The organism is Methyloversatilis discipulorum, from assembly GCF_018780585.1.
In the GTDB taxonomy this organism is placed as follows: domain Bacteria; phylum Pseudomonadota; class Gammaproteobacteria; order Burkholderiales; family Rhodocyclaceae; genus Methyloversatilis; species Methyloversatilis discipulorum_B.
The window spans coordinates 1-53,561 of record NZ_JADMJL010000007.1; the positions used below are offsets into that span (position 1 = coordinate 1).

The window sequence follows — 53,561 nt, forward strand, 5'->3', positions numbered from 1 at the left end:
TCGAACCAGGGACCTACGGATTAACAGTCCGGCGCTCTACCGACTGAGCTATCGGGGAAGAAAGAGGCCGCAACTATAGACAGCCTTCCGATAATCGTCAAGCGATTGATGGGATATTTTCTTCGGGCTGAATGTGCGGTCACTCGGCACCCGAGTCGATTTATGATCGCGTCACCGCTGCCTGCAAGACTGTCTGGCAGCCACAACCGCATGACTTCATCTCTTCAGCGCCGGTGATCGAGCCGGCGCGGCAAGGCGGCCAGCGCGCATCCATGAACGAAAATGCTGTTTACGTAAAGACCGAGGCCGGCGAAGAGGCGGTGAGCAAGCGCACCATCGTCCAGCGCAACCTGCGCTCCATCCTGATCATGATCGATGGGCGCACGCCTGTCGGCAATCTGGCGCAGCAGTTTGGCGATCCGCTCATCGTCGAGGGCCTGGTCGGCGAACTGGAGCACCGCGGACTGGTGCGCCGGATCGACGCGCCCGCGCAGGGCGAGGACGCGGACCGCGCAGAGCTGTCGTCCATGCTGGTTGATATCGAGGATCTGGTCAGCCAGCCGATCACGCCGGTGTCGGACGACATCCGGCGGGCGCATGAAAAGGCGTCCGCGAAGGAATCACCGGTGCTCGACGAGTTCGCGATGGCCTTGCCCGAACTGGCGGCGCCGGCCCCGGCGAATGCCCCGGCCCCGGCTGCAGCGTTGTCTGCGGCCGACGATGTACGGGGTGCCATTCGTCGCGCGATGATGTCCGCCTCGCCGGATGCCGCTGCCGCGGAGCGGAGCGGCGCTGGCCTGCAACGAGTGTTCGACCTGTTCGCCGGACGCGTCGGGGACCGCAAGGGCCCCCCGGGTTCGCTTGGCAAGAAAATCGTCCTTTCCGCGTCGGTGCTGCTGGTGCTGCTGGTCGGTCTTTTCTTCCTTTATCCCTATCAGCGCCATCTGCCGCACTTCGAGTCTCTGGCGACCGAATTGCTGGGGCAGCCGGTGCGCATCGCTTCGGTTGCGCCCAGTCTGTTCCCCGAGCCGTCCATCGCGCTTGAAGGGGTGACGGTGGGTGGGCCGGGGCAACTCGAAATCGGCGCGGTGAAGTTGCTGCCGCGGGTGTCCACGCTGCTGTCGGAACGCACGGTTCTGCGCGACGTGCGCATTGAGCGTGCGGCACTGAATCTGTCTTTCCTGCCCGCGCTGTCGCGCCGCCAGGACATCAACTGGGCTTCGCGCTGGGTCACGGTCGAGCACGTCAGCATGGTCGACGCCAGCATCGTGCTGCTCGACGGTTCGATCGGCGCCCTCGGCGGCGATCTGGCGCTGGACGAGAACGGCGTGCTGACGCGCCTGTCGCTCGCCTCTGCCGACGGCGGGCTCAAGCTTCAGGGCAACAACGCCGGCGGCGTCTGGAGCGTGTCGATGACGGCGCTGGGGTGGCAGACCCCGGGCAAGCCTTCGCTGCTGTTCGACGTGCTGGAGGCGCAGGGCACGCTGAACAGTCGTCGTCTGCAGTTCGACAAGCTGGATGTGAAACTCTACGACGGTTATGCGACCGGCAGCGTCGCGCTGGACTTTGCGGATGTCGCAAGGTTCGAAGGGCAGTTGCAGACCTCCCGTCTCAGCCTTGGCGGCCTGCTGAAGGTGTTTGCACCGACGCTGTTGCTGACCGGCGATCTGTCCTTGTCCCTGTCGCTGACCGGCGAGGGCAGGAACTACGAGGAACTGCAGAAGAACCTCCGGGGCACCGGCACGATGGGCGTGCAGCGCGGGCAGATCGAGCGCGTCGATCTTGTGCAGGCGGTGCGCATTCCCCGACCGGGTGGTGTGCGCGGCGGCAGCACGCGCTTCGATCGGCTGGAGGCCAATGCGGTGGTCGACGCCAGCGGCGTGAGCCTGAGCCAGGTGGTGATGGAATCGGGCCTGGTCGGCGCCAACGGCACGCTGCGTCTGGCTGACGACACCTTGCGCGGGCGTCTCGACGTGACGCTGCAGGGCTCGGCAACGACGGTGCGCGCGCCGGTGAGCATCGAGGGGCCGTACGCGGATCCGGTGGTGAAGCTGCTGCGCTGAGCAGGTCGAGGCATCGCGCAGCTTTCACCGCGTGCTGTCATGCCAGGCGGTAAAGTGATGGCTCTAACAATCGCACAGGCGTTTGCATCATGACCATCCTGGTAACCGGCGGTGCCGGCTTCATCGGCAGCAACTTCGTTCTCGACTGGCTGGCCGGCAGCGATGAGCCGGTCGTCAATCTCGATGCGCTGACCTACGCGGGCAACCGCGCCAATCTGACGTCGCTCGATGGCGATGCACGTCACGTCTTCGTGCACGGCGACATCTGCGACCGCGAACTGATCGACCGGCTGCTCGCGCAGCATCATCCGCGCGCCATCGTGCATTTCGCCGCCGAATCGCATGTCGATCGCTCGATCCACGGCCCGGGCGAATTCATGCGCACCAACGTCACCGGCACCTTCACGCTGCTGGAAGCCGCCCGTGGCTACTGGGGTGCACTCGAAGGCGACGACAAGGCCGCCTTCCGCTTCCACCACGTGAGCACCGACGAGGTCTATGGTTCGCTCAAGCCCACCGACCCGCCTTTCGCCGAAACCAATGCCTACGAACCGAACAGCCCGTATTCGGCGAGCAAGGCGGCGAGCGACCATCTGGTGCGCGCCTGGCACCACACCTATGGCTTGCCGGTGGTGACCACCAACTGCTCGAACAATTACGGCCCCTATCATTTTCCCGAGAAGCTGATCCCGCTCATCATCGTCAATGCGCTGGCCGGCAAGCCGCTGCCTGTTTATGGCGACGGGCAGCAGGTGCGCGACTGGCTGTACGTAAAGGACCACTGCGCGGCCATCCGCGAAGTGCTGGCGCGCGGCCGTCTGGGCGAGACCTACAACATCGGTGGCTGGAACGAGAAGCCGAACATCGACATCGTGCGCACGGTGTGCGCGCTGCTCGACGAAATGAGGCCGGACGCTTCCGGCCCCTACGAACGGCTGATCACCTATGTGAAGGACCGCCCCGGCCACGACCGGCGCTACGCGATCGACGCCCGCAAGATCGAGCGTGAACTGGGGTGGCGGCCGGCGGAAACCTTCGACACCGGCATCCGCAAGACGGTGCGCTGGTATCTGGACAACCAGACCTGGGTGCAGGACGTGCTCAGCGGCGGTTATCGCGACTGGGTGAGCAAGCAATACGGCGGAGCGTCGGCATGAAAGTCCTGCTGTTCGGCAAGGGTGGACAGGTTGGCTGGGAACTGCAGCGCGCGCTTGCTCCACTGGGTGAGCTGATTGCGCTGGACTTCGACAGCACCGGACAACTGTCCGGCGACTTCAGTCAGCCCGAGGCCGTGGCCGCGACCGTCCGCGTTGTGGCGCCGGACTTGATCGTCAATGCCGCAGCGCACACGGCGGTCGACAAGGCCGAGAGCGAGGCCGATCTGGCGCGCCTGATCAACGCGACCACGCCCGGGCGTATCGCACAGGAAGCGAAGGCACTCGGCGCCCACCTTGTTCACTATTCGACGGATTACGTGTTCGACGGCAGCGGTGACGCCCTGCGCGACGAGACGGCGGCGACCGGGCCGCTCAGCGTCTACGGCCGCACCAAGCTGGAGGGCGAGCAGCTGATCGCCGCGTCCGGCGCCACTCACCTCATCCTCCGCACCAGCTGGGTCTATGCTGCACGCGGCGGCAACTTCGCGAAGACCATGCTGAAACTGGCGAAGGAGCGCGAACGGCTCACCGTCATCGCCGACCAGATCGGCGCGCCGACCGGCGCCGAACTGCTGGCCGACGTCAGCGCACACGCTGCGCGCATGCTGCGCGCCCGGCCCGAACTGAGCGGGCTCTACAACTGCGTGGCCGCTGGCGAAACGTCCTGGCATGGTTACGCCACCCATGTGATCGAACGCGCGCGCGCGGCCGGTCACGCGATCAAGGTTGCACCGGACGCCATCCTGCCCATCCCGACCACCGATTACCCCACACCGGCCACGCGTCCGCTCAATTCGCGGCTCGATACCCGCCGGCTGCGTGACACCTTCGACCTCGTGCTGCCGCCCTGGCAGCAGGGCGTGGACCGCATGCTGGCCGAAATCCTCTGAACAGAATCAGGAGCACCCTCATGACACGCAAAGGCATCGTACTGGCCGGTGGATCCGGCACGCGCCTGCACCCGGTGACGATCGCGGTATCGAAGCAGCTGATGCCGGTCTACGACAAGCCGATGATCTACTACCCGCTGTCGACGCTGATGCTGGCGGGCATACGCGACGTACTGGTGATTTCGACGCCGCAGGACACGCCGCGCTTCCAGTCCTTGCTCGGCGACGGTTCGGCCTGGGGCATGCGGATCGAGTACGCGGTGCAGCCCAGCCCGGACGGCCTGGCGCAGGCCTTCATCATCGGCGAGGACTTCATCGGCGGCGGTCCCTCGGCGCTGGTGCTCGGCGACAACCTTTTCTACGGCCACGAATTCGCGCATGACCTGAAGTCGGCCAGCGCACGCGAGGCAGGGGCTACGGTGTTCGCCTACGGCGTGACCGACCCGGAGCGCTATGGCGTGGTCGAGTTCGACGCCAACGGACGCGCGATCAGTCTGGAAGAGAAGCCGGCCAAGCCGCGCAGCCGCTACGCGGTGACCGGGCTTTATTTCTACGACGGGCAGGCGAGCACGATCGCCAAGGCACTGAAGCCGTCTCCGCGCGGTGAACTCGAGATCACCGACCTGAACCGCGTGTATCTGGAACGCGGCGCGCTGGAAGTGCAGGTGATGGGCCGCGGTCACGCCTGGCTGGACACCGGCACGCACGACTCGCTGATCGAGGCGGCGCAGTTCATCCAGACACTGGAGAAGCGCCAGGGTCTGAAGATTTCCTGCCCGGAAGAAATCGCCTGGCGGCAGGGCTGGATCGATTCCGACCAACTGAAGAAGATCGCCTCCCCGCTGGCCAAGAGCGGTTACGGCCAGTATCTGCTGCGCATCATCGACGAACAGGTGTTCTGATGAAGGTGATCGAAACAGGTATCCCCGGGCTGCTCGTGCTTGAACCGAAGGTGTTCGGTGACGCCCGTGGCTTCTTCATGGAAAGCTTCAACGCGCGCACCTTTGCCGAGGTGACCGGGCTGAAGCTGGACTTCGTGCAGGACAACCACTCGCGCAGCGGACGCGGCGTGCTGCGCGGACTGCACTACCAGGTGCAGCGGCCGCAGGGCAAGCTGGTGCGCGTGTCGCAGGGGCGGGTGTTCGACGTCGCGGTCGACCTGCGCCGGTCGTCGCCCACCTTCGGCCGCTGGCACGGCGTTGAACTGAGCGGCGAGAACCACCGCCAGTTCTGGGTGCCGGCCGGCTTCGCGCACGGCTTCTACGTGCTGAGCGAGTCAGCGGACTTCCTGTACAAGACGACCGACTACTACGCGCCGGAGCACGAGCGCAGCCTCGCCTGGAACGACCCGACGGTGGGTGTCCAGTGGCCGCTGGACGGCGAGCCGCTGCTGTCGGCCAAGGATCTGGCGGGCAAGCCGCTGGGTGAGTGCGAAGTGTTCGAGGGGCTTTGAGGCGGAAGCGCCTTTCCTGCGGGAGCTGCCTTGGCTGTGAGCGAGTCGGCCTCTGAAATCCTCAGGCTTCGATCAAGGCTGCTGTCGGGGTCAGAAGGTCCCCCACAGAAACCTGGCCCAGGCTCGGATCGCGGGTCGGGCGCAACCCCTGTGGGAGCGGCCTTGGCCGCGACAGGGCTGCGGCATTCCGCAGGCTTCGATCCAGGCTGCTGTCGGGGTCGGAAGACCTCTCCCACAAAAGTCCGCTCGTCCGCCGTCGCACGCACCTCCGAGTGTCAGGATGCGCCGCTGTCCTCAGCCGCCGCAGCCGCCCTCGCCGCTTTCTCCTCGGCCAGCATCTGCGCGCGGGTTTCCGGCGTTTCAAGGCTGACACGGCCGATCAGACCGTCGCGGTAATCCTGCAGCAGCGTGAACGCGGCTTTTTCCAGATCGGGTGCGCCGCCCTTGATACGGTAGCCGCGTCGCGCGGCGATGTGTTCGATCACCGCAACGCCGTCCATATCCGGCGTGCAGCCGTAACGGGCGGTGAGCATCTGCGGGTAACGCGCCTGCAGCAGATTGCCGAGAAAGGTGGCGACCTCTTCGTCGATGATGGCGTTGCGGCCGATGGCATGGCTGGCGGCCAGCATCAGACCATCGCTCTCGTGCTCGATCTTCGGCCACATCAGGCCCGGCGTGTCGTACAGCGTGAGCCGCGGGTTCAGATGGATGCGCTGGATGCTCTTGGTGATCGCCGGCTCGTCACCGGTAGCGGCCACCTTCTTCTTCACCAGCGCATTCATCAGCGTCGATTTGCCGACGTTCGGTATGCCCATGATGATGACGCGCAGCGGCTTCAGATTGTCGTCGCGGTGTGGCGCGAGCGATTGCGCCAGCGACTGGATGCGTCCGGCGTCGCCCGGCTTGCGCGCCGACATGGCGACCGCCTTGGTGTTCGGCTGGCTGTTGAAGAACTTGAGCCAGGCCGCGGTCACGTCGGGATCGGCCAGATCCGCCTTGTTCAGCAGCTTCAGGCAGGGTCGGTTCCGGTGCGTGCGGATGGCGTGGATCAGCGGATTGCTGCTCGCCTCCGGCAGGCGCGCGTCGAGCACCTCGACCACGACGTCGATCGATTTCATCGCGTCGGTCGCGTGCTTGCGCGCGGCGGTCATGTGACCGGGGAACCACTGGATGGACATGTGAGGCGGGCGGGGCGGCGGGAAAGGTCGCCATTCTACCGGTCGACGCGTTGCCTCGCCCTGAAACACCGGAACGCCTGATGTGGTCGAAGCGGACACTTCACAGGAGACCGCCATGCTCGTCCGCCTCATCTACGCCAGCAAGGTCCGCGACGGCCTCGCACCTGGCGACATCGACCACATCCTCGCCCGCTCGCAGGCGAACAACGCGCGCGTCGGCGTCACCGGGGCGCTGTGCTACACCGGCGGCGTGTTCCTGCAGTGTCTGGAAGGCGGGCGGCGGGAGGTGAACGAGGTCTACCACCGCATCGTCGGCGACCCGCGTCATCGCGATCCGGCCATTCTCGGCTTCACCGAGGTCACGGCGCGCGACTTCGCCGACTGGGCCATGGGATATGTCGGCTACACGGCCGATAACCGCGCGCTGTTCCTGAAGTACTGCCCGCGCCCCGAATTCGACCCGTACGCGATGAGTACGGCCTCGGTCGAGGCGCTGCTGCACGAACTGCTCGGCGTGGCGCGCTGGAAGACGGCGCGCGCAGAACGCCCGAGTGCGTGAGGCCCACCCCCTGCCGACGGAAGCGCTACAACGCCTGCGGCGACCGATCCCGTCCGGCGTTGGCCCGTCAGCGGATCCGGCGGCGACACATCCGCCCGACCACCGCAAGGCCGGCCATCATCGACAGCCAGGTCGACGGTTCGGGCACAGGTGCCGCCATCAGGTTGGCGGCGGCCATCTGCGCGCCGATGTAGCGGCCGACTTCGCCGGCACCTACCGGGTCCTCTTCGTCGAAGGGCTGAGCCTCATGGTCCTCCGGATTGTAGGCACCCAGATACTCGTAGAACTCGTAGCGCCGGATGACCGACTTCCGGTTGTCGACATCGGCGGCCAGGGGTTTTTCGAGCAGCAGTTCGTCACCCTCGCCGTTGTCCTTGTCTGCCGGCTTGGCCTGGAACAGCACCCACTCGATTTCGGTTTCCGACTGTTCGCGCGGCACGACCGCGTTCTCGCTCAGCAGTTCTTCAAGTTCGACCTCGCGCTCGATCTCGGTCGTGTAGACCTTGACCCACTGCGCCACCCCGTATTGCTCGCGGTCTTCCGCAGGTTCCGGGGCAATCACCGCCTGGACGATCGGCGGAGCTGGCGGCAGGCCGGGGTCGGCGGGTGCGGGATCGACGACCTGCCACGCCGGCGCGGCGATCAGGACGTTGCTGCCGACCGCGCTGATCTGACCGGTGGCCGCGTCGCCCTTGAGCCAGCGGTACTGGGTACTGGTCGCATTCTTGTTCAGACCGAGACCGAAGTGTTCGCAGCCGCTCCCCGCATAGCCGGCACCGCCACCGGACCAGCAACTGTGACCGTCGGTCGGCGAGAAACTGCCCGGCACCGGCGTTGCGGCCAGGAACACGCCGCGGGCACTGTCATAGGCGCTGAGGTAGCGAACGAAGATGCCATCGGCGAAGCTGTCGATGCGCGGACTACCGTAGCGGTTGTAATCGCCGCCGAAGGTGTAGCTGACGTCTGCCGCCGACACGCCATGCAACTCGATCTCGAAGCCGTGCGTTTCAGAACCGGTGTCGTTATAGACGTCGAAATTGCTCAGGCTGCCATACAAGGTCGGGCTGGCCAGTGTGGCGCTGGTGCCTCCGGCCAGCAGCGCGGCGACGATCCAGCGCGCGGTGTTCGATGATTTTCTGTGCATGGCGCTCTCCTCGTGCCGAAGTGTGGGGGCAGCGCTTTCCGCGGATGGCTCCTCTCCCGGGAATACGCTGCGCCTGCCGCGGAACGAGTCAGCAACGAGCGACGCGCACTGTCCGACCGAACAATGCGTGTCGTCGTCCCGTGACGCGACCACGATCTGCCGCCATCGTCCTGCACGGACAATAACCATGCATTAAGTAGGGGTTAACGCTCGGCCGGACCCCATTCGGCCGGCCGAGGCCGGGGCTCGCCGGATCGTCAGGCCTTCGGGTCGGCAGCCGGCGCCGTGCGCCCGGACGCTCAGGCGTACTCGACTGAACCATCCGATCGCGGGTCGGATGCGCCTTCCACGCGACCATCCGGGTGTCGCACGATCAGCCCGGCGTGTCCGGCGCTGTCGTCGAAATCGCTGAGCGATTCGATCGCGTGGCCGCGCGCGGCCAACTGCTCGAACACCTCGGGGGCGAAGCGCGACTCGAGCTTCAGCGTTTCGCTGGCCGAACCCCAGGTGCGGCCGAGCAGCCAGCGCGGAGCCGACACAGCGTCCTGCACGCTGTCGCCGAACACGAGATGGCGGGTGAACACGGTGGCCTGGAACTGCGGCTGACCGTCGCCACCCATGCTGCCGTACACCACGGTGCGTCCGTCCTTCAGTTGCGCCATCGGTGGGTTCAGCGTGTGGAAGGGCTTGCGGCAGGGGTCGAGCGCATTCAGCGCGCCCGCCTGCAGCGAAAAGCTGACGCCGCGGTTCTGCCACAACACGCCGGTGTCACCGGCCACCAGGCCGCTGCCGAACTCGTGATAGATGCTCTGGATGAAGCTCACCGCGCGGCCTTCGCCATCGACCACGCCGAGCCAGACGGTGTCGCCGGGCGCCGTGTTGACGCGGCCGCCGGCGCGTTCGGGGTCGATGCCGTCGGCCAGGGTGTCGAGGCATTCCGGCGACAGCAGCGATTGCGCGTCGACGCGCATGCGCGCCGGATCGGTCAGATAGCGGTCGCGGATGCGGAAGGCCTGCCGGGTCGCTTCGACCACGCGGTGGATGTAGTCCACCGACTGCCCGTGCAGCCCCTTCAGGCCGAGTCGGTCGAGTTGCCCCAGTATCAGCAGCGACAGCAGGCCCTGGGTCGGCGGCGGCATGTTGTAGATGCGGCCCAGGCTGTGCTCGAGCTCCAGCGGTGTGCGCCATTGCGCGCGGTGGGCGGCGAAGTCGGACAGGCGCAGCGGGCTGCCGGCACGCTCCAGCGCCGACGCCATGCGCCGGGCCAGTTCGCCGGTATAGAAATCGGACAGACCTTCGCGCGCGAGCTGCGACAGCGTGTCGGCCAGCCGCAGCTGGTAGAGCGTGCTGCCGGCCGCAGGCAACTCGCCGTCCGGCATGAAGTTCAGCGCGAAACCGGGCTGCTGGCCGACCTCGGGTTCTTTCACGCGCAGACTGCGTGCCAGGTTCTCGGTCACCGTGACGCCGTTGCGCGCGTGATGTTCGGCGTCGCGCAACAGGCGCGACAGCGGCAGTCGACCACCGGCTTCGGCCGCTGCCTGCAGCGCAAGCTGCCAGCCGGACACGGTGCCGGCCACGGTCAGCGCGGCCAGCGGACCGCGGTTCGGGATGCGATCGCGCACGTCCTGGTCGGCGTACCACGCACGGCTCGCCAGTGCGGCAGAGGCGCCGCAGGCGTCGATCGCGCGCGGTGCCTCGCCCGGTTCGGCGATCAGCCAGAAGCCGTCGCCGCCGAGCGCGTTCATATGCGGGTAGACGACGGCGATGGTGGCAGCAGCGGCGATCATTGCCTCGATCGCGTTGCCACCTTCGCGCATGATGTCGCGCGCAGATTCTGCGGCGAGGTGGTGGGGGGCGACGGCGATGCCGCCCGTGCTTGAAGTCATGTGTGGCTCCTGATTCGGGTGGGCGCCGGTTAACGCCGTGCGCCGCTATGGTGCATCAGTCGCGTCCGCCGTGCATCTGCCGCGCGGCAAAAGGGCATAACACCCGGAACCGAGCGCAAAATGTCGCGGCACGCATCTTGCAACGATTGGCCAAACTTGCTGCCCACCTCCGACAACGACGTCCGACATGGCCGACCAGAAATCCTTGCGCGCCCGGCTCATCGCCGCTTGGCTGCGCCTGAAGAATCCCATCCTGCGCCGGCGTCATTACGCCTATCTGAAGGTTTGGCTCGGGCGTCTCGTGCTGTGGGGCGGCGCGGTTGGCGTCGGACTGCTGGCGGTCGGCTTTGCGCAGCTTTCGGACCACGCGGTGCATCTTTTCCGTGACACCGCGGCGAGCCACCCGTGGTGGCCCTTTCTGCTGACGCCGCTGGGCGGCGCGCTGTGCGTATGGATCACGCGCCGCTGGTTCGCCGGTGCAGAAGGCAGCGGCATTCCGCAGACCATCGCGGAAATGTCGCGACCCGAAACGGCTGGCTGGCGCCCGCTGCTGACACTGCGCATCATCGTCGGCAAGGTGTTTATCGGCGTTGCCGCCGTCGGCAGCGGCTTCTCGCTCGGCCGCGAAGGCCCGACGGTGCAGGTCGGTGCCTCGCTGATGAATGTGCTGCATCGCTGGCTGCCCGGCGCGCTGCATATTCCGCGCACCCACATGCTGGTGGCCGGCGGCGCGGCCGGCATTGCCGCCGCCTTCAACACGCCGCTGGCCGGCATCGCTTTCGCCATCGAGGAACTGACGCGCAGCGTCGAAGCACGCATGAGCGGTCTCATCATCACCGCCATCGTGCTCGCCGGTATCGTGTCGCAGACCTTCCTCGGCAAGTCCAGCTATTTCGGGCAGATCGTCATCGCCGGCAGTGACCGCGACATGGCGCTGGCCGTTGCGGTGACCGCGCTGGTGTGTGGCGTGGCTGGCGGACTGTTCTCGCGCATGCTCATCATCGGTTCGACCTCGTGGTGCGGGCCGCTGGCCGACCTGCGCGCCCGCCGCCCGGTGCTGTTCGCAGCGGGGTGCGGCCTGCTGGTGGCGGCACTCGGTTTCGTCAGTGGCGGCCTCAGCTTCGGCAGTGGCTACGCCGAAACGCGCGCACTGCTCGAAGGCAATACCGAGCTTGCCTGGTACTACGGGCCGGTCAAGTTCATCGCCACGCTGATCGCCTATCTGAGCGGCCTGCCGGGCGGCATCTTCGCGCCCAGTCTGGCCATAGGCGCCGGCATCGGCCACGACCTGGCACCGCTGCTCGGCCAGCAGGACGCGCAGGGCCTGCTGCTGGTGCTGTGCATGGCCGGCTTTCTCGCCGCGGTGACGCAGGCGCCGATCACCTCCTTCATCATCGTGATGGAAATGGTCGACGGCTATTCGGTCATCATCGGCCTGATGGCGGTGTCGCTGCTGTCCGCCGGTGTGTCGCGCTTCTTCAGCCAGCCGCTCTATCACACGGTGGCGCGGCACATGATTGCCCGCAATGCCGCGCCGCCCGGGTGATCAGCCGCGCGGGAAGGACATCCAGACGTGGCGGCGGTAGTCGTACATCTGGCAGTCATTCAGCACGGTCAGGAATTCCTTCAGCGTCAGCTTCACCTTCTTCACATTGCCGCTGAAGGTCTGTTCCAGTGAAGCCTGGGTCTTGACCAGCCGGTAGAGCGGAATTTTCTTGTCGACGTGGTGGGCGGTGTGCTGGAACACGCGGGCGAAGGAGAAATCCAGCCAGGCTGGCACTTCGGTGTGGATGGAGCCTTCGACCTGGGCGCGGAAGTAGTTCCACTCGTCGCGGTTGTCGTACCAGCGGATGGTCGGGTAGGTGTGGTTCTGGATGGTCACGAAGGTCATCACGTAGTTCCACACCAGGAAGGGCAGCCCGACGCACAGCACGAGGTTCCACGCGAACCCGGCCGCATCGGCGGCGAAGAGGTAGGCCATGAACACCTCGAAGGCGAGGAATCCGAACACCGCGACGAAGTCGGCCAGCGCGACGGCCGGCGGAATCTCCTTGCCGTTCTCCGAGCGGCGCAGGATGAGCACCTTCCACCAGATGTCGAACAGGTAGTAGCAGCCGAAGCCCCAGATGCTGCGGTAGAAGCGATGCACGCGCTTCTGCCACGGCGACAGCGCGGCGAACTCGTCCGGCGACATCGGCGGATACACCGGATCCATGCCCTTCAGATTGGTCCAGCCGTGGTGCATCTTGTTGTGCTCGATCTTCCAGGTGCACACCGGATGCAGAGAAGGCATGAAAGCCAGCGTGGCGAACAGACGGTCGAAGAAGGGGCGGTTGGTCAGCGAGCCGTGCGCGGCGTCGTGGCCGATCACGAACATGATGCCGATGGCCTGGCCGCTCATGACGCCGAACAGCGCCTTGAGCAGCAGGTTGTCCATCGACAGCGACAGCGTCCACAGACCGGCGAACAGGCTCGCCACTGTCAGGAAGAGCAGGCTGCCGAGCGGCAGGCTGTAGGCGTAGGCGATGTCGGGCAGCGTGGAACGGACATCGAGCGGGGTCGGATAACGTTCGGTCACGGGAGTGCTCCTGCAATGAGTGGAAGGCATCAGACGGCGACCGCGCGGGCGTCGGCCGGTTGGGTCTGCATGTCGAGGCGCAGTGTGCTCAGGCCGCGGAAGCCGAAGTTCGCCAGCCACTCGGGCTGCGCGTCGACGGCGGCGATGTGCGGACAGCGCGCCAGCAGCGCGTCGAAGGCGATCTCCGCTTCCAGCAGCGCGAGGCGCGTGCCGATGCACACGTGCGGGCCGTGGCCGAAAGCGAAGTGCGCGGTGTCGGCGCGGCCGATGTCGAAGCGGTCGGCGTCGGCGTGGCGTGTGTCGTCGCGGTTGCCCGACGCGATCAGCGGCACCACCATCTGCCCGCGCCGGATCTGCGCACCGGCGTACTCGAAATCCTCGGCGGCAATCCGGGTGAGGTACTGCACCGGGCTGTCGTAGCGCAGCATTTCGCGCACCGCGTTCGGAATGCGCGAGCGGTCCTCGCGCAGCGCCTGCATCTGGTCGGGGTGGCGCAGCAGCGCGAGCATGCCGTTGCCGAGCAGGTTGCGCGTAGTTTCGTGGCCGCCGAACATGAGCATCGAGCACTGCGAAGCCACCTGTTCGCCGTTCAGCGCCTCCTCGTCCTCCTCGATGCGGATGAGCAGGCTGATCAGGTCCTCGCCCGGCGCGTGCCGCCGCTGCTCGACCACCGCCTCGAAATAGCGCGTCATCGCCAGGAGGCTGTCACGCCCGCGGTAAGCCACCTCCAGCGAACTGGCGGGGTTGCCGAAGAAGCGGGCGATGTCGTCCGACCACTCGATGAACTCCGCCTGATCGCGCGCATCGACGCCCATCAGTTCGCAGATGACCAGCGCCGGGAAGGGGTGGGCGAAGCTGCCCATGTAGTCGACGGTGCCGCCAGTGGGCAGGCGGTCTATCAGTGCGTGGGCAGTGCGGGTGATCGCATCGCGCCACAGGTCCATCACCTGCGGTGCGAAGCCCTTGTTCATCAGCTTGCGCAGCAGCGTGTGTTCCGGTGCGTCCTGGAACAGCAGCCACATGCCGAAGACGCGATTGAATTCGGCGAAGGCCGGCCGGACCGGCTCCGGCAGCAGCAGACTGTAGCAATGGCTGCGCTGCGCGCTCAGGCGGCTGTCGCGCAGTGCGGGCGCGATGTCGGCGTGCCGCGGCAGCAGCCACGCACCGCCGAGGAAGTCGCCATTCCAGTGCGCGGAGCCGGCTTCGCGCAACGCACGGTAGGTCGGGTAAGGGTTCTCGATGAAGTTCTGGTCGAACATGGTCGGCGTCTCCGGCTGGACGATCGCGTTCCGCGGATGCGGAGCCGTATCGGATGTGAGAGGGCGGCAAAGTGAGGGGGCGCATCGCCGGCAGCGAGGCCGGGATGCGGGTGATTGCGCGGTACTGCGGCGTCAGGCCGCCTTTGCTGTCGCGACGCGTCGGCGGCGAAGCAGGAGCAGCAGGCCGCCCGCGGCCATCATTGCGGCGGCCGAGGGCTCCGGCACCGGCGCGGCAGCGACGCCGGCGAGTTCGCCCGCGAGCATCGAGTAGGCGGCGGTGGTGAGGTGGATCGAGTCCCAGAAGAAGTACTCGTCCGGCGCACCGCAGGCGGCGAAGGCGCTGCCGTTGAAGTCGAAACAGGCGGACGCGGCGTTGGTCAGCCCGCCCGGTGCATTGCCGGCAAGCACGGCGGCGATCGTGTCCTCGTACCAGTCCTGCGCGTCGAAGCGCATCAGGTTTACGGCCGGCTGCGTGCCCTCCAGCGTGTCGAGCAGTGCGTCGAGCCGGGTGTTCATCGTGTCGACGCCTTCGTGCAGCAGCGCGCGCAACTGCGGATCGCCGGCGAAGGTCGCTGCCCAGAACGGCTCGTACTCGAGCGCGATGCTATTGAGCACCAGGATGTTGCGGGCGCCTGCATCGATCAGCGCGTCCACGTTGCCGGCGATGTCCTGGGCGGCCAGCGTGCCTGCCTGCTGCAGCGCCGCGCGACGGGCGTCGTCACCGAGCGAGGCGGGCAGCGCCTGACCCAGGCCCCAGAAGTCGTTGTGGCCGCCCCATACGAAGTACAGCGCGTCCGGATCGGCGCTGCCGGTGGCCGACAGATGGGCGTCGACCTGATCGCGCAGACCGGTCGCGCCGAAGGCGGTGTTCACGAAGGGGAGCACGTTGCCATGGCCGCTCAGTGCGCCTGTCCAGGCGTAGTTGGTCAGACCGATGCCGAGCGTGCCGGCGAGGTGTTCCACAGCCGACGGTCCGTTGGTGGGGCGTCCCTGGAAGAAGCCATCCGCGTAGCCGTGGATCGCGAACGGCGGCCACCAGGCGAGCACGTCCTCGATCGGCCGTGTGGCCAGCGCGCCGACCAGGTTGCCGGTGTCAGAGAAGCTGTCGCCGAACGAGTACATCGTCGAATAGGGGGCCGCCCAGGCGGATGCCGCGCCGCCAGCGATGGCCGCGACCGCGGCCAGTCTGCACATGAACCTTCTCATCAGTGTTTCCTTCCAGAGCCAGGGATCGATCGTCCGCCGACAGCGCGCACGGCTGAATTTCTGTGTGCGCCGCACAAAAAAGATGTCTGTCCGGTCGCGGCTGCAGCGTCAGCAATAGACATGCCAGGGACATTGGATGCGGTGCGGGGGATCGGCTCCGGCCAGGGCGCGGGTACCCATGCCTGCCGGGTCCGGACCGCGTCGTTCAGCGCCTCGTCATGGCAGATCGGAGCTGGATGGGGCTGTCCGTGGGGATCGAACGGGTGTCTTCATGCCCGATGATTCGTGACCGCGCTCGCGTGAATCATTGGTGGTCGAATGTCAATACGATATTAATTCGACATCTAAGAAACGATGGTCATAGGCTAGAAGTAGTACAGGTGTCGCAATGCTGGACAGATTGTGTCCAACTGCAAACTTTGATGCGGAGGTCATTCTTGACCGCATCCCGATCGAACCCAATGGCATGGAGGGTCGCGTCGGTCCGGTCATGCCCAGGGTCTTATCGTTGCTGCATCGACGTTTGATGCCGGTGCACAGGGAGGCTGGGGGCGCTGCCCACGCGGCACTTTCGTGCGTCATTTCACATGTTGCAGTGAAGCAGAAATGCCCCTGGCACGGTAATGGCTATTGAGCGCTCCGGCGCCGTGCGTTCTGCACGGATGGATGTCATGAACCGGGGCGGTGATCGGCGTGGAACTGCAGAACGACAACTTGCTGGCGTGGCTCATCGATCGACTTGCCGATGTACTGGGGCATGACGCATCGCGCATTCATCCGCACGGCACGCTGGAGGAACTCGGACTCGAATCGATGTCCGTCGTGGCCATGGGGCGCGTGCTCGAAGCGCACTTTCCGATGCTGCCGAGGACCTTCCTGTACGACTGCAGGACGGTGGCCGATGTCCATGACTATCTGCGCACGCACTTTCCCGGCGAGGCCGCGCGGCTGTCGGCGTCGCTGACGCCGGTTGCCACACACGTCGCCCCGGCGCCGCGCTTCAGCGACCAGTGGGAAACGCTGGACGAAGTACCGGCCGATGCCGGCGTCGCGGCGATGGATCAGGCGATCGCGATCGTTGGCGTGGCCGGGCGCTACCCCGGGGCCGCCGACCTGGAGTCGTTCGCCGCCGCACTGGCGGCCGGTACCGACGCAGTGGGCGAGGTGCCGTCCGAACGCTGGTCGGCCGACGGTCTGTTCAGCCGCGATCCGGTGGCCCGCACGCAGTGGGCCAGCATGTCGAAATGGGGCGGCTTCCTGCGCGACGTCGATGCCTTTGATTCGGCCTTCTTCGGGGTGTCGGCGGTCGATGCCGATGTGATGGACCCACAGGAGCGTCTGTTCATCGAGTGCGCGTGGCACGCGCTGGAACACGCCGGCCTCGGGCCGGAGCGCCTGCCGCGTTCGCAGCCCGGCGCGGCCGCACGCGTCGGCGTGTTCGCCGGTATCACCACACTGTCCTATCCCTTGCTCGGCGAGGCGCACTGGCGCAGCGGCGGCGGTCAGGTGCCGACGGCGATGCCGTGGTCGGTCGCCAACCGCCTGTCCTGGCTGCTCGATTTCGACGGCCCGAGCATTGCGCTCGATACCGCCTGCTCGTCGTCGCTGACCGCGCTCCACCTCGCCTGCGAAAGCCTGCGCCGCGACGAGTGTGCGGTGGCGCTGGCCGGCGGCGTCAATCTTTACCTGCATCCGTCCAAGTATGTGCAGCTGAGCCAGCAGCGCATGCTGTCGCCGACCGGTCGCTGCCATGCCTTTGGTGATGCCGCGGACGGCTTCGTGCCGGGTGAGGGCGTGGGTGTCGTCGTGCTGCGAAGGCTGGCCGATGCACGCGCGGCCGGTGATCGCATCCTGGGCGTGATCCGCGCCACCGGCATCGCGCACGGCGGCCGCACGACCGGCTACACGGTGCCCAGTTCGCGCAGCCAGGGCGTGCTGATCCGTGACACGCTGGTGCGCGCCGGCATGAGCGCGTCGCGCATCGGCTATGTCGAGGCGCACGGCACCGGCACCGGGCTGGGTGATCCGGTCGAGGTCGAGGGCCTGCTTGCCGGTTGGGCGGGCGAGCGGCCGCAGCGCTGCGCGCTCGGTTCGGTCAAGGCGAACATCGGCCATCTCGAATCGGCCGCAGGCGTTGCCGGACTGACCAAGCTGCTGCTGCAGTTCCGCGCGCGCACGCTGTTCGCGTCGCTGCATTCGATGCGGATCAATCCGGCCATCGATCTGGCACGCACGCCGTTCCGCATTCCGCAGCGCACGGAGCCCTGGCCCGACGAGACGCAGCCGCGCTGTGCCGCACTCAGCTCCTTCGGTGCCGGCGGCGCCAACGCGCACGTGATCGTCGAGGAGTGGGTCGATGCGCCGTCGGACATCGCTGCCGGCGCGATGGCCACGGTGTTTCCGTTCTCGGCCAGCGACGACGAGCAGCTCGATGTGGTGCTGGCGCGTTTCCGTGACTGGCTGGCGCCGCGTCTGGCAGAACTCGATACCCCGACCGGACGCGCCCGCGTCGCGGTGACGCTGCAGCTCGGACGCACGCCGCTGCGCGCCCGGGCACTGGCCGTCGCCGCCTCGCTGGCCGAACTGTTGCAGTCGCTGTCGACCGGTGACCTGCAGCGCGGCGGTGTCGGGGACGCTCCCGTGACAGCGGATGCAGGCACCGGCGACCCGCTCGCGCTGGCCGCGCGCTGGCTGTCCGGTGCGCCGGTGCAGTGGTCGGCGCTGTGGCTGACGGCGGGCCGGGTCATGCCGCAGCCGCTGGATCTGCCCGGCTATCCGTTCCGCCGCACCCGCCACTGGATCGGTGGCGCGCAGACACCGTCCGCAGTGCGTTTCGACGCCGCGCCGGCCAGCGCAGCGCCCGCGGGTGCGCTGCACATTGCGCCGGACGACTGGCGCGCGCGCAATCACGTGGTCGATGGACACGCTGTCTTTCCTGCGGCCGGCTTCCTGCAGTTGCTGGCGGCGCGCCTGCCCGGCAGCGACGCGATCGAGTTCCGCGACCTGATGTGGGGACGCCCGCTGGTGCTCGATGCGCCGGCTGACGTGACGGTGGAGCTGGAAGCCGATGGGCGCTGCGCCGTGCGCAGCGGCGGCAGGGACAGCGGCGCGGCTCACCTGCGCGGATCGCTGCGTTCGGCTATGACCGAGGCGTCACCGGTCATCATCGGCCGCCCGCCCGGACCGTTCGACCGCGACGCCTTCTACGCGCGCTTCGAACGGATGGGGCTGCGCTACGGGCCGGACTTCCAGCCGGTACGGGCGCTGATGCGCGAGGCGTCACACGCCGTCGCCGAACTGTTGGTCACTCCGCGCGACGACGTCGGCCGCATCGATCCGGCCCTGCTCGACGGCGTATTCCAGTGCGCCGTGGCGCTGGCGCCGGACGCCGTGCTGGCGGCCGGGCGCGCCTTCGTGCCGTTCTCGATGCGCCGCTTCGCACTGCATGCGCCGCTGCAGGGACGCGCGCGCGTGCGTATCGAGTATCGGGGCAGCCCGGCACCCGGACTGCACGCCTTTGATTTCCGCGTATGCGCTGACGACGGCGCGCCGCTCGCGGATATCGAGGGCTTCTGCTTCCGCGCCTGGGAGGGTGCCCGCAGCGCACCGCTGCATCTGCTGCAGCGCCGCTGGTCCGTTGCCGACAGCCGCCCGCATGCGGCCGCGCCGGTGTCGCCGATGCTGCTTGCGGGGGCGGCGGGCGTCAGTCTCGACGGGCTTGCCGCCAGGCTGCGCCGCCTGCATCCGGCGCAGCCGCTGTGGCGCATCGAGACTTCGCAGCGCTTCCGCTTCCATGAAGGCCATTGCATCGACATGGATGCGGCCGAACTCGCGCACCGGCGCACCTTGCTCGAACTGCTGCAGCACGGCGACGCCTTCCCGGCGACCGTCGTGTGGGTGGCCGGGAATTCGCATGACGCGGTCGAGGCCGACGTGCGGCGATTCGTCACGCTGGCGCAACTGCTGGTGGGCGCGCTGGGCGCACGTGCGCTGCGCCTGGTCTATGTCGGCACGCCGTCCGCCGACGACGGGCGCTGCTTCCACGGCGCCATGGGCGGACTGCTGAAGAGCCTGCACCTCGAAGCGCCCCGCGTGTTGGCCGCCGTGCTGGAGCTGGATGCAGCGACGCGCGACGACCCGGTCCGTCGCGCCGATGCGATTGCCGCCGCGCTGGCACGCCCGCTGTCGCCCGGTCAGGTGCCGCGTCTGCGCGTACGCGACGGGCGCATCGAGGAGGAACGCTTTGCCTGGCTGGACGCGCCGACGGCCGACTGGTTGCCGACGCGCGGTGCGACCTATCTGATCACCGGTGGCATGGGTGCGCTCGGACGCATCTTCGCGCGCTGGCTGGCCCGCTGCGGCGTGCATGTTGCGCTGGTGGGCCGCAGTCCGCTGGATGACGAGGGTGCGCGCGCGGTCGCCGCTCTCGGTGGTGACGGCGCTTCGGTGGTGTACGTGCAGGGCGACGTGACCGACGCCGCTTCGCTCAACGGCGCGCTGCAGCAGATACGTGCAACGCTGGGCCCGGTACGCGGCGTCATCCATGCGGCCGGTGTGCTGCGCGACGCCTTCTTCGTCAAGCACGGCGACGATGACTGGCAGGCGGTGCTCGCACCCAAGATCGCCGCCGCACGTCTGCTCGACGAGGCGACGCGCGACGATCCGCTCGAAGCCTTCGTGCTGTTCTCGTCGCTGGCCGGCGCGCATGGCAATGTCGGCCAGAGCGTCTATGCCTATGCCAACGCCTGGCTGGACGACTACGCCGAACTGCGCGCGCAGGCGGTGGCCGAGGGGCGACGGCGTGGTCGCACGCTGGCGCTGGCCTGGCCGCTGTGGCGCAGCGAAAGCGGCATGCAGGCGCCACCGCCGGTCATGCAGTGGATGGCCGAGCGCGGCCTTGAACTGCTCGACGCGGAGCAGGGCGTACAGGCGTTGCGCAGCGCGATGGCGAGCGGGGCGGCGGGTGTCGTCGTCTGCAGCGGCCGGCGCGAAGGCGTGGCCCGACTGCTGGAAGTCGGGCCGGCCGCGGTCGAGCGGCAGTCGCGGGCAGCAGCGCCCGTGCGCGCCGTCGCGACGGCTGTCGACACGGCAGGGGCACTGTGCAACCGGCTGGGCGACATGCTGGCCCGAGCCTGCGGCATCGCCCGCGCCCGTGTCACGCCGACCACGCCGCTGCAGTCGCTGGGCCTGGATTCCATCATGGTGATGGATCTGAATGGCGAACTGGACAAGCACTTCGCGTCGCTGCCGAAGACGCTGCTGTACGAAGCCGACACCGTGCAGGCGCTCGCCGCGCACATCGCGTCGGCCGAGCCGGAGGCGGCGGCACGCTTCGTCGGCGTCGCCACTGCGCCGCCGGAGGAGGCTGCGCAGCCGGCTGTCGCGGCGGTGCCTGCGGTGCCGGCGCCCTGCATGCAGTCGGAAACCGGGGGCCGGGGGTCGGAGGCAGGACACGGCCTGGCCATCGCCATCGTCGGCATCGCCGGCCGCTATCCGCGCGCCGCCGACCTCGACACCTTCTGGGACAACCTGCTGCAGGGCATGGACTGCGTCGGCGAGCTGTCGCAGCGCTGGCCGGACGATCCCGCCTTCACCCGGCGCGAAGGTGAGGCGGGGAAGAGCGGCGCCTATGCACGCTGGGCCGCGCTGATCGACCACCACGACTGTTTCGATCCGCTGTTCTTCGGCATCGCGCCGCGCGACGCCGAACGCATGGACCCGCAGGAGCGGCTGTTCCTCGAAGCGTCCTGGCTGGCCATCGAGGACGCCGGCTACACGCCGCAGACCCTGCAGTCGCCGCCGTCGCGCGACGGCGCGCGGGCGCGCGTCGGCGTGCTGGCCGGCGTCATGTACGGCGAGTACCAGTACTACGGCGCCGGCGGCTCGGCCACGCTGACCAATTCGTCCTATGCCTCGATCGCCAACCGCGTGTCCTACACGCTGGGTTTCAACGGTGCCTCATTCGCGCTGGACAGCATGTGCTCTTCCTCGCTGACCGCGCTGCACACTGCCTGCCTGCTGCTGCGCGCCGGCGAATGCGACGCGGTGCTGGCCGGTGGCGTCAATCTGTCCAGCCATCCGTACCGCTACCGCATGTTGAGCGAACTGCAGTTCGCCGCCAGCGACGGCCGCTGCCGCAGCTTCGGCGCCGGCGGTGACGGCTATGTGCCGGGCGAGGGCGTCGGTGTGGTGGTGCTCAAGCGGCTGGACGACGCGCTGCGCGACGGCGACCACATCCACGGCGTCATCCGCGGTTCGGCCATCGGCCATGGCGGGCGCACGTCCGGTTTCACCGTGCCGACACCGGTCGGGCAGAGCGAGGTGATTGCGGATGCCTTCGCCGCGGCCGGCGTGCCGGCGTCGCGTCTGGGCTATATCGAGGCACACGGTACCGGCACCGGTCTGGGCGATCCGATCGAGCTGCGCGGCCTGGCGATGGCGCTCGAAGGCGTGCTGGATGATGCGGTCGTGCCGATCGGTTCGGTGAAGTCGCAGATCGGCCATCTCGAATCCGCAGCCGGCGTGGCCGCGCTGAGCAAGGTACTGCTGCAGATGCGGCATGGCCGGCTGGCGCCGTCGATACACAGCGAGCCGGCGAACCCCAATATCGACTTTTCGAAGCTGCCCTTCCGCGTGCAGGCCGAAGCGGCCGACTGGCCGGCACCGCGCGATGCGACAGGCCACACGCTGCCGCGGCTGGCGGCCATCAGTTCCTTCGGTGCTGGCGGTTCCAACGCGCACCTGGTGGTCGAGGAATGGCCGGGCACGCCGGCCACCGACTTGCCCGGTCCGCACATCGTCGTGCTGTCGGCGCGCACGCCGGACACGCTGCGCACGATGGCGCAGTCGCTGGCACGCCATGTCGAACGTGCGCTGGAACTCGGCGAGGCGCAGTCGCTGGCCGATCTCGCGGCGACGCTGCGTATGGCGCGCGTCGCCCAGCCCAACCGGCTCGCCGTGATCGCCGATGACCTGAGGACGCTGGGGGCGCAGCTGCGCGCCAGTCTGGAAGGCGAGTTCTGGCAGCTCGACGCCTCCACACTGCCGGCCGGCGTGTTCAAGGGCGTGGCCGACGCCGAGGGCGCGGCCGCCGAGGCGGGCAGCGAGCCCGCGGCGCTGGCGCGTGCCTGGGTCAGTGGCGCCTTCGATGACTGGAGCGCACAGCCGGTGCCGCCGCTGCGCCGGCGCGTGCCGCTGCCCGGCACCGCCTTCCAGCGCCGGCGCTTCTGGGCGCAGCCGGTCGCCCCGGCCCCGCAGATCGCCGAGCCGGCGGTGACCTATGTCGCCACAGCGGCAGCACCGCCCGCGCCCGACATCGCTGCGCCGCTGTCGCCGCGCGACATCCTCGAACGAGTCAAGACCGGCCGCATGAGGCCCGACGAAGCGAAGCGTCTGCTCGCCGGCATGCGGGCCACCGCAGACCAGTAAGCACAGACCACCACCCGCAGACCAACAGGGACAGACATGACGGATTTTGATCGTACGGTGGGCATCATCGGCGGCGGCGCCTCGGGCATCGGTGTTGCCAAGGCGCTGACCGAGGCCGGCCTCGACTACGAAGTGCTGGAAGCCAGTGGCGGCCTCGGCGGCAACTGGCAGCCGGAAGGGCCGGCGTCGAAGATGTACGCGTCGGTGCACCTCATCAGTTCGCGTCGCAACACGCAGTTCTCCGATCTGCCGATGCCGGATAGCTACCCGCACTATCCGCGGCACAGCCAGATGTACGCCTACCTGATGTCAGTCGCCGAGCGCTTCCGGGTCGAGGCGCACACGCGCTTCCACACCCGGGTCGTCCGTGCGCGGCCGGAGGGCGGCGGCTGGCGCTGCGAACTGGCTGACGGCGGCGTGCGCCGCTACGCCCATCTGGTGGTCGCCAACGGCCTGCTGCGCATTCCGCTCGTTCCGAAGTTCGAAGGCCATTTTGACGGCGAAAGCGTGCACTCCGGCGACTATCGCTCGGCGGACCAGTTCCGCGGCAAGCGCGTGCTGGTGGTCGGTGGCGGCAATTCCGGCTGCGACATTGCGGTCGATGCGGCGCTCAATGCCGATGCGGCTTTCCATTCGACCCGGCGCGGCTATCACTACATGCCGAAGTTCGTCGATGGCAAGCCGACGCAGGAATGGCTGATGGACATCGCACCGAAGTTCACCGATGCCCAAGCCTACTGGGACCACGTCGGTGCAGTGTTCAAGCTGGCCGGATTCGATGGCACCGACTTCGGCCTGCCGGCACCCGACCACCGCATCGATGCGGCACATCCGATCATGAATTCGCAGGTGCTGTACCACATCGGTCACGGCGACCTTGCGCCCAAGCCGGACATCCGCCGCATCGACGGCCGCACCGTCGAGTTCACCGACGGCAGCCGCGAGCAGATCGACCTCATCCTGTGGGCGACCGGCTTCCGCACCGATCTGTCCTTCTTCGATGCGGCGGATTTCGATCCGCGCGTCGATCTGGATCGCCTGTTCCTGCGCATGGTGCCGCAGCGCCACGACAACCTGCTCTTCGTCGGCTACCTCAATACGCCGTCCGGCCTCGGCAACGTACTCAACATCACCGCGCGCTTCGTTGCCGCCTGCCTGCGCGCGCGCATCGCCGGCAGCGACAACTTCCGCCGGCTGCAGCAGATGAAGCAGCAGCCGGAGCGGCTCGACCTCGGTCAGGGCCGCTTCATGGATACCGATCGCCATCGCTACGAGGTCGACCTGTGGAAGTACATCCGCGCGGTCAATTTCGTCACCGGAAAGCTGCTCGACGGCGCCGCACAGACCGCGCCGGCCGAGGCGCTGACCGCATGAGCACCGACTTCACCACGCATACCGGGGGTTCCGCATGGACATGAGCATCGCCGACGAGCTGTCGCCGGAAGAGGCGCTGGCGCTGATCGAAGGACTGGAGATGGAGGAGACACCCATGGTCGCGCCGGCCATCGCTCCGGCTCCATCGACCGTTCCTGCAACGCGCGTGGTGCCGGCTGCGCGGCCGGCACTGGAGGTCGCGCTGGAGCACGATCTGGGCGCGCTGGTCATGGACGTGCTGAAGCTCGAAGCCACCGACTTCTCACCGACGCGCTCGCTGATGGACTACGGCATGGATTCGATCTCGTCCACCGAGATCGGCAACCGCTTCACGGCGCGCTTCGGCATCGTCATTCCGCCCACCGTGTTCTTCGAATTCCAGGATCTGCGCGGTCTCACCCGCTATCTGCTGAAGAATCACGACGCCGACGTGAAGCGCGTGCTGGGTGACCTCGAAGGTTCGGTCGCCGTCGCGCCAGCCGCCGCCGCGGCCCGTGCCCCCGAACCTGTCCGGACAGCTCCCGCCCCGGTCCCGGTCCCGGCTCCCCGCCCGGCGCCCGTTGCCGCGGCGCCGTCGCCGGCACTGCGGGCGGTGACCGCGGCGGCCGACGCGCCGCTGTCGATCGAGGCGCTGTGGGCGGAGCAGGGCGGGGCCGCTGCGCCGGTGTCCGTCGTTCCGCCTGCACCCGTTCCCGCACCCTTACGCGTACCCGTCGCCCGGCAGCAGGACACCACCGCCCCGGAAGGCGGCGTGCGCCAGCCCTCGCGCGAACATCTGGATGCACAGCAGGCCGTCGTCGATCAGGCGCGTTCGGTCAGCGTGCAGGGTCGTTCCGGCCGCACCATCGAGGCGGCGGTCTACGGACGGGGCCGGCCTGTGCTGCTGCTCGGCGGCCTGGTCATGCACACCTCGGTCATGTGGCGGCTGCAGCTGCGCGAACTGGGCGAGCATTACCGGCTGATCGCCTATCACATGCCGGGCTGCGGCCGTACCGACTTCTACAGCCCGCTGACGTTGTCGTCGATGGCGGACGACGTGGCCGAACTGCTGGATGGCCTGGGCATCAGCGAACCGCTGCCGGTGATCGGCTATTCCTTCGGCGGCGTGCTGGCGCAGCGCTTCTGCGTCGACCATCCGCAGCGCGTGTCCGCGCTGGTGGCGACGGTCACCTCGCCGTTCGCGCAGGGCGCCAACGATTTCGCCACGCTGATGCGCGAGCTGCAGATGAGCGAGCGCTTCATGGAACTGAACCGCGGCTGGAACATTCCGTCGCTGCCGGCCTACCAGGCCGTCGTTGGTGCCTTCGACCACCGCGAGGCGCTGTCCGCGCTGCGTTGCCCGGCGCTGGTGATCAGCGGGCGCGATGACCGCTACATGCAGCCGGCCTATGGCCGCGCGCTGGCCGACGCGCTGCCCGGTGCGCGCTACGTCTGCTTCCCGGGCGCCGGCCATCTGCTGGGCTTTACCCATTTCGAGGCCTACAACCGTCTGCTGCTGCGTTTCCTCGACGAAGTGGCGCCGGCGCGCGGCGAGGTGGCGGGTGTGCCCGCACTGGTGCCGGCCAGCGTTTTCGCACCGGCCGACGCCGACGCGCTGCAGGTGCTGGAGGACTATGTGCGCCGCGGCGATCAGGGGCACTGCGCCATCCTGTCGCCGCAGTCGGCCCAGGTCGCGCTGCTGCTCAACCGCATCCAGGCACAGAACAAGAGCGGCGACGAGGACTACCGCTGCCTGTTCCTGACCTCGCAGCACGAGGCGCTCGACGCCGCGCTGCGCCTGGCCCGGCACCGCGCGCGCAACCGCGACGCCGACAGCAGCGGCGAACTGCTGCTGATCGACGCAGGAGAAGGCTGGCGTCGCTACTTCGATCCGCTGGACGCGGGTCCGGACGACGCACTGGTCCCGGGTGTGGTGTTCGTGTCCACCGTGCTCGAAGCGATCGAGCGGCTGGAAGGCGGCGCCTCGCCGGTGGCGGCCGTGCTGGTGTGCGATGCCTTCACGCCGGCCGAGGACGCCGACCGCCTGATCGCCGCCTGCGCCGCGTGCGAGGTGCTCAGCGTGCTGGTCGACAACAACGATCCGGACACTGCGGCTGCGGAGTGGATCGCGCCGTCCTGCCGCGAGCGCGCCGACATGATCGTGCTCGGCGAATCGATGGCCGCGAGCCGGGTGCCGGTGGCCGCCTGCATGGTGCGCGCGCCGGTACACCAGACCTGGAGCATGACGCCCAGCGAAAGCTATGTGCGCAACGTGATGACCAGCTTCGGCTTCCCGCTGGCGGTGGCGCGCGAGGCACTGCTCCGGGCCTTCGGCGATCGCATCGACGCCGCTACGCACCGGCTGATGCGGCGCATCGACGCCGACGTCGACGCCTGCTACGACGCGCACCTGCGCTGGGGCAATTCGGGGTATGCGCGGGTGGCGCGACTGCACGGCTTCGACGCGCGCTTCGAGGCGGCACGCGGCATGAAGTCGCTGCTGCGCGACCGCGACGGCACCGCGCGCACGGTACTCGACTGCTTCGTGAACGTGGGCACCAGTCCGCGCGGCCTCAATCCGCTGGACGTGATCGACGGCGTGGTGCGCGCGCACGACGCGAACACCGACTACTGGGGCGAACTGGCTGCGCTGCTCAGTGCGCGCACCGGTCTTCCGCATGCCTTCCCGGCCTCCAGCAACGTGACCGCGGTCGAGGTGGCGCTGACGCTGGGCGCGCTCGCCCGCCCGCAGAAGCGCCGCATGCTGTTCTTTTCCGGAGGTCTCGGCTTCTCGATGCTGAGCGCGGTCGCTTCGCACGACGCGGTGTTCGACATCTTCCGCAAGCCCTTCGAGCCTCTGTACCGGCACAGCGTATTCATCGACGCGCACGCGCCGGACGCGGCGCAGAAGCTCGAAGCCGAACTGCTGTCCGGCGACATCGGCTTGGTGTGGTTCGAAACCATACAGGTGGACGCCAACGCCACCCGCCCGCTGCCGCCGCATCTGGTCGAACTCATCGTCCGTCACCGCGAAGCCGGCGGCTATCTGGTCGGGGTGGATGAAACCCAGACCAATCTGATGACCGGCCGCCTGCTGCATAGCGCGCCGCAGGTGCCGTCGCCCGACCTGGTCGCGCTGGGCACCGCGCTGTGCGATTCGCTGGTGCCGGCCGGTGTCGTGCTGTGCAGCGACGCGCTACGGCAGCGCGCGCAGCAACGTTCGCCGGCCCGCGTGCAGGAACTGGCTGGCCGCCAGCGCTGCCCGCTGTCGGCACACATTTCGCTGCACGCGCTGCGCAAGGTGTTCGAGCAGGAACTCGATGAACGTGCGCGCATCACCGGCGCATCCTTCCGCTCCAAGCTGACGGCGCTGCAGCGCGAACTGCCGATGATCACCGCCGTGCGCGGCGAAGGCCTGCTGCTCACCATCGATCTCGACCTCGCGGGCGCCGATCCCTTTCTGCAGCGCAGCTTCGGCTACCTGCTGTGGGGCGCCATGCTGCGCGACCCGGTGCAGGGCGTGGCGGTCGCGGTCTGCCCCATCCACAACAACAGCCTGCGTTTCCTGCCGCCGCTGGACATCGCCGACGCCGAGATCGACCTCATCGTCGACAGCCTGCGCCGCCATCTGTCCGGCGGCATCGCGCCGGTGGTGCTCGACTGCGCGGCGCATTCGGCGCGCATCGGCGAAGCGCGCACCGCCGCATTCCTGAAGTCCCTCGTCCCCACCGAAAACAAGGAGGTCCGTCGCATGAGTGCTCCCCGTTCACTGTCCGCGCCGCCGGTCGCACGCGAATTCACCCGCGCCTTCGTCGAACGCATTCCGGGCGGCGCACGCATGCTCGAACGCCTGCGCGGCAAGGGCCGCTCGCCGCGCCAGCTGCCACGCGTGTGCGTGGTCGGCGCCGGCGTCGGCGGCATTTCCATCGGCAAGGCGCTGACCGAATACGGCATCCCCTTCGACTGCTTCGATGGACGCGACCGCATCGGCGGCATCTGGGCCTTCGATCCGGATCGCAAGTTCACCTCGGTGTGGCATGCGATGAACCAGAACACGCCGCGTGGCCTGTACCAGTACACCGACTTCCCGATGCCGGACGACTACCCGGATTTCCCGTCGCACCAGCAGGTGCATGCCTATCTGGAGCGCTATGTCGAGCACTTCGGCTTCCGCGAGTGCATTCAGCTGAACACCCAGGTCACGCGCGCCGAGCGCATCGGTGACAAGGGCTGGCGGGTCACGCTGGACAGCGGCGAGGTGCGCCACTACGACGCGCTGGTGGTGGCCAACGGTCACCACAACGAACCGAACTTTCCGGACTACTACTATCGCGACGTCTTCGACGGCGAATCCATCCACTCGCAGCACTACCGCTACCGCGAGGACTACCGCGACAAGGACGTGCTGGTCGTCGGGGTCGGCAACAGCGGTTCGCAGGTGGCGGTCGACATCAGCCACGCGGCGAAGTCGACCTGCATTTCGCTGCGCCGAGGTGTGTACGTGCTGCCGCACTACCTGCTGGGGCTGCGTATGGACCGCGCGATGGCCTTCCTGAACGACTGGTGGTTCAAGAAGATCCTGCCCTATCCGCTGTTCAACCTGGTGCACACCGGTCTGTACAAGGCGCTGATCCAGCGCCACAGCAGCATGGGCATGCCCAAGCCCGATCACCTGATGATGTCCAGCCTGCCGACGCTGTCGGAGAACTTCGCCAACCGCATCGGCGACGGCAAGCTGAAGATCGTGCCCGAGGTGAAGCACATCAAGGGCCGCAAGGTGTTCTTCGCCGACGGCAGCGTGTGCGAGTTCGACGCCATCGTCTATTCGACCGGATTCAAGACCACCTTCCCCTTCCTCGACAAGCAGTTCCTGAACGCCGACGACAACAAGGTGCCGATGTTCAAGCGCATCTTCGTGCCGGGCGTGGACAACCTCGCCTTCATCGGCCTGTTCCAGGCGGTGACCTGGGGCTTCCTCGACATGATGGAGGCGCAGTCGAAGCTGGTGGCCGAGCACTTTGCCGGCTTCTATCGTCAGCCCGATGTCGCGGCGCAGAAGCGCGACATCGAGCGCGAGCAGAAAATCATCCGCCGCGAGTATCTGGCGACGCTGCGCAACAACTACGAAATGCACGGCCCGACCTATATGCACGAGCTGGCGAAGGAACATGGCCGCGGCCGTGCGCGCGCCCGCAAGGCCGGTCTGCCGATGCCTTGCCCGGCCAGCGGCGTGCCGGTGACCGACGAGAGCACGTCGCAGGACGTGCCGGCGCTGGCCGGAGCAACGGTGTGATGCAGCCGTCCGCGGCCATCGCCATCGTCGGCCTTGCGGCGCGTCTGCCCGGTGCGCCGGATGTCGCCAGCTTCTGGCAGACGCTGCTCGGCGACGCAGCGGCCATCGCCGAGGTGCCGCCGTCACGCTGGGACTGGCGCGCGCATTACGCGCCGCCGGGCGGCGCGGCGAATACCGCCTACTCGACGGTGGGCGGGTTCATCGACGACGTGGATGCCTTCGATCTGCGCCATTTCGGCATCGCGCCGCGCGAAGCCGAGGCGATGGACCCGATGCAGCGGCTGTTCCTGCAGTCCGCATGGACCGCGCTGGAGGACGCCGGCATCGCGCCGCGCAGCCTGTCCGGCCGGCGTGTCGGCGTGTTCGCTGGCGTCGGCAATGCCGAGTACACGTCGCTGATGCGTGCCGCGCACTGCGACAACGACGCCTACCGTGCGACCGGCATGGCGCTGACGCTGGTCGCCAACCGGCTGTCCTATGTGCTGAACCTGCGCGGCCCGAGCCAGGTGGTCGATACCGCCTGCTCCGGTTCGCTGGTTGCGGTCCATCGCGCCATCGAGCAGCTGCGTCTCGGCCAGTGCGAACTGGCGCTGGCCGGTGGCATCAGCCTGATGCTGAGCCCGGAACTGCATGTCGCCTTCAGCCAGGCCGGCATGCTGAGCAGCGCCGGGCGCTGCCGGCCCTTCGACGCCGAAGCCGACGGCTATGTGCGCGGCGAGGGCGCCGGCGTGGTGGTGCTGAAGCGGCTGGACGACGCGATGCGCGACGGCGATTTCATCCACGCCTGCATTCTCGCCTCGGCCGAGAACCACGGCGGCCGCGCACACAGCCTGACCGCGCCCAGCTTCAAGGGGCAGGCCGAAGTCGTCGCTGCGGCCTGGCAGGCGGCCGGTCCGGCCGTGCGTCATCTGTCGCACATCGAGACGCATGGCACCGGTACGCCGCTGGGCGATCCGATCGAGATCGCCGGGCTGAACGAGGCGCTGCGTCAGTGCCGCGGCGTCGATCCCGAATGCACGCCGGCCGGCGACATCCGGCTCGGCGCGCTGAAGGCGCGCATCGGCCACCTCGAAGCGGCGGCCGGCATCGCCGGTCTGATCAAGACCGTGCTCGCGCTGCGGCACGGGCTGATTCCGGGCCATCCAGCGTTCGTCCGCGCCAATCCGCAGCTCGAACTGAGCGGCTCGCCGCTGCGCATCGTCGACCGTCCGCAGCCCTGGGGCGAAGGGCCGCTTGTGGCGGGGGTCAGTTCATTCGGTTTCGGCGGCGTCAACGCGCACGTCGTGCTGCAGGCGCAGCCTGTGCCGGTGTGGCCGGCCGGTGCTGGCGAGGCCGAGGTCGTGCTGCTGTCGGCGCGTGACGCCGACACGCTGCGCGCCCGCGCGGTGCAGCTGTTCGACTACCTGTACCCGCAGGTGCAGCCACACGCGCTGCTTGCGCTGCACCGGGCCGCCGGTGTGCGCGACTTTGATGCGCAGTGGCAGGCGCTCGGTGTCGATGCGGACTCGATGGTGCGCGCTGCCGATGCGGCCGCGCAGGCGCTGGGCATCGATGCCGCGCGGCTCGATCTGCGCGACTGCCTGAACTGGGGTGAGGTCGCGGCCGCGCTGAGCGAAGCCTTGCCCGCAACGGATGCGCCGGCGCGGCTGTCCGCCGACGCCAGCCTGCCGCGGCAGGTGCTGGCGCCGACGCTGCATGCGCTTGCCGGCTCGCTGTTCCTCGGCCGCGATTTGCAATCGCATCGGCTTGCCATTGCGGCCGAGGATTTCGGCGAACTGGCGCTGCAGTTGGCGGCGTGGCTTTGCAGTGCGCCCGCCCCCTTGGCCGTTGCCGCACAGAGCGCGAAGGACGGCGGTGGCGAAAGGCCGTTGCCTGACTGGCAGAGCGCAAGCGGGCTGGCCGACTGGCTGCGTGTTGAACTTGCCTTTCCCGCGTTGAGCGAACAGCTGTCCGCGCGCTACGTCGCGGGTTGTCTGGCGCGCGTGCCACTGCCCACACTGCCGTTCCGTCGCGATCGTGTGTGGTTCAAGGCGGCGGCGCCGGTTGCCCCGCCGCCCGCCGCCGAGGAGTCGCACGACATCGACGCATTGCTCGGCCCCTGGACCACCTTCCTCGGCCGCAGGCCTGCCTGCCTGCCTTCGCTGCTGCCTTGGCCGAGCCATGCCGGCACGAGTGGCGCCGTCAGTTTCATCGGTGTCGCCTGGGCCGCTGCATCGCCGCGTCACCTGCGAGTGACGCCGACCCGCGCGGACGGCGGTTTGCGCTATCGCGCACAGACGGATGATGGCGCGCAGACCCTGCTGCGCGTCGAGCGCGTCGTCACCGGTGGCGGAGCAGAGGCGGTGACCGGTAGTCCGCATGCCTTCACGATGGACATCGACGTGTCGCCGTCGCACGACGCGCGCGCGCTGTGGATGCACTGGACGGTTGCCGTCACGCGTGCGTTGCAGGCCATGTTCCGCGACGTCACTGCGGTGCCGCTGCTGCCCTACCGCGCGGCGCGGGTGAGCTGGGCCGAAGTGCCGAAGAGCGGTCCGCAGCGCCTGCTGCTGGCCGTTGACGCCGACAGCGGACGCGTCGGCGTGCGCGGCGAAATCGACGGACGCGCGGTGCTGCAGATCGATGGTCTGGAACTGCGCGAGGCACGCTGGCTGGCGCAGCCATCGACGACCGGCGCGGAGATGCTGTCATGAAGGCGGTCGTCTTCCCCGGTCAGGGCGCACAGCGCAAGGGCATGGGCGTCGAACTGCTCGAGCGCTATCCGCGGCTGGTCGAGCAGGCCGATGCGGTGCTCGGCTACAGCCTGCACGATCTGTGCACAGAAGGTGCCGACCGTCTGATCGACACCCGCTACACACAGCCGGCGCTGTTCGTCACCGGCTATCTCGGCTACCTGGATCACGCGCACCGGCATGGCGCGCCGGCCATGCTGGCCGGCCACAGCATCGGCGAGTTCGTTGCGCTGGCGGCGGCCGGCGCGCTCGACTTCATCGACGCACTGCGTCTGGTCGACCGGCGTGCCCGCATCATGGCCGCCATCCGCGACGGCGCGATGGCGGCGGTCATCGGCCCCGGGCGCGACGAGGTGGACGCGTTGATCGCGCGCCTGGGCGTCGATGGACTGGAGATCGCGAACGAGAACAGTCCCACGCAGACCATCGTCGCCGGGCTGTCGGGCGAGATCGATGCCTTCGTCGAGCGCTGCCGCGAAGCCGGCACGCGGGCGGTGCGCCTGCGCGTCAGCGGTGCCTTCCATTCGCGCCACATGCGGCCAGCGGCTGCCGAGTTCGCGCAGACGCTGCGCGAAACGCCGTTCCAGGCCCCGCGCATTCCGGTCATCGCCAATGTGACCGCACGGCCGCATGACGCGCGGATCGCCGACGTGATGGCCGCTCATCTCTACAGCCCGGTGCGCTGGATGCAGTCGGTGCACGCCATGCTCGACGCCGGCGTGACCGAGTTCGTCGAGATCGGCCCGGCGCCGGTGCTCGGACCGATGATCGACGAGATCCGAGCCGGCTGGCGACCGCAGCGACGCGCAGCGGTGGCGGAGGTGCACTGGCCCGAGTTCGCACCGCCCCCGGTTGCAGGTGCTCACGCCGCACTGGCCGCCGCGCTGCACCGGCTGTACGTCGAGCCGGCTGCCAGTGCCGCCGACTGGGCCGCGCTGTGGCCGTGCGGACTCGATGTCGCAGGCTGGCCGCCGCTCGAACTGGCGGCCACGCCGCGCGCCGTGCGCCGGCAGGTCCGCCGCGCACTGGCAACCCTGATTCCGGCGGCCGCGTCCGCGCAGCACGCCGACCCGTCTTCACCCTTGCACGGACGACACCCATGAGCACCGAACACGACATCGCGGACTTCATCACCACCTTCATCGCCGACCGTACCGGCGTACCCGCGCACGACATCGAGCCGGAGGAAAACCTCGGCAGCTACGGACTGGGTTCGATGCAGGCGGTCGATCTCGTCGGCTCGCTGGAAGACCGCTACGGCGTGTCCTTGCCGCCGGCGCTGGTGTTCCAGTACCCGACCGTGCGCGAGTTGTCGCTTGCCGTTGCACAGCGCGCCGCCGCGACGACGGGAGCCTGAACATGGATGCGCGCATCGAAACCGACGATCTCGCTGCCGGCCTTTACGACGAGGTGTCCGCGCTGTCGGTCACCGACATCCTGCAGCGGCGTGCGGAGCGACACCCGCAGCGGGTGCTGTTCCGCTTCCTCGACGAGCACGGCCGCGAGGAGGACGTGCTCACCTACGGCGACGCCTGGCGGCGCAGCACGGCGATCGCGGCCGTGCTGGCGGCGCACGGCGGGCCGGGCGACCGCGTTGCGCTGTTCTATCCGGCCGGTCTGGATTTCATCGTCGCCTTCTTCGGCTGCCTGCTGGCCGGGCGCGTCGCGGTGCCGCTCAATCTGCCGAGCCGGCGCCGCGTCGACCGTTGCCTGCGCATCCTGCGCGACTGCGGCTGCCGGCGTGCGCTGACCGTGTCGTCGCTGGAGGCCGGGCTGCGCGACATCCTGTCGGTCGACGCCGATCTGCCGCTGGCCTGGCTCGCCACGGACGCGCTGCGCGAAGAAGCCGAAGCGGCCGGCATCGTGCCGCCGCCGGCCGACGAGCGCATCGCCTTCCTGCAGTACACCTCCGGCTCGACTTCGCATCCGAAGGGCGTCATGGTGAGCCAGCTCAACATCACCACCAACCTGCGCATGATGCGCACCGCCTGGGAACTGGACCACACGTCGAACACGGTGTTCTGGCAGCCGCACCATCACGACATGGGCCTCATTCTCGGCCAGCTGCTGCCGGTCATGCTGGGCAACGAAACGGTGCTGATGGGCCCAAACACCTTCGTCCGCCAGCCGCTGATCTGGCTCGATGCGATCTCGCGCTATCGCGCGGTGCTGGCCGGTGGGCCGAACTTCGCCTACGAGCTCGCAGCGCAGCGCTGGCAGCCCGGCCGGCTCGACGGCTGCGACCTGTCCAGCTGGCGCATCGCGCTGAATGGCGCCGACGTCGTGCGCGCGGCGACGCTGGAGCGCTTCGCCGCCACCTTCGGCGCGCTCGGCTACCGGCCCACCACCATGCTGCCGTGCTATGGCCTGGCCGAGGCGACACTGTTCGTGTCCGGCGGCCCGGTCTACGAAATGCCGCGCGTGCGCAGCATCGATGCACACGCCGCCGAGACCGAAGGCCGCGTGCGCGACGATCTGGGGGCCAGCGGACGTACCGTGGTCGGCTGCGGCCTGCCGTCGGACGAGATCGAGGTCGCCATCGTCGATCCGGCGAACGGCGAGCGGCTCGGCTGCGATCGCCTGGGTGAGGTGTGGGTGTCGGGCGACACCAATGCGCTGGGCTACTGGCAGCTGCCGGAGCAGAGTGCGGCCACCTTCGGCGCCGAGATTGCCGGCGAGCCGGGTCGTCGCTACATGCGCACCGGCGACATCGGCTTCATCGGTGCCGACGACGGCCAGATCTATCTGTGCGGGCGGATGAAGGACCTGCTCATCGTCGATGGCCGCAACCTGCATCCGGAGGACGTTGAATACACCATCGTCGAGTCGCATCCGCTGATCAAGCCGCAGAGCTGCGCGGTGTTCGAGGACGACCGCGGCGAGCAGCGCCGGCTGGTGGCGGTGATCGAAGCCGACCGCGAACTGAAGCGGGCACTGCCGGAGATCGCGAGGGCGCTGCGCATGCAGGTGCGGCGCGCGGTGTCGGAAGAGCACGGCGTGGCCATCGCCGACATCGTGTTCATCGCGCCGGCGACCTTGCGCAAGACCACCAGCGGCAAGGTGCAGCGCAGTCTGATGAAGCAACTGCATCAGCAGTCTGCGCTCGACGTGATCGACGTGGCGGTGGCGCTCGATGCCGCCTGAGACCGCAGCCGGACGGCTGGTGCGCATCTGCGACGCCGGTGCCGGCGCACCGGTGGTGCTGGCCGTGCCCTACGCCGGTGGCAGTGCGCAGTCCTTCTTCGCCTGGAAGCCGCTGCTCGACGGACAGCTCACGCTGCTGGCACTCGAACTGCCCGGGCGCGGTCGCTGCTACGGCCAGCCGATGCCGTCGTCGCTGCTCGCGCTGGCCGATGGGCTGGCGCAGACGCTGGCCACCGAAGGCGTGCAGCCGGACCTGCTGTTCGGTCACAGCCTCGGGGCGCTGATCGCTTTCGAACTGCTGCGCGCGCTGCGCCGTCGCGGCCGGTCGCTGCCGGCTGCGGCGCTGATGTCGGGCCGCATCGCGCCTTCGCATCCGCGCACCTTCGGGTTGCCGCGCTTCGGGCGTGAGGATCTGGTCGAGTATCTGCGCGACCTCGGTGGCACGCCGGACAGCGTGCTGAACAACGACGCGGTGATCGACATGATGCTGCCGGTGCTGCAGCAGGATCTCGAACTGATTGCCGGCTATGACTACGCGCGGGCGGCGCCGCTGGATATCGACCTGACCGTTGCCGGCGGTTTCGACGACGGGCGTGTGCCGCTGTCCGGCCTGCTCGGCTGGCACGAGGAATGCACCGGGCGCTTTGCGCTGCACATGCATCCGGGCGGTCACTTCTTCGTCGAAACCGAGCGCGCCGCGATGGCCACCCTGTTGTGCGAGCTGGCCGCGCGCGGTCCGCGCGCCAAGGCAGCCTGACGGTGCACAGGCTCCCCTCGGGCACCCTGCGGGTGTTCGTATCGCCGATGGCGGCCTACGATGCCGTCAGCCTGCGCCAGCTCGAACGCGCGGTGCTGGTGCCCGAGGAACAGCGCCGTTCGCGCGCCATCCTGCGCGCGCCCAGTCGCGACGCCTTCATCGCAGCGCACGCGCTGAAGCGTCTCGTGATGCGCGCGCTGCTCGGCCACGCCCCGAACTTTGCCTGTGAGGCGGGCGGCAAGCCGGTGCTTGCGGGCAATACGCTGCACTTCAACATCAGCCACTGCGACAGCCATGTCGCGCTGGCGCTGTGCGGCAGCGCACCGGTGGGCGTCGACGTCGAGTCGGTGCCCATGCGGGTGTCGATGCCGCAGGTCATGCAGGCCGCTCTGACGGCGAGCGAACGCTCGCGCGTGATGGCGGAGAGCGACCCCGAGCGCTCCTTCCTGATCCACTGGACGGCGAAGGAGGCCTACGTGAAGGCCACCGGCGAAGGTCTGGCGCGCGGTTTCGACACGCTCACGCTGGGTGCAGGTGCCGGGCCGCTTCATCTGCTCGGCGAGCGGGTCGCCGCGCACAGTCTGCACTGCCGCTCAGCCCGCGAGCACGTGCTGTCGGTCTGCGCCTTGGGCGAAAAGGAAGACGCTGTGCAGGAGGTGCGGATCGAGTCGGTCATCTGTTCGCTGCGCGGTGTCGAGGTCCTGCGCGCGCGGTAGCGCAGCCTCGCTGCCCCGGCCATCGATCAAAAGATGATAGGAATGATTCGCACTCCTGTTTGATCGGACTGTGGGATACTTTCGCGCATCCGAATCCGGCCGCTCCAATGACAGACCCTTCCAGCTCTGCCGTCCTGACGTCGACGCTGCGTGCCGTGCTGCGCCCGATGGTGCGCCTGATGCTGGCGCGCGGCGTCACCTTGCCGCTGGCGGTCGAATTGCTGAAGCGCGTCTACGTGCAGGTCGCAATCGAGGATGCGGGACGCGACGGACCGGTCACTGACAGCCGGGTGAGCCTGCAGACCGGCGTGCATCGCAAGGACGTCAAGCGGCTGCGCAGTCTGCCCAGCGCGCACGCAGATCTGCCGCGCAATGTGTCGCTTGGCGCGCAACTGATCAGCCGCTGGCTGGGGCAAGCGCCCTGGCGTGATGCGACCGGCGGGGCACGACCCTTGCCGCGGTTGGCGAGTGCCGGCGGCGGTGTATCTTTCGAGGCGCTGGTTGCGTCGGTGAGCAAGGACATTCGTGCGCGACCCGTGCTGGACGAATGGCTGCGACTGGGGATTGCCCACCTGAATACGCGCGACGAGGTCGTGCTGAACACCGGTGCTTTCGCGCCTCAGGACGGCGCCGACGAACAGCTCGCGCGTTTCGCGCTGCACGTCGGTGACCACGCGATGGCGGCCGTGGACAATCTGCTTGGTCAGGGCGATTCGTGGTTCGAGCGCGGCGCGCATTATCGCGGGCTGTCGGCGGCGGCGGCGTCGGCGCTGCATGCACGGGCTTCGGAACTGGGTGCAAAGGCCCTGCAATCGCTGGAGCGCGATGCAGGCGCGGGCGCCCGGTCAGCCGACGATGCAGGTCGGCGACTTACGGTCGGCGTCTATGTCTACGCGGAGCACGACAGGCAGCGCTGAGCCTGACGTTTCAGTACGCAGTCAGCACGCCCAGCTGTTCGACCTGTCCGGCCAATGCGGCACCGAGCAGCGCGTGCTGGTCGGCGTCGAGGTGCACGCCGTCGTGCGGGCTGGCGCTGATCACGCGACCGGCGTCGAAGAAGGCGCAGCCCAGGTCTGCGCATACCGTCTGCAGCGCGTCGGCCAGACCGACGCATTTCGTGTCCCCGCCGACGAACTTCTCCGCGATCGGCCCTTTGGGCGAACTGATCGGCGGCGGCGCGACGACCAGAATCGGAGGCACCGGCATGCCGGGTTCGATCGGCGCTTCGCGGATCGCGCGCACCAGTGTTGCCGTGCCCTGGGCCGAGTGCCAGGCGGTGTGCGGGTGCATGGACTGGAAGTCGTTGGTGCCCAGCATCAGCACCACCAGCGACAGCGGTGAGTGGATCTCGATGCGCTGGGCCAGCCCCGTCAGGCCGTTGCGGCCCGGCTTGAACGGATCCTCCCACACGGTGCGGCGCCCGTTCAGACAGTCCTCGATCACGCGCACGCGGCGCCGGCCGCCGTTCAGCGCGTTCTCCATCACGCCCGGCCAGCGCCGGTCGAAGTCCAGACGCTGGCGCGTGGTCGGCACGATGCCCCAGGACAGCGAATCGGCATAGACAAGTATCTGCTGCATCAATGCCTCCATCAAAAAATTAAATGAATGCCGCGGGCAGTTTGACACGTCGCCGATGGTGCGATGCGGAAATGCCGTGCGCGTGCGTGCGGTCCGCCGGCAGCGTGGCTTGATCGTCCGTGTGGAGGCGCAGCAGCCGCTGTTCAGCATGTCCATGGAATCGACTTCTCCGGCTGGGCGATCCATTTTGAAACGGCGTGCAGACGCCATCTGTCACGAATTCGGTGACAGTTCCGGGTGCTCAAGGCAGTGCGGAGGACGCCGTAAAGTCGGTCGTTGCCTGCACTGGAGGAGAACCGGCGGGCAGCGACTTCCGTCCATCACCGCTGGAGAGACATCCATGACCAAGCGCTCCACGACCTTGCCCGACAGCCTGACCGAGCAGGCGGCGCCCCCTGCGCAGCGCGTCGACCTGCGGCGGTCGAACCCCATGCGCATGGGCAGCTTCGCCTTCTGTGCGCTGTTCTTCGTCCTGTTCGGGCTGGCCGCCGCCTTCGACCTGGTGAATCCGCGCGCCGCTGCGCTGCTGGCCTGCGTCGCCGGCGCGATGATCGCCTTCGCCGACGCGCTGTACATCCGCCAGATGGACCACACGATCGCGCTGATGGCGGATGCGCTGGCCGACAGCGGGCGCGACGTGAACGATCTGTCGAGCGAGTTCGTGCTGCCGGAAAGTTCGCCGGTCAAGGCGATCAGCAAGCTCATCGCCGAGCGCGACGGGCGCGTGCGCGACATGGTGTTCCGCGTGCGCCGCGGCACGCTGGGCGCGGCCTGCCACACAGCCCACCTGACCCGCTCGCTGCGCGATACGGCGGGTCTCGCGCAATCGCAGCGGGCGCTGGCCGAGCAGGTGTTCGCCGCCAGCGAAACCTCGCGCAGTGCGGTCGAGAGCGCACGTCAGCACGCCAATGATCTGGACGAGGCGACCACGCGCCACCTGCAGGCGGCGCGTGTGTCGCTGGAGGAACTGCAGTCGGCGGCCGCCCGCGTCGACGAATTCGAGGCGCGCGTGCAGGCCTTCAACCGCACGGTGCAGCAGCTGCAGAACCAGTCGACGGAAATCAGCCAGGTGGTGCAGATCATCAGCAGCATTTCCGACCAGACCAATCTGCTGGCGCTGAACGCATCGATCGAGGCGTCGCGCGCTGGCGAGAACGGTCGTAGCTTCGCCGTCGTGGCTGACGAAGTGCGTTCGCTCGCCGAGCAGGTCAAGGCGGCGACCGAAGGCGTAAGCCAGAACATCGACCGGATGAACCGGCTGGTCGCCGGCACGCGCAGCGAAACCGACGACATCCGCGACCACATCCTGGCGACCGGCGAGGCGGTGCGCCGCGCCTCCGGCCGCTTCGGCAGCATGGTGGGCGAGTACGAGGTGATGGGTGAGCGGATCGCGCGTACCGGTGACGCCATCCGCAGCCTGAGCGACACCAACGACCGCATCCATACGCTGGTCAGCGACATCCATACCGGCTGCGACCAGGTGGCCAGCCTGATGCTGGACGGCGAACAGAACCTGACCAAGGTGAGCCGCTCGACCGAACGCATCCAGGATCTGGCGGCCTCGTTCCGTGTCGGCTCCGACCAACTCGAATCCATCGTCGGCGTGCTCGGGCGCTGTCGCGACGAGTGCAGTGCCGCGGTGGCCGGTGCGGCCACCGTGCTGGTCGACGACGACGGCGAGGAGGTCGCGCCGCGCGCCGGTCGCGTCGCCACGCTGCCCGAACTCACGCGTGCGCTCAGCGCATTGCGCGGCGAGGTGAGCGCCCTGCGTTACGCGCTGGTGACCAATCCGGCGGGGCACGTGCTGGGCAGTACCGGCAACTGTCCGGCGCCGGCCGACATCGCCCAGCGCGCTGCGAAGAGCGAGCGCGCGCTGCTGATGCAGCCCTTCGCGGCCGACGACGGCACGCTGTATTTCGACATCGCCCTGCCGATCCGTCGCGGCGAGCGCAACTGGGGCACGCTGCGCGCCGGCGTGCCGGCCGAACTGATGCTGGCGGCCTGAGCCGCCGCCGCGACAACCGAGCTCGGGAGAACAGCATGCTTTCGCACGAACAGATGCAGCAGGCCGCCCAGGGCGGCCGCACGCAGCACGCGGTCTACGTCTATGAAGCGCCGGTGCGCCTGTGGCACTGGATCACCGTGCTGGCGATGACGGTGCTGATGGCGACCGGCTATTTCATCGGCACGCCTTTCCTGATGCTGCCGGGCGACGATGCCGGCATGTATCTGATGGGCTATGTGCGCTTCGCCCACTTCGCCGCCGGCTACATCCTCGCCGTCGGCTTCGCTGGACGCATCTACTGGGCGCTGGTCGGCAACGAGCACGCGCGGCAGATCTTCATGCCGCCGCTGTTCAAGCTGGCGTGGTGGAGCGAAGTCATGTTCGAACTGCGCTGGTATTTCTTTCTCGAGGACAGACCGAAGAAGTACGTCGGCCACAACCCGCTGGCCGCCGTGATGATGTTCTTCCTGTTCGTGCTCGGCACGCTGTTCATGATCTTCACCGGCTTCGCGCTGTACAGCGAAGGTGCCGGCCACGGTCACTGGAGCGGCGTCGTGTTCGGCTGGGTGCTGTGGCTGATCGGCGACAGCCAGACGGTGCACAGCCTGCACCGGCTCGGCCTGTGGCTGCTGCTCAGCTTCATCCTCGTCCATGTGTATGCCGCGCTGCGCGAGGACATCATGAGCCGGCAGAGCATCATTTCTACGATGATCAGCGGCTGGCGCTCGTTCCGCGATTGATCGGCGCTGCGCGTCGGCGGCGGTGCAGCGCGACGCAGGGCGCTGATTCAACTGAAAATTCCGTGCCGGATTTCGCTGCCGGGCGGGCGCTGTCAATTCCTTCGACCTGCGCCCGCCGGCTGCACGCAGAATCAGGCGCCGTCCGGCCGCACCTTCGGAACGCTGCCGTCGGATCGTCCCTTCAGGTAGGCGTACAGGTCGTCGAACTTGTCGGCCAGGTAGGGGTGGCCCGGCATGCCGCGCTCCAGCCGGCCATCGGTGACCGCGTGCCGTACTTCGTCCTTCGACAGCTTCTTCAGCGACTCGATCAGCGACGGGCCGACCATGCCCTCCTGCGCCGGACCGTGGCAGCGCTCACAGGCCGCCGAGCGCCAGGTCTTCCAGCCCTTCACGATATCGCCACCGGCGACCGCCGTGCCGTCCGCCGGCGCAGCGCTCGATGCCGGCGCAGGGGCGGGCTGACCGGACGGAATGGGACGTGCGTTCTCCGTGGTGTCGGGCGGGGTCTTGCCGTTCGGCGTGGTCGGTGCGTTCTGCATCGTATCGGCCGGGGAGGGCGGCGTGGCGCCCGGGCCGGGCGCATCGGGCAGCGGTGACGCGGCAGGTGGCGAGGGCAGTGCCGGGGCGGCGGTATCAGCCGCGGGTGCGGCGGCATCGGTCGACGGGGCGGTGACGGGTTTCGGCGGGTCCTGCGGCTTGTCGCAAGCGGCGAGCAGCAGGGCAAGACTTGCGACGGCGAGATGCGTGGTTTTCATGACGATCCTCCAGTCTGTTGTGGGCGGGAATCGGGTGCTGTAGACGATGGTAGGCCGGATGTGACCGGATGGTGTGCGTTGTAGTCCTGTGCCGACGGTGCACACGCTTCGTGGCATGCTGCGCCTTCCACAAGAACAGCCGGAGGAGACGCATCCGTGAGCAGACTGTACGACCCGCAGCACCGCAGCTTCCAGGACGAGTTCGGTACCCGCGCGATGGCCGACCGCATCGAGGAGCTGGCCTGCCGCACCGAATTCGACGACGACAGCCGGGGCTTCATCGAGGCGATGGACATGTTCTTCCTGTCCACCGTCGATGCGCGTGGCCGACCGACCGTGTCATACAAGGGTGGCGACCCCGGCTTCGTGCGCGTCGTCGACGAGAAGACGCTGGTGTTCCCCAGCTACGACGGCAACGGCATGTTCTATTCGGTCGGCAACATCGCGCAGAACGCCGAAGTCGGCCTGCTCTTCATCTCCTTCGAGAAGCCGCACCGCATCCGCGTGCAGGGCAGGGCGACCGTGTCGCGCGACGATCCGATGATGGCCTTCTACAACGAAGCCGATTTCATCGTCCGCGTCGAGCTGTCCGAGCTCTGGCAGAACTGTCCGCGCTACATCCACCGCTATCAGCGCGTCGACCGTTCGCGTTACGTGCCGCGTGCCGACTGCGAAACGCCGCTTGCCGAATGGAAGCGCATCGACCTCGTGCAGGACGTGCTCCCGCCGGCTGACGCGGCGCGTGCTCAGGCGGCTGGCACCGTGGGCATCGAGGAGTGGATGGACAAGGTGAAGTCAGGCCACCCGGAGGCCTGAGCCCGTTCCCGTTCGCGCCGGCTCAGCGCAGCAGGCGCGACGGGACGAGGCGGCGCAGCGGCCGGCCGGCGATTTCGCGGAAGCGCGGACTGTGCAGGCAGATGCCGCCGACCAGCCCGACGACGCAGCCGAGGACGGTGTCGAAGAAGCGCGCCAGAACCAGCGGGCCAGGCACGGTGTGGCCCAGTGTGGTGGCTTCGGCGAGCAGGATGGTGAGCGGCGTGATGAACACCACCGCGATGCCGTAGTGACGCACCACCATCGCCTCGATCACGAAGCTCAGCGCCATGACGCCCAGGCCCACGCTCCACGGGCCGAGCGGCAGCATCAGCATGCCCCAGGACAGCACCATGCCGACACCGGTGCCGAGCACCCGCTGCAGCTGCTTGTTCCACACCGCGCGCAGCGAGGCACCCTGGATCACGGCGAGGCAGCTCACCGGAACCCAGTACGGCTTTTCCAGCTGCAGCGCCTGGGCCAGCGCCAGCGAAATGCCGACGAACGCGCCGATTACCACCGAATCGAACACGACGAAGTCGAAGGTCGGCGCCGGCGGTGGGACCACCGGTTCCGGCGCACGACGGCGCAGCGCGTGCAGGCTGTAGGCGAAGCCAATCAGGCAGGCGAGCAGGCAACCCAGCGCGATCAGACCGACCCGCGCTGGCAGCGTTGCCGGTTCGACCGGCGTATAGACACCGATCGCGGCCGCCATGACGAAGAACAGGCTGCCTGGTGGCCCCACGCCATAGACGCGACACACCATGGTGACGACGATGGCGACGAAGGTCAGTACCGGAATCAGCAGCGGCGCCAGCGAGGGCGGCAACAGATGGCTCAGCGCGCCCAGCGCGTAACAGGCGACCATACCGAAGGCGCTCGCCATCAAGGACACCATGCGGTGTGACAGCGGCGTCGCAGGCAGATAGAGGAAGACCAGACCGCCCAGTGACGCGACCAGCCCGTCGGCCATGCGCCCGTAGTGGGCGCCGGCCAGCAGCGGCAGGCCGGAGGCCAGCGCGGCAGCGAACGGCATCGGCCATGCGCGGTCGCTGGCATGCAGCGTGGTCAGCTGACGAAATTCGTTGGCGAATGTCGCCTTGAGCCGGTCCCAGGCGCCCGTTGATGGCATGGACGGTCCTTCTGAATGCGGAGAAGACCGAAAGGGTAAATCGGTCGGCACCGGTAGCGGAGTGCCTGGGCGGGAACGCTCCCGGCACGCGGCGCAGTGGCCGCGCACGACCGCACCCGCACGGCTGGTGCCGTGCCTGTGATGGACTACAGGCGGAAACGCCCGGTCAGCTCATTCAGACTGCCGGCCAGCGACTGCAGGTGGGTGACCGAACTGGCGAGCGTATTCACGGCCGACTGGTTCTGTCCGGACATGCTGGCAATGTGCTCGACGTTGCCAGCGATATCGCTGGCGGCGCGGCTCTGCTGTTCCAGCGCCTGGTTGATGGCGCGCACCTCGTCGGCGGCAACCGTTACGGCGCGGTGCGCGACGGTGATGACGCCGGCGGCCGAATCGCTCGACGACTCGGCGACACCGACGGCGTTGCGCCCCTGCGTCAGCGCATCCGACAGGCCGGCGGCACGCTCCGACAGCGAGCGGGTGATGGTGTCGATCGCGGCGGCCGAGGTTCCTGATTTCTCGGCCAGCTTGCGCACCTCGTCGGCCACCACGGCGAAGCCACGACCCTGTTCGCCAGCGCGTGCCGCCTCGATCGCTGCGTTCAGCGCGAGCAGATTGGTCTGGTCGGCGATCTCGCGCACTTCGCGCGTCATTTCGGTGATCTGGCGGGCGTTCTCGACAAAGGCGTCGGCAGCGCCCGACACCTCGTTCATCACGCTTGCGGTGCGGCCGATCGAGCCGCGCAGTTCGGTCAGATGGGTCTGCGCCCGGGTCGACTGATCGAGCGACTCGTCGGCCTGCCGTGCCGCATTGCCGGCGTTGTCCGCCACCATTCGGATGGCGGCGGTCACGTCCTCGATCGACGACGCGGTCGAACTGGCCGCCTGGTTCTGCGCGCTCGACGCGGCGGCAACCCGCTGCGATTCGCTGCCGACCACACCTGACGCCTCGACCAGCGACTGTGCCGACTGCTTGAGCTGCAGCACCAGCGCGCCCAGATCCCTGCGGATGCGCTCGGCGCTCTGCGCGATCGCGCCCAGTTCGTCGCGTGTCGTGCAGGCGACCGGCTGATGGAAGTCGCCGCTGGCCAGCCGTTCGAGATCGGACGACAGCGTCTTCGCCGGGCCGATGATGGTGCGCTGCAGTGCCCACAGGAAGAGGCCGAAGGCGACGACGACGACGACCGCGAAGGCGGCGCCGGTCAGCATGAGCTTGTTCAGTGTGGCGGCGCGGATCGCCAGCGCCTCGGCGCGCGTGATGTCGCCGGTCAGCGTGTCGATGGCCGACCACTCGACGCCGAGGCCGACCACTGCGGCGACCAGCAGCGCCGCGGTGCCGCCGCCGCAAATGACCAGAAGCTTGTTGCGGATGCTGCGAGAGATGAAGTCCATGAGCGTTCCCGGCGGAAAATTGGTGTGCGGATCAACCCCCGGTTTAACGACCTGTTTTGCGCAAACTTGTGTCGATCGGACGGCGTTTCTGCGGACATTTGACCTAAATCAGTCCGGCGTGCCGTGCCGGCGCCGGCCGTCCGGGCGAACCGGCGGCTGTACATGCGGTCTGTCCCGCGTCGCGGCGCGTTCCAGTCGCCGCAGTCTGGGGAGTCATTCATGTATTGGCGCATCTTGCTCATGCTGGCCGCCGCCACAGCCACGCCCTTGAGGGCCGAGGACAGGCCGGCGCAGGCCGGAGATTTCATCGAGGTGTTTCAGGGCCTGTTCGGCGAGCACAGGGGCGAGCGCAAGGGCCACGCCAAGGGTGTCTGTGCGGTCGGCAGCTTCACCGGCAGCGCCGAAGCCGCCCGGATGTTCAGTGCGCCGCTGTTCTCGGGTACGCGCTGGCCCGCGCAGATCCGCTTCTCGATGGCCGGCGGCGACCCGGCGGTCGCCGACAACGCACGTTCGCCACGCGGGCTGGCCGCGCAGTTCGAGCTCGGCGACGGCCGCGTGCACAACATCGCCACGCTGAGCACACCGGTGTTCGGCGCGGCCACGCCGGAGAGCTTCCTCGGCCTGCTGCGCGCCTCGCTGCCCGGCCCGGACGGCCGGCCCGATCCCGACAGAGTGGCTGCCTACCGTGCGGCGCATCCGGACACGCTGCCGCAGTTCCGCTGGCTGCAGCAGAACCCGCCTCCGTGGAGCTACGCCAGCGCGCAGTACTTCGGACTGCATACCTTTCATTTCGCGACGGCAGAGGGCGAGCGCGCGGTGCGCTGGCGCCTTCAGCCGCGCGACGGCGTGCGCGGCCTCACCGATGACGAGCGCGGCGGCGCCCCGCGCGACTTCCTCGCCGCCCGGCTGGGCGAGCGGGTGGCTCGCGGTCCGGTCCTGTTCGACTGGATCGTCACGCTCGGTCAACCGGGCGACAGCGAGTCCGACCCCTCACTTGCCTGGCCGGAGGGACGCACCGAGCTGGTTGCGGGCACGCTGTCGGTTACGGCTGTCGGGGGCGACGCATGCACCGGTCTCAACTTCGACCCGAACGTGCTGAGCGAAGGCATTCGTCCCGGCGATGATCCGATCCTGAAAATGCGCTCGCCGGCCTACGCCATCTCCTTCGGCAAGCGTCTCGGCGGGCGCTGAAACGGCAGCTGCCGTACGTTCATTCAGTCGACAGGCGAGGTTCGCAGCGCACCTCGGTCAGCACCGAGTTGGCGATGAAGCACTGTTCGTGCGCCGCGTGGTGCAGCGCCGTCAGCTCGACAGCCGTCGGTGCGCCCTCTCCGCCGAAGTGCACCGACGGCCGCAGCGTCACCCGCGCGATATACATCCTGCCGTCGGCGTTGCGCGCAAGTTCGCCCTCGGCCGCATCCTCGTAACGATCCACGACCAGCCGTTTGAGCGCCGCCAGTTGCAGGAAGGTGAGCATGTGGCAGGCCGCCAGCGCGGCGACGAAAGCCTCTTCCGGATCGACCGCGTCCGCCGCGGAATAAGGCAGCGGCACCACATGCGGCGACGACGAACCGGCCACCTCGATGCCGCCGTCGAAGCGGATCAGGTGGCGGCGGCTGTAACGCTTGTCGATGAAGGGCTGGTCGTCGCGGGACCAGAGGATTTCGGCGGTGTGAAGTGACATGGCGGCGGTAGTCAGAAGCCGCAAAACTGTTCTTCGCAGGGAATGCCGTCGCCGTCGCCGTCCATCTTGGGATCAGGACAGTTCTGCAAGAAGTATCGCGCCTCCGCGCAGGACGTCATCTGGCTGCAGTGCTGACGGCCGTCACAGCGAAAGCTCTCGCTCGAGAGACGAACGGGAGTTGCGTCGACCACCTTCGCATTACGCGAAGGAAATCGCTGCGCGTACTCGTGGTAGATCACCCAGCCGAAACCGGCGATCAATGCGATCGAAATGAGCGTGCCGAGCAGCCCCGATCCGCTTCGTGTGGACTGTCGGGCGCTGTCGCGGCGTGTCGCCGCCACACGAACCGGGCGCTCGACCGCCGTTGCCCGCTTGCGTCCGCGTTCGTCGGTCGTGATGTCGAACAGCAAGGTTTCACCGACAGCCGGTCGTCGTCCATCGCGCGGAAAAGCGGAAACATGCACGAAGACCGGGTCGCCGCCGGAACGCGGTTCGATGAAGCCGAAGCCCCGGTCGTCCTGCCACTTCGTCAGTTTGCCTTCGATGCGATTCATGGCGGCTCTCGGGAGGGGCGATTGCAGATGAACGCATCATTATGAGCGTGGCCCACAGCGCCGGGAAGTGGCGTCCTGCCCGCTTGAGCGATATCGGGTCGACAAGACGGCCGCATGATCTCACTGCCAGCGGCAGCCGCGCTCGTAGATCAGCGGCTCGTCCACCAGCACCCCTTCGGCGACCGTGTCGTGCTGCATTGCGTCGATCAGCACCGGACGTCGCGGCGCACCGTCCATCCGTAGCAGGTAGCGGCCGCTGGCGGCCAGGTCGGCGTGCATCAGGTAGCACTTCAGGTGCTGCGGAAGGAAGGGGAAACCATAGGGCACGTCACTGAGCCACAGCACGCGCTCGCCGGGATGCAGCACATAGCTGAAGGCGCGGGCGCGGCTGGACACCTGCACGCCCGGCAGCAGCTTCTCGTCGACCGCGCGCAGCAGCACGGGGTGGTCGGTATCGATGTCCAGGCGCACTGCGCCGGTGTCCGCCAGTTCGGCACCGTCGACCGGCACGATACCGCGGGTCAGTGCGACGCAACCGTGCAGTGCGACGGTCAGTGTCAGCAGAACGAAGCGGTGGAATCGCATCGCCGGGTGTGCTCAGCCGCCGCGCTGACCAAGCAGCCCCAGCGTCTGGCCGTCCGGCCGCCCATCGTAGAAAGCCGCCAGCGCAGCGCGGAAGCAGGGCTGGTCCGGCGCCACCTCGGCGAACAGGGTCAGGCAGGAGCGGAACTTCAGCGCATCGACTTCGCCCAGGATGTCTTCCGGGCGCCGCCCGGCGTGGGCGAGGAGGGCGTCGACACACTCGACCAGTCGTGCCCCCAGCAGTGGATGCGCGATGTAGGCGACCGCTTCGCTGCGGTCGGCGATGCCGTATTCGCGTGCCATCGCGCTGCGGCCGAGATCGCGCAGCTGCGGCAGCACGTACCAGATCCAGTGCGTGCGTTTGCGGCCGTCACGCAGTTCCTGCAGCGCCTGCGCGTAGTCGCGTGCCTGGGCCTGGACGAAACGGTCGAGCGGATCGGTCGGGGCGGAAGGCATGTCGGCAATATCGCAGTGCTCGGGACGGACAGCATGACACGACCGGAGGCGGCGGACGACCGCCCGCCGCCGTCCGCGACTCCAGAAAATCCTGAGCCGGCGGGGGGCGAATTGCACTGGCTGGCCGGTGCCGCGCCGCTCTACGCTGCAGGCCTGATCTTCCCGGATGTGCCCTCATGTTCCGTATCGCCCCTGTTGCGCTGGCATTCGCCGGCGCGTTGTTCAGTGCGGTCTCGATCGCCGCATCGCCCTGGGCTGGCGACCTGGCCCCGATTGCCGCCGCCGACTGGAACCGCGCCCGCGCCGCGCACCTGCTCGAACGGGCCGGCTTCGGCGGAACGCCGGAAGACATCGACGCCTTCGCCCGCCTGACCCCGGCCCAGGCGGTGCGTCGCCTCGTGTATTTCGAGGGCGCGCCGGCCGTGGCACTGCCGCCGTTCGAGCATTCGGGGGTGTTCGAGGCGGGGCTGGACCCGTTTCCCGCCAGCCGTCCGGCCACCACCGACCTCGCGCGCGACAGCGGCGAGGCGCTTGGCGTAACGGTCAAGGCGGGCGGCAACCGGCGCATGCAGCCGGTGGTGAACAAGTTCTTCTACTGGCTGCGCGCGAGCAAGCTCGAAACCGACCGCGTCGCCTACTGGTGGGCGAACCGCATGCTCACGTCGCCGCGCCCGCTGCAGGAGAGGATGGCGCTGTTCTGGCACGGTCACTTCGCCACCAACGAAGACAAGGTGCGCGACTACCGCAAGATGCTGAACCAGCTGGAACTGTTCCAGAACCAGGGCCTGGGCAGTTTCCGCACGCTGATGATCGGCGTCGCGCAGGACCCGGCCATGCTCTCCTTCCTCGACGCCGCCGTGAACGTGAAGGGCGCGCCGAACGAGAACTTCGCGCGGGAGATCATGGAGCTATTCACGATGGGCGTCGGTCACTACAGCGAACACGACATCCGCGAGGCGGCGCGCGCCTTCACCGGCTGGAACTACCAGGGCGTCGCCTTCCACATCGACGCCGCAAAGCATGACGGCGGGCCGAAGGACGTGCTGGGCCGTCGCGGCAATTACGACGGCGTGCAGGTGATCGACATCATCCTCGACCAGCCGGTCACGCCGCGCTACCTCGCCAGCAAGCTGTACCGCCACTTCGTGCGCGAGGACATCGACCCGGCGCTGGCCGAGGAACTGGGCCGGCGGCTGAAGGCGGTCGATTACGACATCGCTGCCTTTCTCGAAATGCTGTTCATGTCGCGCGATTTCCATGCGCCCGAATCGGTGGCGACGCGCATCAAGGGGCCGGTCGAACTGGTGGTGTCCACCTACCGCAAGCTGGGTCTGACCGAAGTGCCCGGCGTGCCCGACTTCAACGAAACCACCGCCGCACTGGGCCAGCGCCTGATGCATCCGCCGACCGTGGCCGGCTGGGCCCAGGGTCGCAGCTGGATCACGCCGGGGCTGCTGCTCGAGCGCGGCAATTTCGCGCTCGACGTCGCGCTGCCCGACATCAACTACATCCCGGGCGATCGCTACCCCGGCGCACAGGCCGGCTACGAAATCCGCAACATCCACGAGCGCGTCCGCAGCGGCCTCGACCTGAGCACCGCCACCAAGCCCGGCGGCGCGGATGGCGGCGTCGACATGATGGCGACGTCGAGCATGAACGGCGACCGTGACGAGGACTTCAACACGCGTTACGGCAGCTACCGCGGCTGGCAGATGGCGGTCGAGCGCGTGAAACCGATTCCGCGCACGGTGGCCCGGCTGGATCTCGCCGGCATGGTGCTGAAGGCCGGCTGTCGCACGCCGGAAGAGGTCGTCACCTACATGGAAGGTCGCTTCCTGTCGGTGCCGCTGGACGGCGCCACGCGCAACAAGCTTGCGGCCTTCCTCGAAAAGGAACTGGGTACGCGCGACCTGCCGGCCGCAGCCAGTTACGCCGAAGATCCGCTGCGCCTGCTGCTGCACGTACTGCTGAGCCGTCCGGAATATCAACTGGGTTGAGGCGAGGGCAGGGCGGGCGCAGGGACTTCCCGGCGTCACCTTGCCGCTACGCTGGAGAAAGCACATGAACATCGATCAGAAACGCCGCCGCATCCTGAAGGCCTCCGCCGGGCTCATGGTCCCTGGCGTGTTCGGCACCATCGCGCGCGCGGCTGCCGCCGCCGAAGCGGAGGACCGCATCCTCGTCGTCTTCGAAATGTCCGGCGGCAACGACGGCCTGAACACCGTGGTGCCCTACGCCGATGACCGCTACTACCGGCTGCGGCCCAACATCGGCATCCGCCCGGACAAGCTGCGCAAGCTCGACGAACGCTTCGGCCTGAACCCGGGCATGGCCGGCTTCGAGCGGCTGTGGAAGGACGGCCAGCTGGCCATCGTGCATGGCTGTGGCTACGACAACCCGTCGTTCTCTCACTTCACGTCGATGGCCTACCTGCACACCGCCGCACCGAACAGCGGCGACGACTACGGCTGGGTCGGCCGGCTGGCCGACACCATGTCGCCCGCGCCGGTGCCGAACTACCTGCTCAACATCGACGCCACGCAGTCGCTCGCGGTGCGCAGCCGCATCCACACGCCGGTGGTGTTCGACGAGCCGGAGCGTTTCATGCGCAGCGCGCTGCACCCGACGCGCGCACTGCTCGACGACGTGAGTGTGGCGAGCACGGACAACCCGTCACGCCGTTTTCTCGAACAGGTGGCGGTGAGCGCGCGCGAATCGTCGCTGGCGGTGCGCGAGGCGTGGTCGAACTACAAGACCAACCAGGATTACGGCATCGCTCCGCTGGGTCTGCCCAAGGTGGCGGCCTGCATCGCCGCCGGTCTGCCGACGCGCCTGTATTACGTTGGCTACCGCAACAACGCCTTCGACACCCACGTGCAGCAGGCTGACATGCACCAGCGCCTGCTCACCTACACCTCGGACGCGATCAGCGGCTTCCTGCGCGACATGGAACGCCTGGGGCAGGCCGACCGCGTGAGCCTGCTCGTCTTTTCCGAGTTCGGCCGCCGGGTGCCGGAGAACACCAGCCTGGGCACTGATCACGGCACCGCCAACGTGATGTTCTTCGCCGGCAAACAGGTGAAGGGCGGCCACTACGGCACGCCGTCCGACCTCGGCGCGCTGGACGCCGGTGACAACCTCGTCCACACGACCGACTTCCGCTCGGTCTACGCCAGCGCTATCGACGGCTGGTTGAAGCTGGGCGCCGCCGACACGGTGCTCAAGGGGCGCTTCGCGCCGGTGCCGGCCTTCGGCTGAGCCGGCCCGGTCTTCCGGTGCGCTGCTTTCAGCGCTGCCGGTCGGCCGTGCTTCGCCGCCGGGTCGCCCACAGGCCGGCCACGCCGGCGCTTGCCAGCAACGCGGCGGTCGACGGTTCCGGCACCTCGTTGGTGGGCCGGAAGTCGAAAGTCGCGGCAAAGGCGAGGTCCTGCCCGGCCGTGAATCGCCACTGACCGGAGAGCAGCTCGTCGAGATCGCTTTCGGCATCCCAAGGAATGTTGTAAGCGCCGCCGCCCAGATCCGTATTCGCGGTAGCGAGGCGCAGGCGCGAATCGTCCGGGATGCGCAGTTCGAAGTTGGTGGCGAACAGGAACATCATGTAGGTGCTGCCCGCCGTCACCTCGGCGTCGATGTCGAAGGTATAGGTGTGGAAGTCCAGGCCTGCCGTCAGTGGCACCGTCACCGGCGCGCTCGAATAGAGCAGCGGGCCGACGATGAAGCGCGTGAACGGGTTGTACTGCACCAGATGTGCGGTGAATTCCACCGGGACGGCATTGGTGTTGCTGCCCTTCAGCGCGTCACTGAGCAGGAAGGTGAAGTCGAGCAGGCGGTTGCTGCCGGTCGGCGCCACCAGGAACTGCCCCCAGCCGGAGAAGCCGGACGAACCGAAGTCGCCGATGCTGCTGCTGCCGTCCCACGACGACAGCGTGCTCACGACGATGGGCGCAGCCAGCGCCGGCGTGCCGCCCGCGACACCGAGCAGCAATGACGCGATCAGAACGATTCTCTTCATGTGGTGATCTCCCGGTCAGAACGGTCCGCGACCGGCTGTTGCCCACGGGCGCAGCGCAGTCTGGCCGGAGGCGGCGCCCGCGATCACGCGGACGCGGCTTCCTGAGTGCGGCGCTCATTCTGTTCGGCTGGCTCGCCTCAACGCAATACGCATATGCGCGTAGTGCGCGCCGGAGGTGGCGGTGAGCTGGCTGGGCGTTCAGCGTGCGTCCGGTTCGCTCCGGTTCGACGTCATGTAGGCAATCAGCGCCATGCGCATCGCCTCTTCGACCGACATGTCGACCTTGGTCACCCAGGCGCGCGGCACGAACACGGTGTAGCCGCCGATCATGTAGCCCATGGGCAGGTACACCGCGACCTGGTCCTCCAGTTCCGACAATCCGGCCGGCAGTCCGTCCATCGACTGTCGCGTCACCAGGCCGACGATGCCCATCTCGTTGCCCGGCATGCGCAGCAGCACCACCTGCTGGGCGGATTCACCGGTGTGCGGCGCGAAGTAGTCGGCGAAGTTCTTCAGCGACGAATAGATGCTCTTGACCACCGGCAGATTGGTGAAAGGCAGTTCGACCAGCGACAGCAGGCGCCCGGTCTCCGGTCGCGACACCAGCATGCCCAGGCCCACGATGAGCACGGCGCTCAGCGCGATCCCCAGGCCGGGCAGATAGAAGTCGCCGGTGATTGGCCGCACCATCATCATCGCCAGACTTTCGGTCCAGGTGACGAACAGCACCAGCACATAGACGGTCAGCGCCAGCGGCAGGAAGGTGATCAGGCCGCGGAAGAAGTACTGGTAGAGGCGATGCTTGTTCATGGCGGGGCGGTCGGGAAGGAGGCGCCCGGAGCATACCGTGTGCCGCAGGCGCATGTCGGTCCGGCCGCGCCCTTCGTAGGAGCGGTCCTCTGACCGCGACAGGGCTGTTGATCCCGCGCCGTCTGATGCTCAACCGCCGCAGTCGGGGTCAGAAGACCCCTCCCACAGAACTCCGGCTCCAGCCGTGGATCGGGCGCCATCCCTGTAGATACTGTTATCCGAGTCAAGCACCGTGAGCGGTTGGGTCGAAAGG

The 53,561-nt window shown here is 68.2% G+C and carries 39 protein-coding genes; 23 read left to right on the top strand and 16 right to left on the bottom strand.

Features of this window, described 5'->3' with window-relative positions; genetic code table 11:
* The first annotated feature begins 272 nt into the window (after positions 1–272).
* The 5 genes from IV112_RS02105 to rfbC all read left to right on the top strand — a co-directional run bounded on the left by IV112_RS02105 (position 273) and on the right by rfbC (position 5,563).
* Positions 273–2,063: an AsmA-like C-terminal region-containing protein gene (locus IV112_RS02105; protein WP_304000794.1), complete on the top strand. Its 1,791-nt coding sequence runs from the start codon at positions 273–275 to the stop codon at positions 2,061–2,063.
* 89 nt (positions 2,064–2,152) lie between these two features.
* Positions 2,153–3,220 carry a dTDP-glucose 4,6-dehydratase gene (gene rfbB, locus IV112_RS02110; RefSeq protein WP_304000796.1) on the top strand — a complete coding sequence of 356 codons (1,068 nt, stop codon included), beginning with the start codon at positions 2,153–2,155 and terminating at the stop codon, positions 3,218–3,220.
* Complete coding sequence (gene rfbD / locus IV112_RS02115; protein ID WP_304000798.1) at positions 3,217–4,110, top strand: dTDP-4-dehydrorhamnose reductase; 894 nt, start codon at positions 3,217–3,219, stop codon at positions 4,108–4,110. Before rfbB ends, rfbD begins: the two co-directional genes overlap by 4 nt.
* A 20-nt stretch (positions 4,111–4,130) precedes the next feature.
* Positions 4,131–5,012, top strand: a complete 882-nt coding sequence (gene rfbA / locus IV112_RS02120; protein WP_304000799.1) for a glucose-1-phosphate thymidylyltransferase RfbA — start codon at positions 4,131–4,133, stop codon at positions 5,010–5,012.
* Positions 5,012–5,563, top strand: coding sequence for a dTDP-4-dehydrorhamnose 3,5-epimerase (gene rfbC / locus IV112_RS02125; RefSeq protein WP_304000800.1), 552 nt, complete (start codon positions 5,012–5,014; stop codon positions 5,561–5,563). The genes rfbA and rfbC overlap by 1 nt, the downstream gene beginning before the upstream one ends.
* 275 nt (positions 5,564–5,838) lie before the next feature.
* Here the strand turns inward: rfbC and ylqF are convergent, their stop codons facing one another.
* The gene (ylqF, locus tag IV112_RS02130) at positions 5,839–6,741 is read right to left on the bottom strand and encodes a ribosome biogenesis GTPase YlqF (protein WP_304000801.1); all 903 of its coding nucleotides are present in this window, start codon (positions 6,739–6,741) and stop codon (positions 5,839–5,841) included.
* Between the two features lie 115 nt (positions 6,742–6,856).
* On the opposite strand from ylqF, the gene IV112_RS02135 reads away from it, so the two are divergent.
* Positions 6,857–7,300: a BLUF domain-containing protein gene (locus IV112_RS02135; RefSeq protein ID WP_304000802.1), complete on the top strand. Its 444-nt coding sequence runs from the start codon at positions 6,857–6,859 to the stop codon at positions 7,298–7,300.
* Positions 7,301–7,367: 67 nt separating this feature from the next.
* On the opposite strand, the gene IV112_RS02140 is transcribed toward IV112_RS02135, so the two are convergent.
* Both IV112_RS02140 and IV112_RS02145 read right to left on the bottom strand, forming a co-directional pair.
* The gene (locus IV112_RS02140) at positions 7,368–8,444 is read right to left on the bottom strand and encodes a PEP-CTERM sorting domain-containing protein (protein WP_304000803.1); all 1,077 of its coding nucleotides are present in this window, start codon (positions 8,442–8,444) and stop codon (positions 7,368–7,370) included.
* A 299-nt stretch (positions 8,445–8,743) separates the two neighbouring features.
* Positions 8,744–10,330 (bottom strand): gamma-glutamyltransferase family protein, encoded by a 1,587-nt coding sequence (locus tag IV112_RS02145; RefSeq protein WP_304000804.1) that lies wholly within the window; start codon positions 10,328–10,330, stop codon positions 8,744–8,746.
* 187 nt (positions 10,331–10,517) lie between these two features.
* On the opposite strand from IV112_RS02145, the gene IV112_RS02150 reads away from it, so the two are divergent.
* Entirely contained in the window at positions 10,518–11,876 is a 1,359-nt protein-coding gene (locus IV112_RS02150; protein ID WP_304000806.1) for a chloride channel protein, read from the top strand.
* Here IV112_RS02150 and IV112_RS02155 read toward each other — a convergent pair whose 3' ends face one another.
* The 3 genes from IV112_RS02155 to IV112_RS02165 all read right to left on the bottom strand — a co-directional run bounded on the left by IV112_RS02155 (position 11,877) and on the right by IV112_RS02165 (position 15,361).
* Positions 11,877–12,908 (bottom strand): fatty acid desaturase, encoded by a 1,032-nt coding sequence (locus IV112_RS02155; RefSeq protein ID WP_304000808.1) that lies wholly within the window; start codon positions 12,906–12,908, stop codon positions 11,877–11,879. It lies immediately after the preceding gene.
* 29 nt (positions 12,909–12,937) lie between these two features.
* A complete protein-coding gene (locus tag IV112_RS02160; protein WP_304000810.1) occupies positions 12,938–14,167 on the bottom strand; it encodes a cytochrome P450 in 1,230 nt (409 codons plus the stop codon).
* A 132-nt stretch (positions 14,168–14,299) separates the two neighbouring features.
* Positions 14,300–15,361, bottom strand: a complete 1,062-nt coding sequence (locus IV112_RS02165; protein WP_304000811.1) for an SGNH/GDSL hydrolase family protein — start codon at positions 15,359–15,361, stop codon at positions 14,300–14,302.
* Positions 15,362–16,072: 711 nt separating this feature from the next.
* Between IV112_RS02165 and IV112_RS02170 the strand changes: the two genes are divergently transcribed.
* From IV112_RS02170 to IV112_RS02215, 10 genes are all read left to right on the top strand, one after another.
* Complete coding sequence (locus IV112_RS02170; protein WP_438362225.1) at positions 16,073–22,801, top strand: SDR family NAD(P)-dependent oxidoreductase; 6,729 nt, start codon at positions 16,073–16,075, stop codon at positions 22,799–22,801.
* Positions 22,802–22,837: 36 nt separating this feature from the next.
* Positions 22,838–24,175, top strand: a complete 1,338-nt coding sequence (locus tag IV112_RS02175) for a flavin-containing monooxygenase (protein ID WP_304000813.1) — start codon at positions 22,838–22,840, stop codon at positions 24,173–24,175.
* 34 nt (positions 24,176–24,209) lie between these two features.
* Positions 24,210–29,447 (top strand): alpha/beta fold hydrolase, encoded by a 5,238-nt coding sequence (locus IV112_RS02180; RefSeq protein WP_304000814.1) that lies wholly within the window; start codon positions 24,210–24,212, stop codon positions 29,445–29,447.
* Positions 29,447–32,140, top strand: coding sequence for a polyketide synthase (locus IV112_RS02185; RefSeq protein WP_304000849.1), 2,694 nt, complete (start codon positions 29,447–29,449; stop codon positions 32,138–32,140). Before IV112_RS02180 ends, IV112_RS02185 begins: the two co-directional genes overlap by 1 nt.
* Complete coding sequence (gene fabD, locus IV112_RS02190) at positions 32,137–33,282, top strand: ACP S-malonyltransferase (RefSeq protein ID WP_304000815.1); 1,146 nt, start codon at positions 32,137–32,139, stop codon at positions 33,280–33,282. The genes IV112_RS02185 and fabD overlap by 4 nt, the downstream gene beginning before the upstream one ends.
* Positions 33,279–33,536 (top strand): acyl carrier protein, encoded by a 258-nt coding sequence (locus IV112_RS02195; protein ID WP_304000817.1) that lies wholly within the window; start codon positions 33,279–33,281, stop codon positions 33,534–33,536. The genes fabD and IV112_RS02195 overlap by 4 nt, the downstream gene beginning before the upstream one ends.
* 2 nt (positions 33,537–33,538) lie before the next feature.
* Positions 33,539–35,323, top strand: a complete 1,785-nt coding sequence (locus IV112_RS02200) for a fatty acyl-AMP ligase (RefSeq protein WP_304000818.1) — start codon at positions 33,539–33,541, stop codon at positions 35,321–35,323.
* On the top strand, positions 35,313–36,080 hold the full coding sequence (locus IV112_RS02205; RefSeq protein WP_304000820.1) for a thioesterase II family protein: 768 nt from the start codon (positions 35,313–35,315) through the stop codon (positions 36,078–36,080). Before IV112_RS02200 ends, IV112_RS02205 begins: the two co-directional genes overlap by 11 nt.
* 2 nt (positions 36,081–36,082) lie before the next feature.
* Positions 36,083–36,796, top strand: a complete 714-nt coding sequence (locus tag IV112_RS02210) for a 4'-phosphopantetheinyl transferase family protein (protein ID WP_304000821.1) — start codon at positions 36,083–36,085, stop codon at positions 36,794–36,796.
* Between the two features lie 107 nt (positions 36,797–36,903).
* Positions 36,904–37,713 (top strand): DUF6502 family protein, encoded by an 810-nt coding sequence (locus IV112_RS02215; protein ID WP_304000822.1) that lies wholly within the window; start codon positions 36,904–36,906, stop codon positions 37,711–37,713.
* 10 nt (positions 37,714–37,723) lie between these two features.
* Here IV112_RS02215 and IV112_RS02220 read toward each other — a convergent pair whose 3' ends face one another.
* Positions 37,724–38,374: an SGNH/GDSL hydrolase family protein gene (locus IV112_RS02220; protein WP_304000824.1), complete on the bottom strand. Its 651-nt coding sequence runs from the start codon at positions 38,372–38,374 to the stop codon at positions 37,724–37,726.
* Between the two features lie 340 nt (positions 38,375–38,714).
* Here IV112_RS02220 and IV112_RS02225 point away from each other — a divergent pair, with 340 nt between their 5' ends.
* Both IV112_RS02225 and cybH read left to right on the top strand, forming a co-directional pair.
* Positions 38,715–40,379 (top strand): methyl-accepting chemotaxis protein, encoded by a 1,665-nt coding sequence (locus tag IV112_RS02225; RefSeq protein ID WP_304000826.1) that lies wholly within the window; start codon positions 38,715–38,717, stop codon positions 40,377–40,379.
* A 35-nt stretch (positions 40,380–40,414) separates the two neighbouring features.
* Complete coding sequence (gene cybH, locus IV112_RS02230; RefSeq protein ID WP_304000828.1) at positions 40,415–41,119, top strand: Ni/Fe-hydrogenase, b-type cytochrome subunit; 705 nt, start codon at positions 40,415–40,417, stop codon at positions 41,117–41,119.
* Between the two features lie 131 nt (positions 41,120–41,250).
* Here the strand turns inward: cybH and IV112_RS02235 are convergent, their stop codons facing one another.
* The gene (locus IV112_RS02235; protein WP_304000829.1) at positions 41,251–41,874 is read right to left on the bottom strand and encodes a c-type cytochrome; all 624 of its coding nucleotides are present in this window, start codon (positions 41,872–41,874) and stop codon (positions 41,251–41,253) included.
* A gap of 156 nt (positions 41,875–42,030) precedes the next feature.
* Here IV112_RS02235 and IV112_RS02240 point away from each other — a divergent pair, with 156 nt between their 5' ends.
* Positions 42,031–42,690: a pyridoxamine 5'-phosphate oxidase family protein gene (locus IV112_RS02240; protein WP_304000830.1), complete on the top strand. Its 660-nt coding sequence runs from the start codon at positions 42,031–42,033 to the stop codon at positions 42,688–42,690.
* Positions 42,691–42,712: 22 nt separating this feature from the next.
* Here IV112_RS02240 and IV112_RS02245 read toward each other — a convergent pair whose 3' ends face one another.
* Together IV112_RS02245 and IV112_RS02250 are read right to left on the bottom strand one after the other, a co-directional pair.
* Positions 42,713–43,819, bottom strand: a complete 1,107-nt coding sequence (locus IV112_RS02245; RefSeq protein ID WP_304000832.1) for an FUSC family protein — start codon at positions 43,817–43,819, stop codon at positions 42,713–42,715.
* A 146-nt stretch (positions 43,820–43,965) separates the two neighbouring features.
* The gene (locus IV112_RS02250; RefSeq protein ID WP_304000833.1) at positions 43,966–45,210 is read right to left on the bottom strand and encodes a methyl-accepting chemotaxis protein; all 1,245 of its coding nucleotides are present in this window, start codon (positions 45,208–45,210) and stop codon (positions 43,966–43,968) included.
* A 219-nt stretch (positions 45,211–45,429) separates the two neighbouring features.
* Between IV112_RS02250 and IV112_RS02255 the strand changes: the two genes are divergently transcribed.
* Entirely contained in the window at positions 45,430–46,401 is a 972-nt protein-coding gene (locus IV112_RS02255; protein WP_304000835.1) for a catalase family peroxidase, read from the top strand.
* A gap of 19 nt (positions 46,402–46,420) precedes the next feature.
* Here the strand turns inward: IV112_RS02255 and IV112_RS02260 are convergent, their stop codons facing one another.
* From IV112_RS02260 to IV112_RS02275, 4 genes are all read right to left on the bottom strand, one after another.
* On the bottom strand, positions 46,421–46,894 hold the full coding sequence (locus tag IV112_RS02260; RefSeq protein WP_304000836.1) for an OsmC family protein: 474 nt from the start codon (positions 46,892–46,894) through the stop codon (positions 46,421–46,423).
* 11 nt (positions 46,895–46,905) lie between these two features.
* Positions 46,906–47,448 (bottom strand): excalibur calcium-binding domain-containing protein, encoded by a 543-nt coding sequence (locus IV112_RS02265; protein ID WP_304000837.1) that lies wholly within the window; start codon positions 47,446–47,448, stop codon positions 46,906–46,908.
* A 120-nt stretch (positions 47,449–47,568) separates the two neighbouring features.
* Positions 47,569–48,033, bottom strand: coding sequence for a hypothetical protein (locus IV112_RS02270; RefSeq protein WP_304000838.1), 465 nt, complete (start codon positions 48,031–48,033; stop codon positions 47,569–47,571).
* A gap of 12 nt (positions 48,034–48,045) precedes the next feature.
* A complete protein-coding gene (locus tag IV112_RS02275) occupies positions 48,046–48,486 on the bottom strand; it encodes a DUF1810 domain-containing protein (RefSeq protein WP_304000839.1) in 441 nt (146 codons plus the stop codon).
* 176 nt (positions 48,487–48,662) lie between these two features.
* Between IV112_RS02275 and IV112_RS02280 the strand changes: the two genes are divergently transcribed.
* Entirely contained in the window at positions 48,663–50,483 is a 1,821-nt protein-coding gene (locus tag IV112_RS02280; RefSeq protein WP_304000841.1) for a DUF1800 domain-containing protein, read from the top strand.
* Between the two features lie 64 nt (positions 50,484–50,547).
* Positions 50,548–51,744: a DUF1501 domain-containing protein gene (locus IV112_RS02285; RefSeq protein ID WP_304000843.1), complete on the top strand. Its 1,197-nt coding sequence runs from the start codon at positions 50,548–50,550 to the stop codon at positions 51,742–51,744.
* A 28-nt stretch (positions 51,745–51,772) separates the two neighbouring features.
* On the opposite strand, the gene IV112_RS02290 is transcribed toward IV112_RS02285, so the two are convergent.
* Together IV112_RS02290 and IV112_RS02295 are read right to left on the bottom strand one after the other, a co-directional pair.
* Positions 51,773–52,498 (bottom strand): PEP-CTERM sorting domain-containing protein, encoded by a 726-nt coding sequence (locus IV112_RS02290; protein WP_304000845.1) that lies wholly within the window; start codon positions 52,496–52,498, stop codon positions 51,773–51,775.
* Between the two features lie 198 nt (positions 52,499–52,696).
* Complete coding sequence (locus IV112_RS02295) at positions 52,697–53,308, bottom strand: DUF502 domain-containing protein (RefSeq protein ID WP_304000847.1); 612 nt, start codon at positions 53,306–53,308, stop codon at positions 52,697–52,699.
* Between the last annotated feature and the right edge of the window lie 253 nt (positions 53,309–53,561).

What these genes read in the sequence shown, in the direction of transcription:
- IV112_RS02105 (WP_304000794.1), top strand. Translation starts at nt 273, where the DNA reads ATGAACGAAAATGCTGTTTACGTAAAGACCGAGGCCGGCGAAGAGGCG.
- rfbB (WP_304000796.1), top strand. Translation starts at nt 2,153, where the DNA reads ATGACCATCCTGGTAACCGGCGGTGCCGGCTTCATCGGCAGCAACTTC.
- rfbD (WP_304000798.1), top strand. Translation starts at nt 3,217, where the DNA reads ATGAAAGTCCTGCTGTTCGGCAAGGGTGGACAGGTTGGCTGGGAACTG.
- rfbA (WP_304000799.1), top strand. Translation starts at nt 4,131, where the DNA reads ATGACACGCAAAGGCATCGTACTGGCCGGTGGATCCGGCACGCGCCTG.
- rfbC (WP_304000800.1), top strand. Translation starts at nt 5,012, where the DNA reads ATGAAGGTGATCGAAACAGGTATCCCCGGGCTGCTCGTGCTTGAACCG.
- ylqF (WP_304000801.1), bottom strand. Translation starts at nt 6,741, where the DNA reads ATGTCCATCCAGTGGTTCCCCGGTCACATGACCGCCGCGCGCAAGCAC.
- IV112_RS02135 (WP_304000802.1), top strand. Translation starts at nt 6,857, where the DNA reads ATGCTCGTCCGCCTCATCTACGCCAGCAAGGTCCGCGACGGCCTCGCA.
- IV112_RS02140 (WP_304000803.1), bottom strand. Translation starts at nt 8,444, where the DNA reads ATGCACAGAAAATCATCGAACACCGCGCGCTGGATCGTCGCCGCGCTG.
- IV112_RS02145 (WP_304000804.1), bottom strand. Translation starts at nt 10,330, where the DNA reads ATGACTTCAAGCACGGGCGGCATCGCCGTCGCCCCCCACCACCTCGCC.
- IV112_RS02150 (WP_304000806.1), top strand. Translation starts at nt 10,518, where the DNA reads ATGGCCGACCAGAAATCCTTGCGCGCCCGGCTCATCGCCGCTTGGCTG.
- IV112_RS02160 (WP_304000810.1), bottom strand. Translation starts at nt 14,167, where the DNA reads ATGTTCGACCAGAACTTCATCGAGAACCCTTACCCGACCTACCGTGCG.
- IV112_RS02165 (WP_304000811.1), bottom strand. Translation starts at nt 15,361, where the DNA reads ATGTGCAGACTGGCCGCGGTCGCGGCCATCGCTGGCGGCGCGGCATCC.
- IV112_RS02175 (WP_304000813.1), top strand. Translation starts at nt 22,838, where the DNA reads ATGACGGATTTTGATCGTACGGTGGGCATCATCGGCGGCGGCGCCTCG.
- IV112_RS02180 (WP_304000814.1), top strand. Translation starts at nt 24,210, where the DNA reads ATGGACATGAGCATCGCCGACGAGCTGTCGCCGGAAGAGGCGCTGGCG.
- IV112_RS02185 (WP_304000849.1), top strand. Translation starts at nt 29,447, where the DNA reads ATGCAGCCGTCCGCGGCCATCGCCATCGTCGGCCTTGCGGCGCGTCTG.
- fabD (WP_304000815.1), top strand. Translation starts at nt 32,137, where the DNA reads ATGAAGGCGGTCGTCTTCCCCGGTCAGGGCGCACAGCGCAAGGGCATG.
- IV112_RS02195 (WP_304000817.1), top strand. Translation starts at nt 33,279, where the DNA reads ATGAGCACCGAACACGACATCGCGGACTTCATCACCACCTTCATCGCC.
- IV112_RS02200 (WP_304000818.1), top strand. Translation starts at nt 33,539, where the DNA reads ATGGATGCGCGCATCGAAACCGACGATCTCGCTGCCGGCCTTTACGAC.
- IV112_RS02205 (WP_304000820.1), top strand. Translation starts at nt 35,313, where the DNA reads ATGCCGCCTGAGACCGCAGCCGGACGGCTGGTGCGCATCTGCGACGCC.
- IV112_RS02215 (WP_304000822.1), top strand. Translation starts at nt 36,904, where the DNA reads ATGACAGACCCTTCCAGCTCTGCCGTCCTGACGTCGACGCTGCGTGCC.
- IV112_RS02220 (WP_304000824.1), bottom strand. Translation starts at nt 38,374, where the DNA reads ATGCAGCAGATACTTGTCTATGCCGATTCGCTGTCCTGGGGCATCGTG.
- IV112_RS02225 (WP_304000826.1), top strand. Translation starts at nt 38,715, where the DNA reads ATGACCAAGCGCTCCACGACCTTGCCCGACAGCCTGACCGAGCAGGCG.
- cybH (WP_304000828.1), top strand. Translation starts at nt 40,415, where the DNA reads ATGCTTTCGCACGAACAGATGCAGCAGGCCGCCCAGGGCGGCCGCACG.
- IV112_RS02235 (WP_304000829.1), bottom strand. Translation starts at nt 41,874, where the DNA reads ATGAAAACCACGCATCTCGCCGTCGCAAGTCTTGCCCTGCTGCTCGCC.
- IV112_RS02245 (WP_304000832.1), bottom strand. Translation starts at nt 43,819, where the DNA reads ATGCCATCAACGGGCGCCTGGGACCGGCTCAAGGCGACATTCGCCAAC.
- IV112_RS02250 (WP_304000833.1), bottom strand. Translation starts at nt 45,210, where the DNA reads ATGGACTTCATCTCTCGCAGCATCCGCAACAAGCTTCTGGTCATTTGC.
- IV112_RS02255 (WP_304000835.1), top strand. Translation starts at nt 45,430, where the DNA reads ATGTATTGGCGCATCTTGCTCATGCTGGCCGCCGCCACAGCCACGCCC.
- IV112_RS02260 (WP_304000836.1), bottom strand. Translation starts at nt 46,894, where the DNA reads ATGTCACTTCACACCGCCGAAATCCTCTGGTCCCGCGACGACCAGCCC.
- IV112_RS02265 (WP_304000837.1), bottom strand. Translation starts at nt 47,448, where the DNA reads ATGAATCGCATCGAAGGCAAACTGACGAAGTGGCAGGACGACCGGGGC.
- IV112_RS02270 (WP_304000838.1), bottom strand. Translation starts at nt 48,033, where the DNA reads ATGCGATTCCACCGCTTCGTTCTGCTGACACTGACCGTCGCACTGCAC.
- IV112_RS02275 (WP_304000839.1), bottom strand. Translation starts at nt 48,486, where the DNA reads ATGCCTTCCGCCCCGACCGATCCGCTCGACCGTTTCGTCCAGGCCCAG.
- IV112_RS02280 (WP_304000841.1), top strand. Translation starts at nt 48,663, where the DNA reads ATGTTCCGTATCGCCCCTGTTGCGCTGGCATTCGCCGGCGCGTTGTTC.
- IV112_RS02285 (WP_304000843.1), top strand. Translation starts at nt 50,548, where the DNA reads ATGAACATCGATCAGAAACGCCGCCGCATCCTGAAGGCCTCCGCCGGG.
- IV112_RS02290 (WP_304000845.1), bottom strand. Translation starts at nt 52,498, where the DNA reads ATGAAGAGAATCGTTCTGATCGCGTCATTGCTGCTCGGTGTCGCGGGC.
- IV112_RS02295 (WP_304000847.1), bottom strand. Translation starts at nt 53,308, where the DNA reads ATGAACAAGCATCGCCTCTACCAGTACTTCTTCCGCGGCCTGATCACC.